Origin of the sequence: Algoriphagus sp. NBT04N3, assembly GCF_019443765.1 — a bacterium.
GTDB classification, from domain to species: Bacteria; Bacteroidota; Bacteroidia; order Cytophagales; family Cyclobacteriaceae; genus Algoriphagus; species Algoriphagus ornithinivorans.
The window spans coordinates 3,700,611-3,758,281 of sequence record NZ_CP048415.1 but is presented as its reverse complement, the minus strand read 5'-3'; the positions used below and the strand labels follow the sequence as shown (position 1 = coordinate 3,758,281).

The 57,671-nt window shown below is 44.1% G+C and carries 27 protein-coding genes (2 of these 27 cut by a window edge); 18 read left to right on the top strand and 9 right to left on the bottom strand.

From position 1 onward, the window contains the following. From GYM62_RS16295 to GYM62_RS16270, 6 genes are all read left to right on the top strand, one after another. A protein-coding gene (locus GYM62_RS16295; RefSeq protein WP_219957184.1) for an Ig-like domain-containing protein crosses the window boundary here: on the top strand, positions 1–5,774 show its 3' portion. It extends 1,141 nt beyond the left edge of the window; 5,774 of the gene's 6,915 nt are visible here — the last part of the coding sequence; its start codon lies off the left edge, out of view; its stop codon occupies positions 5,772–5,774. 43 nt (positions 5,775–5,817) lie between these two features. Then, the gene (locus GYM62_RS16290) at positions 5,818–9,792 is read left to right on the top strand and encodes an Ig-like domain-containing protein (RefSeq protein WP_370627636.1); all 3,975 of its coding nucleotides are present in this window, start codon (positions 5,818–5,820) and stop codon (positions 9,790–9,792) included. 65 nt (positions 9,793–9,857) lie between these two features. Continuing rightward, positions 9,858–13,115: a hypothetical protein gene (locus GYM62_RS16285; protein WP_219957182.1), complete on the top strand. Its 3,258-nt coding sequence runs from the start codon at positions 9,858–9,860 to the stop codon at positions 13,113–13,115. Next, positions 13,102–17,721: a gliding motility-associated C-terminal domain-containing protein gene (locus GYM62_RS16280; protein ID WP_219957181.1), complete on the top strand. Its 4,620-nt coding sequence runs from the start codon at positions 13,102–13,104 to the stop codon at positions 17,719–17,721. Before GYM62_RS16285 ends, GYM62_RS16280 begins: the two co-directional genes overlap by 14 nt. Before the next feature lie 62 nt (positions 17,722–17,783). Then, a complete protein-coding gene (locus GYM62_RS16275) occupies positions 17,784–18,758 on the top strand; it encodes a type IX secretion system membrane protein PorP/SprF (RefSeq protein WP_091655707.1) in 975 nt (324 codons plus the stop codon). Position 18,759: 1 nt separating this feature from the next. Further along, positions 18,760–21,174 (top strand): OmpA family protein, encoded by a 2,415-nt coding sequence (locus tag GYM62_RS16270; RefSeq protein ID WP_219957180.1) that lies wholly within the window; start codon positions 18,760–18,762, stop codon positions 21,172–21,174. 59 nt (positions 21,175–21,233) lie between these two features. On the opposite strand, the gene rluF is transcribed toward GYM62_RS16270, so the two are convergent. From rluF to GYM62_RS16255, 3 genes are all read right to left on the bottom strand, one after another. After that, positions 21,234–21,965 carry a 23S rRNA pseudouridine(2604) synthase RluF gene (gene rluF / locus GYM62_RS16265; RefSeq protein WP_219957179.1) on the bottom strand — a complete coding sequence of 244 codons (732 nt, stop codon included), beginning with the start codon at positions 21,963–21,965 and terminating at the stop codon, positions 21,234–21,236. Between the two features lie 95 nt (positions 21,966–22,060). Then, positions 22,061–25,312, bottom strand: coding sequence for a sialidase family protein (locus tag GYM62_RS16260; RefSeq protein WP_219957178.1), 3,252 nt, complete (start codon positions 25,310–25,312; stop codon positions 22,061–22,063). A gap of 101 nt (positions 25,313–25,413) precedes the next feature. Continuing rightward, positions 25,414–26,724: a peptidoglycan DD-metalloendopeptidase family protein gene (locus GYM62_RS16255; protein ID WP_219957177.1), complete on the bottom strand. Its 1,311-nt coding sequence runs from the start codon at positions 26,722–26,724 to the stop codon at positions 25,414–25,416. 363 nt (positions 26,725–27,087) lie between these two features. Between GYM62_RS16255 and aspS the strand changes: the two genes are divergently transcribed. After that, positions 27,088–28,842, top strand: a complete 1,755-nt coding sequence (gene aspS / locus GYM62_RS16250; RefSeq protein ID WP_219957176.1) for an aspartate--tRNA ligase — start codon at positions 27,088–27,090, stop codon at positions 28,840–28,842. Positions 28,843–28,866: 24 nt separating this feature from the next. On the opposite strand, the gene GYM62_RS16245 is transcribed toward aspS, so the two are convergent. Beyond that, a complete protein-coding gene (locus GYM62_RS16245) occupies positions 28,867–29,526 on the bottom strand; it encodes a lysoplasmalogenase (RefSeq protein ID WP_370627673.1) in 660 nt (219 codons plus the stop codon). A 377-nt stretch (positions 29,527–29,903) separates the two neighbouring features. Here GYM62_RS16245 and GYM62_RS16240 point away from each other — a divergent pair, with 377 nt between their 5' ends. The 6 genes from GYM62_RS16240 to GYM62_RS16215 all read left to right on the top strand — a co-directional run bounded on the left by GYM62_RS16240 (position 29,904) and on the right by GYM62_RS16215 (position 41,422). Next, entirely contained in the window at positions 29,904–33,173 is a 3,270-nt protein-coding gene (locus tag GYM62_RS16240) for a TonB-dependent receptor (RefSeq protein WP_219957174.1), read from the top strand. 222 nt (positions 33,174–33,395) lie between these two features. Further along, positions 33,396–34,178 carry an alpha/beta fold hydrolase gene (locus GYM62_RS16235; protein ID WP_144604085.1) on the top strand — a complete coding sequence of 261 codons (783 nt, stop codon included), beginning with the start codon at positions 33,396–33,398 and terminating at the stop codon, positions 34,176–34,178. A gap of 238 nt (positions 34,179–34,416) precedes the next feature. Further along, entirely contained in the window at positions 34,417–35,499 is a 1,083-nt protein-coding gene (locus GYM62_RS16230; RefSeq protein WP_219957173.1) for an efflux RND transporter periplasmic adaptor subunit, read from the top strand. A gap of 1 nt (position 35,500) precedes the next feature. Then, the gene (locus GYM62_RS16225) at positions 35,501–38,563 is read left to right on the top strand and encodes an efflux RND transporter permease subunit (RefSeq protein ID WP_091655677.1); all 3,063 of its coding nucleotides are present in this window, start codon (positions 35,501–35,503) and stop codon (positions 38,561–38,563) included. Then, on the top strand, positions 38,563–39,900 hold the full coding sequence (locus tag GYM62_RS16220) for a TolC family protein (protein ID WP_144604083.1): 1,338 nt from the start codon (positions 38,563–38,565) through the stop codon (positions 39,898–39,900). The genes GYM62_RS16225 and GYM62_RS16220 overlap by 1 nt, the downstream gene beginning before the upstream one ends. A gap of 127 nt (positions 39,901–40,027) precedes the next feature. Beyond that, on the top strand, positions 40,028–41,422 hold the full coding sequence (locus tag GYM62_RS16215) for a transporter substrate-binding domain-containing protein (RefSeq protein ID WP_144604082.1): 1,395 nt from the start codon (positions 40,028–40,030) through the stop codon (positions 41,420–41,422). On the opposite strand, the gene GYM62_RS16210 is transcribed toward GYM62_RS16215, so the two are convergent. From GYM62_RS16210 to GYM62_RS16200, 3 genes are all read right to left on the bottom strand, one after another. After that, positions 41,419–41,892: a RidA family protein gene (locus tag GYM62_RS16210; protein ID WP_144604081.1), complete on the bottom strand. Its 474-nt coding sequence runs from the start codon at positions 41,890–41,892 to the stop codon at positions 41,419–41,421. The two genes, GYM62_RS16215 and GYM62_RS16210, sit on opposite strands and share 4 nt — an antisense overlap. A 255-nt stretch (positions 41,893–42,147) precedes the next feature. After that, positions 42,148–43,461 (bottom strand): gluconate:H+ symporter, encoded by a 1,314-nt coding sequence (locus tag GYM62_RS16205; protein WP_144604080.1) that lies wholly within the window; start codon positions 43,459–43,461, stop codon positions 42,148–42,150. 72 nt (positions 43,462–43,533) lie between these two features. Continuing rightward, positions 43,534–45,825, bottom strand: a complete 2,292-nt coding sequence (locus tag GYM62_RS16200) for a T9SS type A sorting domain-containing protein (protein ID WP_219957172.1) — start codon at positions 45,823–45,825, stop codon at positions 43,534–43,536. Positions 45,826–45,916: 91 nt separating this feature from the next. On the opposite strand from GYM62_RS16200, the gene GYM62_RS16195 reads away from it, so the two are divergent. The 3 genes from GYM62_RS16195 (at position 45,917) to GYM62_RS16185 (ending at position 49,812) form a co-directional block, all read left to right on the top strand. Continuing rightward, complete coding sequence (locus tag GYM62_RS16195) at positions 45,917–47,062, top strand: DUF4105 domain-containing protein (RefSeq protein ID WP_255590407.1); 1,146 nt, start codon at positions 45,917–45,919, stop codon at positions 47,060–47,062. A 63-nt stretch (positions 47,063–47,125) separates the two neighbouring features. Continuing rightward, on the top strand, positions 47,126–49,171 hold the full coding sequence (gene uvrB, locus GYM62_RS16190) for an excinuclease ABC subunit UvrB (RefSeq protein WP_219957170.1): 2,046 nt from the start codon (positions 47,126–47,128) through the stop codon (positions 49,169–49,171). A 5-nt stretch (positions 49,172–49,176) separates the two neighbouring features. Next, complete coding sequence (locus tag GYM62_RS16185) at positions 49,177–49,812, top strand: helix-turn-helix domain-containing protein (RefSeq protein ID WP_219957169.1); 636 nt, start codon at positions 49,177–49,179, stop codon at positions 49,810–49,812. On the opposite strand, the gene GYM62_RS16180 is transcribed toward GYM62_RS16185, so the two are convergent. Further along, positions 49,796–50,719, bottom strand: a complete 924-nt coding sequence (locus tag GYM62_RS16180; protein ID WP_219957168.1) for a 1-aminocyclopropane-1-carboxylate deaminase/D-cysteine desulfhydrase — start codon at positions 50,717–50,719, stop codon at positions 49,796–49,798. The genes GYM62_RS16185 and GYM62_RS16180 overlap by 17 nt on opposite strands. A 54-nt stretch (positions 50,720–50,773) precedes the next feature. Between GYM62_RS16180 and GYM62_RS16175 the strand changes: the two genes are divergently transcribed. Then, positions 50,774–51,808, top strand: a complete 1,035-nt coding sequence (locus GYM62_RS16175) for an RluA family pseudouridine synthase (protein WP_219957167.1) — start codon at positions 50,774–50,776, stop codon at positions 51,806–51,808. A 1,045-nt stretch (positions 51,809–52,853) separates the two neighbouring features. Continuing rightward, the gene (locus GYM62_RS16170; protein WP_219957166.1) at positions 52,854–57,191 is read left to right on the top strand and encodes a hypothetical protein; all 4,338 of its coding nucleotides are present in this window, start codon (positions 52,854–52,856) and stop codon (positions 57,189–57,191) included. A 202-nt stretch (positions 57,192–57,393) separates the two neighbouring features. On the opposite strand, the gene GYM62_RS16165 is transcribed toward GYM62_RS16170, so the two are convergent. Then, positions 57,394–57,671, bottom strand: the 3' portion of a protein-coding gene (locus GYM62_RS16165; protein WP_219957165.1) for a glycine-rich domain-containing protein. It continues 4,894 nt past the right edge of the window; 278 of the gene's 5,172 nt are visible here — the last part of the coding sequence; its start codon lies off the right edge, out of view; it ends in the stop codon at positions 57,394–57,396.

The following is a 57,671-nucleotide window of genomic DNA, read 5'->3' as shown; positions in this document are numbered from 1 at the left end:
TATTAATAATTGATCAAAACACTGGAGAAATCAATCTAGCTACAAGTACTCCAGGCACATATACCGTTGAATACAAATTTGATTCGTTCCCTCCAGATTTCCAAGATCCTACAAATCCAAAAACCTGTGAAAAAACAGTAGAAACAACTGTTGTTATTAATCCAAGGCCGACCGTAACCACTCCCAATACTGCGACCGTATGTAGCGGTGCAAGTCCAAATATTTCATTGACGGCAAGTATTCCAAGTACTTTCACCTGGACCATTGGTAACATCGCTGGCGGAATAACCGGTGCGAGTGCGGGCTCAGGTGCTACGATTAATCAAACTTTGACTAACCCGAGCAATACAACTGCTGGGACTGTTCAATATATTGTAACTCCTACTTCTACCACGGGGTCATGCGCAGGAGCTCCATACACCATTACCGTTACAGTCAATCCAAGACCGACTATAACCACTCCCAATATAACAACTGTTTGTAGCGGTGCAAGTCCAAATATTTCATTGACAGCAAGTACCCCAAGTACTTTCACCTGGACCGTTGGTAACATCACCGGTGGAATAACAGGAGCAAGTGCGGGCTCAGGCGCTACGATCAATCAAATTTTGACTAACCCAAGCAATACAACTGCTGGGACTGTTCAATATATTGTAACTCCTACTTCTACCACGGGGTCATGCATAGGAGCTCAATACACCATTACCGTTACAGTCAATCCTAGTACTTCAATAACTAGCCAGCCGACGGGAGCTACATATTGCCAAAATTCAACAGCAACACCACTGACTGTTACCGGAACTGGGACTGGAACGATTACCTATGAATGGTGGCAGACGACTTCTGCGGAAAATACAGGCGGGACTCGAGTTGCCACAACCCAAAATTATACTCCTCCAACAAATACTGAGGGGACTTTCTATTACTACGCAAAAGTGATTAGCTCAAGCTGTAATACAGTTGCTTCTAATCCGGTGACAGTTCAGGTAAATTCGTTACCTGTGGCTCCAACTTCGGGAGGGAATATTACTCAATGTATTAATACACCTGCTCAAACTTTAACAGCTACTGCTTCAGTTCCTACAGGAATTGAAATTCGATGGTTTAGTGCACCTACTGGAGGTAATTTAGTTGCTAATCCTACCTTGAATACATTAGGAACTGTGACCTACTACGCTGAAGCAAGAAGTACGATTACAGGTTGTATTAGTCCTACAAGAACTCCTGTTATTTTAACCCTTTTAAATTGTACTCTTACAATTGATAAAGTTGGAACTTTTGTTGATCAAAATAACAATGGTCGAGCAGACGTAGGCGAGAAGATTAATTATACTTTTTTGGTAACTAATACAGGAAATTCTGCTTTGACGAATGTAACTGTAACTGATCCAAAAGTTACTGTAACTGGCGGTCCGATAAGCTTGGCAATTGGTGCTAATAGTGGGAATACATTTACAGGATCATACACTATCACCCAGAATGACATCAATGCAGGCAAGGTGGACAACACGGCGACTGCACGGGGTACCTTTGGCACGCAGAATATTACGGCGACGGATGATGAGACAACTACTCTTCCTCAGGTTCCTGCTTTGACGATTGTCAAGACGGGAACGTTCAACGATGCCAACAACAACAGCAGAGCGGATGTGGGTGAGACGATCAGCTACACCTTCCTGGTTACCAACACGGGCAACGTACCGTTGACGGGAGTAACGGTTAGCGATCCAAAAGTAACGGTAAGCGGCGGTCCGATCAGCTTGGCGGTAGGTGCGAACAGCAGCAATACCTTTACAGGTACTTACACGATTACCCAGAATGACATCAATGCAGGCAAGGTGGATAACACGGCGACTGCACGGGGTACTTTCGGTACTCAGAATATTACGGCGACGGATGAAGAGACAACTACTCTTCCTCAGGTTCCTGCTTTGACGATTGTCAAGACGGGTACGTTCAACGATGCCAACAACAACAGCAGAGCGGATGTGGGTGAGACGATCAGCTACACGTTCCTGGTGACCAACACGGGCAACGTACCGTTGACGGGAGTAACGGTTAGCGATCCAAAAGTTACGGTTAGCGGCGGTCCGATCAGCTTGGCGGTAGGTGCGAACAGCAGCAATACCTTTACAGGTACATACACGATTACCCAGAATGACATCAATGCAGGCAAGGTGGATAACACGGCGACTGCACGGGGTACTTTCGGTACTCAGAATATTACGGCGACGGATGAAGAGACGACAACTCTTCCTCAGGTTCCTGCTTTGACGATTGTCAAGACGGGTACGTTCAACGATGCCAACAACAACAGCAGAGCGGATGTGGGTGAGACGATCAGCTACACGTTCCTGGTGACCAACACGGGCAACGTACCGTTGACGGGAGTAACGGTTAGCGATCCAAAAGTTACGGTTAGCGGCGGTCCGATCAGCTTGGCGGTAGGTGCGAACAGCAGCAATACCTTTACAGGTACATACACGATTACCCAGAATGACATCAATGCAGGCAAGGTGGATAACACGGCGACTGCACGGGGAACTTTCGGTACTCAGAATATTACGGCGACGGATGAAGAGACAACTACTCTTCCTCAGCGTCCGGCGATAGCAATTGTTAAAACTGCTGCAATTGGCGGAACTGGAGATGGATTAATAGGTGAAGTTATCACCTATACATTTACTGTTACCAATACAGGAAATGTTACTTTAAGTAATGTCAAAGTGAATGATCCTTTGGTTGGTTTATCTAGCATTACTCCATCAAACATTAATTCGATGGATCCAGGGGATGTAGAGGAATTCACTGCTACATATATTATAAAGCAATCTGATTTAGATGCAGTAATAATTACGAATCAAGCAACTGCTACGGGTACTCCTCCAATAGGATCAGATGTATCTGATCTTTCAGGTACAACTATCGAAAATGATGTACCAACCACTGTTGATTTATCCAAACCACCGGTTGCCAATGATGACCAGAAGCTGTCTCAGCCGGCAGGCGCGGTGACGTTGAATGTAACCGACAACGATACGGATGCGAATAATGACCTGGATGTGAGCACGGTGGATCTGGATCCGTCAACGGCGGGTATCCAGACGAGCTACGTGGTAGCAGGACAAGGCGAGTGGACGGTTGATGCGTTGGGCAATGTGACCTTTACGCCGGAGTCTGGCTTCACGCTGGATCCGACCCCGATCAGCTATACAGTGAATGATGCGACGGGTCTGACCTCGAACGAGGCGACGATCACGATCGATTACGTACCGGTTGCGAGCAATGACAGCAGCACGGGCAATACGACAGGGGAAGCGGTAACGGTAGATGTGTTGGCCAATGATGTGACCGGAGATGCGGTAGATCCGACGACGGTACAGATTGTGGGCACGGCAAATGCCGGGGATCCGCTGGTAGTAGCGGGCGAAGGCGAGTGGACGATCAACCTGGTAACGGGAGCGATCACGTTCACCCCTGCGGAAGGCTTCACGGGCGATCCTACTCCGATCCAATACACGGTACAGGACGGGGAGGGCAACACCTCGAACGCGGCAACGGTAACGGTTGAATACGATCAGTTTGCACCGGTTGCCAATGATGACCAGAAGCTGTCTCAGCCGGCAGGCGCGGTGACGTTGAATGTAACCGACAACGATACGGATGCGAATAATGACCTGGATGTGAGCACGGTGGATCTGGATCCGTCAACGGCGGGTATCCAGACGAGCTACGTGGTAGCAGGACAAGGCGAGTGGACGGTTGATGCGTTGGGCAATGTGACCTTTACGCCGGAGTCTGGCTTCACGCTGGATCCGACCCCGATCAGCTATACAGTGAATGATGCGACGGGTCTGACCTCGAACGAGGCGACGATCACGATCGATTACGTACCGGTTGCGAGCAATGACAGCAGCACGGGCAATACGACAGGGGAAGCGGTAACGGTAGATGTGTTGGCCAATGATGTGACCGGAGATGCGGTAGATCCGACGACGGTACAGATTGTGGGCACGGCAAATGCCGGGGATCCGCTGGTAGTAGCGGGCGAAGGCGAGTGGACGATCAACCTGGTAACGGGAGCGATCACGTTCACCCCTGCGGAAGGCTTCACGGGCGATCCTACTCCGATCCAATACACGGTACAGGACGGGGAGGGCAACACCTCGAACGCGGCAACGGTAACGGTTGAATACGATCAGTTTGCACCGGTTGCCAATGATGACCAGAAGCTGTCTCAGCCGGCAGGCGCGGTGACGTTGAATGTAACCGACAACGATACGGATGCGAATAATGACCTGGATGTGAGCACGGTGGATCTGGATCCGTCAACGGCGGGTATCCAGACGAGCTACGTGGTAGCAGGACAAGGCGAGTGGACGGTTGATGCGTTGGGCAATGTGACCTTTACGCCGGAGTCTGGCTTCACGCTGGATCCGACCCCGATCAGCTATACAGTGAATGATGCGACGGGTCTGACCTCGAACGAGGCGACGATCACGATCGATTACGTACCGGTTGCGAGCAATGACAGCAGCACGGGCAATACGACAGGGGAAGCGGTAACGGTAGATGTGTTGGCCAATGATGTGACCGGAGATGCGGTAGATCCGACGACGGTACAGATTGTGGGCACGGCAAATGCCGGGGATCCGCTGGTAGTAGCGGGCGAAGGCGAGTGGACGATCAACCTGGTAACGGGAGCGATCACGTTCACCCCTGCGGAAGGCTTCACGGGCGATCCTACTCCGATCCAATACACGGTACAGGACGGGGAGGGCAACACCTCGAACGCGGCAACGGTAACGGTTGAATACGATCAGTTTGCACCGGTTGCCAATGATGACCAGAAGCTGTCTCAGCCGGCAGGCGCGGTGACGTTGAATGTAACCGACAACGATACGGATGCGAATAATGACCTGGATGTGAGCACGGTGGATCTGGATCCGTCAACGGCGGGTATCCAGACGAGCTACGTGGTAGCAGGACAAGGCGAGTGGACGGTTGATGCGTTGGGCAATGTGACCTTTACGCCGGAGTCTGGCTTCACGCTGGATCCGACCCCGATCAGCTATACAGTGAATGATGCGACGGGTCTGACCTCGAACGAGGCGACGATCACGATCGATTACGTACCGGTTGCGAGCAATGACAGCAGCACGGGCAATACGACAGGGGAAGCGGTAACGGTAGATGTGTTGGCCAATGATGTGACCGGAGATGCGGTAGATCCGACGACGGTACAGATTGTGGGCACGGCAAATGCCGGGGATCCGCTGGTAGTAGCGGGCGAAGGCGAGTGGACGATCAACCTGGTAACGGGAGCGATCACGTTCACCCCTGCGGAAGGCTTCACGGGCGATCCTACTCCGATCCAATACACGGTACAGGACGGGGAGGGCAACACCTCGAACGCGGCAACGGTAACGGTTGAATATGATCAGTTTGCACCGGTTGCCAATGATGACCAGAAGCTGTCTCAGCCGGCAGGCGCGGTGACGTTGAATGTAACCGACAACGATACGGATGCGAATAATGACCTGGATGTGAGCACGGTGGATCTGGATCCGTCAACGGCGGGTATCCAGACGAGCTACGTGGTAGCAGGACAAGGCGAGTGGACGGTTGATGCGTTGGGCAATGTGACCTTTACGCCGGAGTCTGGCTTCACGCTGGATCCGACCCCGATCAGCTATACAGTGAATGATGCGACGGGTCTGACCTCGAACGAGGCGACGAACACGATCTATTACGTACGCAGTTGCGAGCAATGACAGCAGCACGGGCAATACGACAGGGGAAGCGGTAACGGTAGATGTGTTGGCCAATGATGTGACCGGAGATGCGGTAGATCCGACGACGGTACAGATTGTGGGCACGGCAAATGCCGGGGATCCGCTGGTAGTAGCGGGCGAAGGCGAGTGGACGATCAACCTGGTAACGGGAGCGATCACGTTCACCCCTGCGGAAGGCTTCACGGGCGATCCTACTCCGATCCAATACACGGTACAGGACGGGGAGGGCAACACCTCGAACGCGGCAACGGTAACGGTTGAATATGATCAGTTTGCACCGGTTGCCAATGATGACCAGAAGCTGTCTCAGCCGGCAGGCGCGGTGACGTTGAATGTAACCGACAACGATACGGATGCGAATAATGACCTGGATGTGAGCACGGTGGATCTGGATCCGTCAACGGCGGGTATCCAGACGAGCTACGTGGTAGCAGGACAAGGCGAGTGGACGGTTGATGCGTTGGGCAATGTGACCTTTACGCCGGAGTCTGGCTTCACGCTGGATCCGACCCCGATCAGCTATACAGTGAATGATGCGACGGGTCTGACCTCGAACGAGGCGACGATCACGATCGATTACGTACCGGTTGCGAGCAATGACAGCAGCACGGGCAATACGACAGGGGAAGCGGTAACGGTAGATGTGTTGGCCAATGATGTGACCGGAGATGCGGTAGATCCGACGACGGTACAGATTGTGGGCACGGCAAATGCCGGGGATCCGCTGGTAGTAGCGGGCGAAGGCGAGTGGACGATCAACCTGGTAACGGGAGCGATCACGTTCACCCCTGCGGAAGGCTTCACGGGCGATCCTACTCCGATCCAATACACGGTACAGGACGGGGAGGGCAACACCTCGAACGCGGCAACGGTAACGGTTGAATACGATCAGTTTGCACCGGTTGCCAATGATGACCAGAAGCTGTCTCAGCCGGCAGGCGCGGTGACGTTGAATGTAACCGACAACGATACGGATGCGAATAATGACCTGGATGTGAGCACGGTGGATCTGGATCCGTCAACGGCGGGTATCCAGACGAGCTACGTGGTAGCAGGACAAGGCGAGTGGACGGTTGATGCGTTGGGCAATGTGACCTTTACGCCGGAGTCTGGCTTCACGCTGGATCCGACCCCGATCAGCTATACAGTGAATGATGCGACGGGTCTGACCTCGAACGAGGCGACGATCACGATCGATTACGTACCGGTTGCGAGCAATGACAGCAGCACGGGCAATACGACAGGGGAAGCGGTAACGGTAGATGTGTTGGCCAATGATGTGACCGGAGATGCGGTAGATCCGACGACGGTACAGATTGTGGGCACGGCAAATGCCGGGGATCCGCTGGTAGTAGCGGGCGAAGGCGAGTGGACGATCAACCTGGTAACGGGAGCGATCACGTTCACCCCTGCGGAAGGCTTCACGGGCGATCCTACTCCGATCCAATACACGGTACAGGACGGGGAGGGCAACACCTCGAACGCGGCAACGGTAACGGTTGAATACGATCAGTTTGCACCGGTTGCCAATGATGACCAGAAGCTGTCTCAGCCGGCAGGCGCGGTGACGTTGAATGTAACCGACAACGATACGGATGCGAATAATGACCTGGATGTGAGCACGGTGGATCTGGATCCGTCAACGGCGGGTATCCAGACGAGCTACGTGGTAGCAGGACAAGGCGAGTGGACGGTTGATGCGTTGGGCAATGTGACCTTTACGCCGGAGTCTGGCTTCACGCTGGATCCGACCCCGATCAGCTATACAGTGAATGATGCGACGGGTCTGACCTCGAACGAGGCGACGATCACGATCGATTACGTACCGGTTGCGAGCAATGACAGCAGCACGGGCAATTTGCCAGAAACATCTGTCATTCTAGATGTATTATCTAATGATAATCTTGGAGATAATGTTGATCCGACAACAGTTCAGATAGTGGGTACACTGAATCCTGGTGATGCACTGGTAGTTCCGGGTGAAGGTGAGTGGACGGTGAATCCAACGACGGGAGCGATTACGTTTACGCCAGAAATTGGATATTCATTTAATCCAACTCCTATTAGATACACAGTAAATGATGGACAGGGGAATGTTTCAAATGAGGCATTAGTTACAATCACTTATGATCAGAAAAATGAATTATTGATTTCTAAAGAAGCAGATGTTTCAACATATGATGCGGAAGGCCAAGAAATTAATTACAAGATTGTAGTTACTAATTCAGGAAATGTTACTCTGACAAATATCTCTGTGGTAGACCCATTGACTAATTTGGATATTGTCATAAATAGTTTAGCACCAAATTCTTCTGAGATTATAAATACAAACTATCTGGTAAAACAGTCTGATGTAGATTTCGGGAAAATTGATAACACAGCTATAGCATCATATGCTTATAATAATGAGGAATATTCTGTGTCGGATTCTGAAACTGTAAACGCATTACAGAGACCAAATATCTCAATTGAGAAAACTCTTCTATCCAATGATGATGCAGAAGGAGGTTTCCTTGACTATCAGATTAAAGTTGTCAATACAGGAAATGTAACTCTGTACGATATTTATGTCGAGGATTTGAAAGCTGGATTCAACGCAATAATCCCTGAACTAGCTCCTAATGGAGAAGAGGTGTTTGACGTTTCAGTAACGATTACTCAAGATATGATTGATGATAAGTGTTTCATCAATACAGCAACTGCTGAAGTAAGAGAATACAGTGGAAATGAAAATCCAGATCAAAATGGTTCTGGTGAATATGAAGTAATTCTTTCTGCCAACGACGAAATAGAGGCTTGTTTCACTCAAAGTCCATCGATGAGTCTGGAGAAAGACGGAGTGTTCGTGGATGAGAACGAAGACGGTCAGGCGCAGGTAGGCGAGACGATCAGCTACACGTTTAAGGTGACCAACACGGGCAATGTGACCTTGAGTAACATTGTACTGGAAGATGATAAAGTAACGGTAAGCGGCGGACCGATCACGAGTCTGGCTCCTGGAGCAAGCGACGCGACGACCTTCACGGCGAGCTATGTGCTGACCCAGGAGGACATTGATGCGGGCAAGGTGTTGAACTTGGCGGTAGCCAGAGGGGAAGCACCGGGCGGAGATCCAAATGATCCGTCCGACGATGTGACCGCAGAGTCTACCGATCCGACACCGGTGAGTGCGGATGAGCGTGACCCTGAGTGTCCAACCTGTACGGTGACGATCTTGCCAAGAGAGGCCTCGATGAGTCTGGAGAAAGACGGAGTGTTCGTGGATGAGAACGAAGACGGTCAGGCGCAGGTAGGCGAGACGATCAGCTACACGTTTAAGGTGACCAACACGGGCAATGTGACCTTGAGTAACATTGTACTGGAAGATGATAAAGTAACGGTAAGCGGCGGACCGATCACGAGTCTGGCTCCTGGAGCAAGCGACGCGACGACCTTCACGGCGAGCTATGTGCTGACCCAGGAGGACATTGATGCGGGCAAGGTGTTGAACTTGGCGGTAGCCAGAGGGGAAGCACCGGGCGGAGATCCAAATGATCCGTCCGACGATGTGACCGCAGAGTCTACCGATCCGACACCGGTGAGTGCGGATGAGCGTGACCCTGAGTGTCCAACCTGTACGGTGACGATCTTGCCAAGAGAGGCCTCGATGAGTCTGGAGAAAGACGGAGTGTTCGTGGATGAGAACGAAGACGGTCAGGCGCAGGTAGGCGAGACGATCAGCTACACGTTTAAGGTGACCAACACGGGCAATGTGACCTTGAGTAACATTGTACTGGAAGATGATAAAGTAACGGTAAGCGGCGGACCGATCACGAGTCTGGCTCCTGGAGCAAGCGACGCGACGACCTTCACGGCGAGCTATGTGCTGACCCAGGAGGACATTGATGCGGGCAAGGTGTTGAACTTGGCGGTAGCCAGAGGGGAAGCACCGGGCGGAGATCCAAATGATCCGTCCGACGATGTGACCGCAGAGTCTACCGATCCGACATTTAGGTGAGTGCGGATGAGCGTGACCCTGAGTGTCCAACCTGTACGGTGACGATCTTGCCAAGAGAGGCCTCGATGAGTCTGGAGAAAGACGGAGTGTTCGTGGATGAGAACGAAGACGGTCAGGCGCAGGTAGGCGAGACGATCAGCTACACGTTTAAGGTGACCAACACGGGCAATGTGACCTTGAGTAACATTGTACTGGAAGATGATAAAGTAACGGTAAGCGGCGGACCGATCACGAGTCTGGCTCCTGGAGCAAGCGACGCGACGACCTTCACGGCGAGCTATGTGCTGACCCAGGAGGACATTGATGCGGGCAAGGTGTTGAACTTGGCGGTAGCCAGAGGGGAAGCACCGGGCGGAGATCCAAATGATCCGTCCGACGATGTGACCGCAGAGTCTACCGATCCGACACCGGTGAGTGCGGATGAGCGTGACCCTGAGTGTCCAACCTGTACGGTGACGATCTTGCCAAGAGAGGCCTCGATGAGTCTGGAGAAAGACGGAGTGTTCGTGGATGAGAACGAAGACGGTCAGGCGCAGGTAGGCGAGACGATCAGCTACACGTTTAAGGTGACCAACACGGGCAATGTGACCTTGAGTAACATTGTACTGGAAGATGATAAAGTAACGGTAAGCGGCGGACCGATCACGAGTCTGGCTCCTGGAGCAAGCGACGCGACGACCTTCACGGCGAGCTATGTGCTGACCCAGGAGGACATTGATGCGGGCAAGGTGTTGAACTTGGCGGTAGCCAGAGGGGAAGCACCGGGCGGAGATCCAAATGATCCGTCCGACGATGTGACAGCGGAGTCTACCGATCCGACACCGGTGAGTGCGGATGAGCGTGACCCTGAGTGTCCAACCTGTACGGTGACGATCTTGCCAAGAGAGGCCTCGATGAGTCTGGAGAAAGACGGAGTGTTCGTGGATGAGAACGAAGACGGTCAGGCGCAGGTAGGCGAGACGATCAGCTACACGTTTAAGGTGACCAACACGGGCAATGTGACCTTGAGTAACATTGTACTGGAAGATGATAAAGTAACGGTAAGCGGCGGACCGATCACGAGTCTGGCTCCTGGAGCAAGCGACGCGACGACCTTCACGGCGAGCTATGTGCTGACCCAGGAGGACATTGATGCGGGCAAGGTGTTGAACTTGGCGGTAGCCAGAGGGGAAGCACCGGGCGGAGATCCAAATGATCCGTCCGACGATGTGACAGCGGAGTCTACCGATCCGACACCGGTGAGTGCGGATGAGCGTGACCCTGAGTGTCCAACCTGTACGGTGACGATCTTGCCAAGAGAGGCCTCGATGAGTCTGGAGAAAGACGGAGTGTTCGTGGATGAGAACGAAGACGGTCAGGCGCAGGTAGGCGAGACGATCAGCTACACGTTTAAGGTGACCAACACGGGCAATGTGACCTTGAGTAACATTGTACTGGAAGATGATAAAGTAACGGTAAGCGGCGGACCGATCACGAGTCTGGCTCCTGGAGCAAGCGACGCGACGACCTTCACGGCGAGCTATGTGCTGACCCAGGAGGACATTGATGCGGGCAAGGTGTTGAACTTGGCGGTAGCCAGAGGGGAAGCACCGGGCGGAGATCCAAATGATCCGTCCGACGATGTGACAGCGGAGTCTACCGATCCGACACCGGTGAGTGCGGATGAGCGTGACCCTGAGTGTCCAACCTGTACGGTGACGATCTTGCCAAGAGAGGCCTCGATGAGTCTGGAGAAAGACGGAGTGTTCGTGGATGAGAACGAAGACGGTCAGGCGCAGGTAGGCGAGACGATCAGCTACACGTTTAAGGTGACCAACACGGGCAATGTGACCTTGAGTAACATTGTACTGGAAGATGATAAAGTAACGGTAAGCGGCGGACCGATCACGAGTCTGGCTCCTGGAGCAAGCGACGCGACGACCTTCACGGCGAGCTATGTGCTGACCCAGGAGGACATTGATGCGGGCAAGGTGTTGAACTTGGCGGTAGCCAGAGGGGAAGCACCGGGCGGAGATCCAAATGATCCGTCGACGACGATGACAGCGGAGTCTACCGATCCGACGCCGGTGAGTGCGGATGAGCGTGACCCTGAGTGTCCAACCTGTACGGTGACGATCTTGCCAAGAGAGGCCTCGATGAGTCTGGAGAAAGACGGAGTGTTCGTGGATGAGAACGAAGACGGTCAGGCGCAGGTAGGCGAGACGATCAGCTACACGTTTAAGGTGACCAACACGGGCAATGTGACCTTGAGTAACATTGTACTGGAAGATGATAAAGTAACGGTAAGCGGCGGACCGATCACGAGTCTGGCTCCTGGAGCAAGCGACGCGACGACCTTCACGGCGAGCTATGTGCTGACCCAGGAGGACATTGATGCGGGCAAGGTGTTGAACTTGGCGGTAGCCAGAGGGGAAGCACCGGGCGGAGATCCAAATGATCCGTCCGACGATGTGACAGCGGAGTCTACCGATCCGACACCGGTGAGTGCGGATGAGCGTGACCCTGAGTGTCCAACCTGTACGGTGACGATCTTGCCAAGAGAGGCCTCGATGAGTCTGGAGAAAGACGGAGTGTTCGTGGATGAGAACGAAGACGGTCAGGCGCAGGTAGGCGAGACGATCAGCTACACGTTTAAGGTGACCAACACGGGCAATGTGACCTTGAGTAACATTGTACTGGAAGATGATAAAGTAACGGTAAGCGGCGGACCGATCACGAGTCTGGCTCCTGGAGCAAGCGACGCGACGACCTTCACGGCGAGCTATGTGCTGACCCAGGAGGACATTGATGCGGGCAAGGTGTTGAACTTGGCGGTAGCCAGAGGGGAAGCACCGGGCGGAGATCCAAATGATCCGTCCGACGATGTGACAGCGGAGTCTACCGATCCGACACCGGTGAGTGCGGATGAGCGTGACCCTGAGTGTCCAACCTGTACGGTGACGATCTTGCCAAGAGAGGCCTCGATGAGTCTGGAGAAAGACGGAGTGTTCGTGGATGAGAACGAAGACGGTCAGGCGCAGGTAGGCGAGACGATCAGCTACACGTTTAAGGTGACCAACACGGGCAATGTGACCTTGAGTAACATTGTACTGGAAGATGATAAAGTAACGGTAAGCGGCGGACCGATCACGAGTCTGGCTCCTGGAGCAAGCGACGCGACGACCTTCACGGCGAGCTATGTGCTGACCCAGGAGGACATTGATGCGGGCAAGGTGTTGAACTTGGCGGTAGCCAGAGGGGAAGCACCGGGCGGAGATCCAAATGATCCGTCCGACGATGTGACAGCGGAGTCTACCGATCCGACATTTGGTGAGTGCGGATGAGCGTGACCCTGAGTGTCCAACCTGTACGGTGACGATCTTGCCAAGAGAGGCCTCGATGAGTCTGGAGAAAGACGGAGTGTTCGTGGATGAGAACGAAGACGGTCAGGCGCAGGTAGGCGAGACGATCAGCTACACGTTTAAGGTGACCAACACGGGCAATGTGACCTTGAGTAACATTGTACTGGAAGATGATAAAGTAACGGTAAGCGGCGGACCGATCACGAGTCTGGCTCCTGGAGCAAGCGACGCGACGACCTTCACGGCGAGCTATGTGCTGACCCAGGAGGACATTGATGCGGGCAAGGTGTTGAACTTGGCGGTAGCCAGAGGGGAAGCACCGGGCGGAGATCCAAATGATCCGTCCGACGATGTGACAGCGGAGTCTACCGATCCGACACCGGTGAGTGCGGATGAGCGTGACCCTGAGTGTCCAACCTGTACGGTGACGATCTTGCCAAGAACAGCTAGTCTTTCAATGGACAAAGCAGCAGACAAGCAGTCGATCAGTGAGGTGGGTGAGGTGATTACTTATACCTTGACTGTGACCAATGACGGCAACGTGACGCTGACAGATATAGTGGTGAATGATCCGCTGACAGGATTCAGCGCGACGATCTCAAGTCTGGCACCGGGAGCATCTGAAGAGCTGGAGACCAGCTATACGGTGACTCAGGAAGATCTTGACAGAGGCTTTGTGAGAAACGTGGCGACAGCTACGACGACTTACGGAGAAAAGGAGATCAGTGCTGAAGATGAAGAAACAGTAGTGGTAGCGGATATGCCATCATTGATAATCGACAAAGTAGCTGACAAGCAGTCGATCAGTGAGGTGGGCGAGGTGATTACTTATACCTTGACTGTGACCAATGACGGCAACGTGACGCTGACAGATATAGTGGTGAACGATCCGCTGACCGGATTCAACACGACGATCCAAAGTCTGGCACCGGGAGCATCTGAAGAGCTGGAGACCAGCTATACGGTGACTCAGGAAGATTTGGACAGAGGCTTTGTGAGAAACGTGGCGACAGCTACGACGACTTACGGAGAAGAGGAGATCAGTGCTGAAGATGAAGAAACAGTAGTGGTAGCGGATATGCCATCATTGATAATCGACAAAGTAGCTGACAAGCAGTCGATCAGTGAGGTAGGTGAGGTGATTACTTATACCTTGACTGTGACCAATGACGGCAACGTGACGCTGACAGATATAGTGGTGAACGATCCGCTGACCGGATTCAACACGACGATCCCAAGTCTGGCACCGGGAGCATCTGAAGAGCTGGAGACCAGCTATACGGTGACTCAGGAAGATCTGGACAGAGGCTTTGTGAGAAACGTGGCGACAGCTACGACGACTTACGGAGAAGAGGAGATCAGTGCTGAAGATGAAGAAACAGTAGTGGTAGCGGATATGCCATCATTGATAATCGACAAAGTAGCTGACAAGCAGTCGATCAGTGAGGTAGGTGAGGTGATTACTTATACCTTGACTGTGACCAATGACGGTAACGTGACGCTGACAGATATAGTGGTGAACGATCCGCTGACCGGATTCAACACGACGATCTCAAGTCTGGCACCGGGAGCATCTGAAGAGCTGGAGACCAGCTATACGGTGACTCAGGAAGATCTGGACAGAGGCTTTGTAAGCAACGTGGCGACAGCTACGACCACCTACGGAGAAGAGGAGATCAGTGCTGAAGATGAAGAAACTGTAACAGTAAGTCAAAGCCCTTCGATCTCGATTGTCAAAACATCAGATGTGAGTTCGGTGAGCACAGTTGGCCAGGTGATTACATATACATTGACTGTAACCAATACAGGTAATGTGACCTTGACCAATATAGTGGTGAATGATCCGCTGACAGGCTTTACTGAGACCATTCCTTCTTTGAATGCAAATCAGTCTGTTACCTTCCAAACCAGCTACACGGTTACTGCAGCTGACTTGAATAATGGAAGTATTGTGAACGTTGCTACGGCATCATCAAACTTCAATGAACAGCCAGTTACGGCTGAGGATGATGCGACAGTGACAGTAGATCAAAACCCATCTATTTCGATTGTCAAGACATCAGATGTGAGTTCAGTGAGTACAGTAGGCCAGGTGATTACATATACATTGACTGTGACCAATACAGGTAATGTAACCTTGACCAATATTGTGGTAAATGATCCGCTGACAGGCTTTACTGAGACCATTCCTTCTTTGAATGCAAATCAGTCTGTGACCTTCCAAACTAGCTACACGGTTACTGCAGCTGACTTGAATAATGGAAGTATTGTGAACGTTGCTACGGCATCATCAAACTTCAATGAACAGCCAGTTACGGCTGAGGATGATGCGACAGTGACAGTAGATCAAAACCCATCTATTTCGATTGTCAAGACATCAGATGTGAGTTCAGTGAGTACAGTAGGCCAGGTGATTACATATACATTGACTGTGACCAATACCGGTAATGTAACTCTGACAAACATTGTGGTGAATGATCCACTAACAGGATTTACAGAGAATATTTCTTCTCTAGGCCAAGGACAATCAGTTGTATTCACCACAACTTATGTGGTAGAGCAAGGTGACTTGGATTCCGGAAGTATTGTCAACGTTGCGACAGCATCGACAAACTTCAACGAGCAACCAGTCAATGCTGAAGACGAAGCGATAGTTACTGTTGATGGTAATCCTTCGATATTAATAGTTAAATCCTCAGATGTTGAATCTGTGACTTTGGCTGACCAAGTAATTACCTATACTTTGACAGTAACAAACACTGGTAATATTACTTTGACCAATGTGCTAGTAAATGATCCATTGACTGGATTCGAAAATACGATTAGTACACTTGCACCTGGTCAAGTAGTAGAGTTTACCACTAGCTATACAGTTACTCAGGAAGACATAGATAGCGGTGAGGTTGAAAACATTGCCTCTGTCACTGGTAATGCAGGAGTGGAAGAAGTATCTGATACGGATACCTTGATTGTACCTGCGGTTCAGAATCCGGATATCCAGATTGAGATCACTGATAACGATGCAGTGATTACTGAAGCGGGTCAGGAGATTCCTTACACGATTACAGTGACCAACACCGGTAATGTGACCCTGACCAATGTGACGGTTGTGGATACCAAAACAGGTTTGGTGGTGAACATCGGAACTTTGAAGCCGGGAGAAAGCAAATCTGTGGAAACCACTTATCCTGTCACCCAGGAAGATGTAGATGCAGGCCAGGTTACCAATGATGCGAGTGTAACTGGTCAGAGCCCGAACCCTGGTGATGACGATCCTACAGACAGTGATTCGGTGACTACGCCAATTACTCCTGCACCAGGAATATCGATTGTGAAGAGCAGCGACAAGTCTGAGATCAGGGATCTGGGTGAAACGGTAACTTATACACTGGTTGTGACCAACACGGGTAATGTGACGCTGACCAACATTTTGGTAAGCGATCCACTGACCGGATTGAACGAAGTAATCGAAACGCTGGCTCCAGGAGAGAGCGTGACGATAGAGACAAGCTACGTGGTGACCCAGGAAGATCTGGACCGAGGCAGTCTGGTGAATGTGGCTAATGTAATCGGAGAGACTCCTGATGGTGAAGAGATCGGAGACGAGGATGAAGTGAGCATCGGAGTAGGCATCCGTGAGATCATAGCCAATGACGATGACTTCGGAACTTACTTTGTGAGCTACGGCGGCAGACTGGGCAACATTCTGGAGAACGATCTGTTGGACGGCCAGAGACCTGATCCTGCGGATGTGGACTTCGAATTCACGGAGCTGGACGGAGTGATCGGTTTGCTGATCGACGAGAACGGAGATCTGAGCCTGATACCGGGAGTGAACGAAGCCAGAGAATATACTTTACGCTATGTATTGCGAGAGGTGGCCAACCCGAACAACAGCGACGATGCCTTTGTGGTGTTCAGATTATTGAATGACAATGTGAACCTGGGCGTGAGCAAAGAGGCACTGAGTGACGAGGTGTTCGAGGGTGACGAGTTCGAGTATGAGATTGTGGTGGTGAACCAGGGAGGCACGGATGCCAGAAACGTGGTGATCACGGACAATCTACCGAACGGAGTGACGTATCTGAGCAACCGAGTGGAGAGCAACAGTGCGAACGTGGAAGTAAACGTGAACGTGTCTGGCTCTGCGATTACCTGGAGGATACCATTCTTCCCTGCCGATGCGAGGATTGTGTTCCGAGTTCGGGTGAAGGCGGGAGCTGCGGGTACGGTGACCAATACGGTGATCGTAGGCGCTGACGAGGATGACACGGATGAGTCGGATAATCAGGACAGTGATGTGACTGAAATCAGACCGTTCCACATTCCAAACGTGATCACGCCGAACAACGACGGACTGAACGACACCTTCGAGATTCAGGGACTGAATAAGTTTGTATCGAACCGAATAGTTATCTTCAACAGATATGGTGATCATGTTTTAGAAGCTGAGAACTACAAGAACGATTGGAACGCACCTGGTCAGGTTGCAGGCACTTACTTCTACGTCCTTGTGACCGTAGACAGTCAGGGAAGAGAACATGTGTTCAAAGGCTGGATTCAGGTTATCTGGCAAAAGGAACTATAATTCCAATAATCCCCAGATAGAAAACTTCTGTCTGGGGTTACTTTAAAAGAAAATAAAAAGTTATGAAAAAGACTTTTAAAATAGTTGGATTGACCTTGTTGATAGCTCTATGGGCTTTTACGGGGACTTTTGCCCAGCAGCTTCCACAGTTCAGTCAGTATATTTTCAACGGGCTGCATGTGAATCCGGGCTATGCGGGCTACAAGGGAGAGCCTTATATCCAGAGTACGTACCGGACGCAGTGGATCCGTTTCCCGGGCAGTCCGGAGACGTTCACGGTGACTGCGGACCTGAGTGCGAACGAGGGTACGATGGGCTTTGGGATTTCGATATTGAGTGACAACATCGGGCCTGCGCGTACGAACACGGGACTGTTGACTTATGCGTACCGTATCCAGACGGGAGCGAGGAGCTTTTTGGGACTGGGAGTGAGTGCGGGTTTGTCGGAGTATGCGATAGACGGGAGCATGCTGGACCCGAATGATTTTCCGGATCCGGACATTCCGGAGGGACGGATCAACATGTTTGTTCCGAACCTGAATACGGGATTGTTTTTCCACAGTGACCGTTTTTATGCGGGTTTCAGTGTGTACAACATGATCGGGAAGCGTGCCTTGGAGCGGGAGGATTTTGCTTTGGCCTACCATGATTTTCACTACTATCTGACGATGGGGGCGCTGTTTGATCTGGGCAGCACGGTGAAGTTCAAGCCGAGTTTCCTGATCAAGGAGGTGAAGGGTGCGCCGACGAATTACGACCTGAACGCGATGTTTCTGTTCGGGGAGCGGATCTGGGTGGGGGGTTCCTACCGTTCGAACATGAAGATCTGGAACGACAACTTACCGGAGAACCTGTCGAACAGGAATGCGTTTGCGACCATCATTGAGATTTTCGCGACAGACAGGATCCGTTTGGGCTATGCGTATGACCACAACCTGAACGTGTTGCAGGACTACAGGACGAACTCGCATGAGCTATCGGTAGGCTTTTATATGATTCCGAGAAAAGCAGTAATGAGAAACCAAAGATGGTTCTGATATGAAAAAGACACTGATGATATTGAGCCTTTCGACGGGCCTATTTTTAGGAGCGGTGACGGTATCTGAAGCCCAGAAGTCTCGGGTTCGCTATGCGGACCAGCAGATGGAGCTGATGAACTACCGCCATGCGATCGAAGAGTATAAGCTGGCCTATGCGAAGAAGCCGGGCTACGAGCTGGCGGTGAAGCTGGCCGAGGCCCACGAGACGGCCCGTGATTACGACGGGAGCTACGAATGGTGGAAGAACGTGGTGGGCTATGAGCAGGCGGATTCGGAGGATTATCTGAACTACCTGTCGGCGGCACAGCGTACGGGCCGGATGGATGCGGTGGAGAGCGATCTGGCAGGAAAGGAAGTGAACGTGGATTCGCTGAAGCAGAACCTGGAGCAGCTGATCAGCCCTTCGAGCAGGAAGAAGGTGAAGCTGGAGAACGTGCAGGAACTGAACTCGGAGGCCTCGGACTTTCTGGTGGCCAAGGACGGCTCGGACAACCTGTATTTTGTATCGGACCGCGGGGCGACGTTCAGCCGGAAGATGCCGGGTATCCGGATAGACGGACGGAACAAGATGTTCAGCGACCAGGGGAATGACTATACGGGCAGGAACTTTTTCGGACTGTACAGAAAAAGTGCAGACGGGGAACTGGAGGAGCTGGTGTCGAACATTCCGGGGACCTACAATTTTTCGGATCCGAGTTATGCAAAGCAGGCAGGCCTGCTGTTTTACTCGGTGACCAGAGACATCAAGAAAGTAAGAAAAGACAGAAACATCGCGGTACAGCCGGAGATCTACTACAGCAAGGTGACCCCCGAGGGGACGCTGGAAGGCTACATGGCCTTTCCCTACAACGACTCGCTGGCATACTCGGTGATGAACCCTTTCATAGACGAACAGTCGAAGCGGCTGTACTTTGCCTCCGACCGTCAGGATGGAGCGTGGGGGACGTCTTATGGGGGATATGACATTTATTATTCGTCCTACGATGAGAACATGGTGTTCTCCACTCCGGTGAATGCTGGAGCGTCTGTGAACACGAAGGGAGACGAGACCCATCCGTTCCGCAAAGGGGACAAGTTTTACTTTTCCTCTACGGGCCACCCGAGAGTGGGAGGCATGGATGTGTACATGGCCGACTTCAGCCCTTCAGGCATCAGCAATGTGCAGAACATGGGCATGCCGATCAACTCGCTGTCTGATGACTTCGGTTACCGGGAGCTGGAGAACGGAGATATTTACCTGGCCTCGAACCGCAAGGGAGGAATGGGTCTGGATGACCTGTACCTGATCGAGGAAGTGTACAAGCAGTTTCTGGCGCGGGTGATTGACTGCGACGGACTGGTGATGACAGACAGTTACATGGCCACGCTTCGGGACAATACCCAGAACGGGAACGTGCAGACACAGCGGAACGGAACGGGAGCACTGGCAGCAGAACTGGAGCCGGACAGTGACTTTTCACTGACGATCTCCAAGCCGGGCTACTTTACGGTGACAGACAACGCGATCACCACCAAAGGCTTTGCTGGAGACACGCTGAAGCGGGAATACACGCTGAAGCCGATCCCGTATCAGCTGCCGGTGTTTGTGGACATTGTGTACTACGACCTGGACAAGTACGTGATCAGAAAGGACGCGAAGCCGGCCCTGGACAAGATCGCCGAGATCATGCAGAAGTATCCGTTCCTGGATTTGCTGGTGGCCTCGCATACCGACTCCAGAGCCTCGGATGAATACAACATCAAGCTGTCAAACAACCGTGCGACGGCAGTGACCGAATACATGGCGCAGTACAACATCGCAGCCGAACGCATCCGTCTGGAATGGTTCGGGGAGCAGAAGCTGGTGAACGACTGCGGGAACGGGGTGCCGTGTTCGGAGGCGAACCATCAGCTGAACAGAAGATCGGAGCTGGTGCTGGAAGCCTTCCCGGATCCGACCAAGCAGTATGATATCCCGGAAGCGCTGAAAGATATGGACTTCTGTAACCCGGAAGACATCTTTGAGGTGCTGAACAAGGAGATCAGCGACATCCCGACGATCTATTTTGACTTTGACAAGGCGATGCTGCGTTCGGTGCACAAGCAGGAGCTGGAGCGCGTGGCGATCATGCTGGAGCGGATGCCGAACCTGATGCTGTACATCGAGGGCCATACCGACCAGCGGGGCAGTGACACGTATAATGAGAAGCTGTCCGAGCGCAGATCGAAAGCGGTGATGGACTACCTGATCAAGCGCGGGGTGACCGGAGACCGAATGGAACACCAGTGGTTTGGGGAGACGCGTCCGGTGCATGACTGCAACCAGGTGAGCTGTACTTCGGCGATGCACCAGCTGAACAGAAGGACAGAACTGAGAGTAGGCAAGTCGGCGTTTACCTACACGGGCAGACAGAAGAAAGTGAACACGATGTGATACAGGATAAGTTTATAGAGTATTAGTCAAAAAAAGAGGATCCAGTTTGGATCCTTTTTTTATTCTGCCGTTTTGCTGCTGTCTGCTATAAGCCGATTCAATTCTTTCATTTCTTTCTCGGTGAGATCTCTCCATTTTCCAGTTGGTAAATCCAAGTGAACATTCATAATTCTTACCCGAATCAACTGTTTGACTTGATAGCCCAGATATTCGCACATTCTCCTAATCTGCCTATTTAAGCCTTGGGTCAATACAATTCTGAATTTAAATCGGCTGATTTGCTCCACTTTACATTTCTTAGTGACAGTACCGAGAATTGGAATTCCATCAGACATTCGTTGGATAAAACGCTTATCGATCGGCTTGTCAACAGTTACTACATATTCTTTTTCATGATTATTACTCGCCCGGAGGATCTTGTTGACAATGTCTCCTTCACTGGTGAGAAAAATTAGCCCTTCACTATCTTTATCTAATCTGCCAACCGGAAAAATACGCACCGGATGACCTATATAATCTATGATATTGTTTTTTTCACCTTTAGTATCTGTAGTAGAAACTATGCCTATTGGCTTATTGAAAGCAATATATGTATGCTCTTGAATAGGCTTACCCACAGGCTTCCCATCTACAGCGACTGTATCGGAAGGCCCCACTTTGGTTCCCAATTCAGGTATTTTTCCATTGAGCGTGATTCTCCCTTGCTCCAATAGTTTATCAGCTTCTCTTCTGGAGCAAAATCCGACTTCGCTGAGGTATTTGTTAATCCGGATATATTGGTCTTTTTCCAAAATTTTCTGGTTGAAGCTGCAAGTTAAGTTTTCCTGAAAGATTGCTCAGCAAGTAGAAATGAAAAAGCTCCAGCTTTTAGACTGGAGCTTTAAAATTAATTATTCAAGCCTTTTATTGGAGGTGCTCCGTTTGCTTTTAATCGTTGCGCAAGTGAAGGGATAGTTTCATTGCTTATTTTATTTAATTCCTCTGCAATTGGTTGGTATTCCTTCTTGCCTGCCTCAAGAGAAGACTTTTGCATTCCTGTAGGACCATATGTTCCATAAGCCCCACCATATGCCGCAGAAATCCGATCTGAAATAGTATGTGGCATGGCATCGAAAATCTCTCTTTGTGCCAAATTACCATTGATTTTTGAATCAAGGCTCAACAAAGCCCTTTCAGCTTTATATAGCTCTTCCATCAATTGTGGATCTGACTTAGATGATCTTGATAGGGAAACCTGCATTGCTTTTACCAGATCTGTTGCTTCGTTTAATTGCAAATTGCCCGCAGTCACTTCATTGACGAAAGACTGAAGTTCGGATCTGAAAGATTTGATTTCTTCCAAGGACTTGCTTGGTAAGGCTCCTTTTCTTAGAGGCTTCACCTTAAAACTTACAGGTTCTCCCATTTGAGAAATTTGACCTTCTTTTTGCATTATCAAAACAGCCTTGTAGGTACCCGGCAATGCCATCATCCTTCCCCAACTTCTCTGGTTTATTGATTCAGGGTTGATCAGGTTCTGACTTGCCATGCTCAAATCCCATGCAGTTCTATGGAAACCTGCAGAAGTATTTGCATTTACACGCTGAACAATATTTCCTTCCTCATCTGATATAACAAGGTGGATTTCGGGACTTTTTTCTCTCATTTCTGCCTCCAGCGCCTCAAATCCCGGAAAAGGAATGGACTGATTTTTCATTTCAGCCTCTTTTTTCTGACGCTCAGCTTTGGCCGTTTTTACTCCTTCTTTGATAAAGTAGGTGAAAGTTACCCCAAATTCAGGGTTGGGAGCTGTCCAGTAATTATCACCCATGTATTCTTGAGTGTCTTTTGGCTCATACCAATAGCCGTCTCTTGGTTCAAAAAGCTTCGCAGTCTGATTTAATGTTGATTCTGTTATTTCTCTCAAAGGACTGATATCATCCAAGATGAAGAAACCTCTTCCGAAAGACGCTCCTACTAAATCATTTTCTCTTCTTTGGATAGTAATATCTCTAAATGAGATAGTTGGTACTCCTCCTTCCAATTCGATCCAGTTTTTACCTCCATCAGGAGTGAAATAGATTCCAAACTCAGTAGCTAAAAACAAAAGATCTTTTTTAACATGATCTTGAACAATTCTCCATGTCAATAAAGGAGTAGGGAGGTTTCCGTTGATCAATTTCCATGTTTTTCCTGCATCTGTACTTTTTGCTACATAAGGTTTAAAGTCTCCTTCCTTATGATTATCCAAGACCACATAGGCCGTATTCTCGTCAAATAGGTCCGCACGGATATCATTTACGAAGGCATTAGCAGGAACTCCAGGAATACTTCCAACCTCTACTGCAGTCCAGGTTTCACCACCATTTACTGTGGATTGGATCAACCCATCATCTGTTCCAGCATATAAGATATTTGCATTTATAGGAGATTCTCCCAAGGAAGTGATCGAACTGAAGTTAGACATGGCATAGACGTCCCAAGCATTATCCCAACTTTGGTTTTTACCCATGATAGGTTGTTCCAACCTTTCTTTTTTCTTGGTCAAATCACCTGAAATAGCAGTCCAGGAATCCCCACGATTAGTGGATTTCCAAACTCTATGGGAAGCAAAATATAAGGTACTTGGCACATGCTGGCTTGGAAGAATAGGAGAATCCCAATTGAATCTTTCCTCTCCTTCACCTGCTGCAGGTTGTGGTTGAATAAACACGGATTCTCCTGTTAATCTGTCCAATCTATTTAAATATCCCTGCTGAGACTCTGCATATCCTATTTCTGGATTTCCGGGTTCTACAGCAGATTGATGCCCATCACCTCCTAAAACTCTTGACCAATGTGCATTGGAGATTCCGTCTTCGTCATCAGTACGGGAAGGGCCTCCATGAGAGCCATTATCTTGAGTTCCTCCAAATACATTATAGAATGGTTCAGCGTCATCTACTGCCACTTTGTAATATTGAGTAATAGGAAGGTTGTCAAAATACCTCCAGGTTTTAGTTCCGTCTAAAGTTTGATAAATACCTCCATCAGTTCCCAATAGTAAAAAGTCCGGCTCTCCTTCAATAAAGTTTAATGAATGGCTATCGGAGTGAGTTGCTGATGTATTTAAAAGAGAAAATGTTTTTCCGTGGTCATATGAAACCTGCATTCTCACATCGATCAGATAAATTGTTCCAAAATCATGAGGAGATGCGTATAGCTCCTGATAATAGTGAGGTCCTGTAGCTCCTGATACTGCATCGGACATTTTTTCCCAAGAAGCGCCTTGATCTTTGGTCAAGTAAACTCCTCCAGATCTACGTATTTGTTCAATTGCAGCATACACATAATCTGGGTTTTGAGGACTGATGGCCAAACCAATCTTTCCAGTTACTCCACTCGGTAGTCCATTTTGTAATTCAGTCCAAGTTTTCCCCCCATCAGTGGATTTATGGATGCCTCCTTTTTCTCCACCGCCCATGTAAGCTGCAACGGTTCGGTGTCTTTGCCAAGTAGCGGCATAGATTACTTCTGGATTTCTTGGGTCAATTACGATATCTGCAACCCCTGTCCATTCATCATCACCCAAAGTTTTAGACCAGGTTTTGCCTCCATCCTCTGAGCGATAAAAGCCTCTTTCTCCACCTTTATTCCAAAGTGGGCCTTGAGAAGCCACATAGATTACATTTGAATTTGAAGGATGTACAATGATTTTACCAATATGCTGAGAATCTTTGAGACCCATGTTTTTCCAGGTCATACCTCCGTCTTCACTGAGATAGACTCCATCACCAAAGGAAATATGACGGCCTCCATTATTTTCACCGGTTCCAATCCAAATTCTATTGGGATTGTTGGGATCAATTGTCACACAACCAATTGCAAAAACTGGCTGCTCATCAAAAATTGGTGTCCAGGTAGTACCTGAATTGACAGTTTTCCATACTCCGCCCGAAGCCGTGGCAACGTACCAGATATTTCTGTTGGAAGGGTGGATTGCAATATCAGCAATTCTACCGGAGGTAAATGCCGGGCCGATATTCCTGAATTTGAAAGCTGAAAAATCCTGTTTTAGCAAAGGGGAGCTTTCAGTAGTAGTTGATCTTTTCTGGGCTTGGACTGAAAAACTTAATGTCAGTAAGATCATCCAAAAACCGATAACTTTTAGTCTCATCATAGATAGATTTGGTGGTTGAATAGGAAAGATAAAAAAAAGAAGCTGAAAGTCAGGAGGACTATCAGCTTCTTATGAATATTGGATATTTCTTCGATTAATTATTAATCACTTGAACCAACAGGGATCAAATCCTGTGTCTGGGCTACAAGTTTAGGATTTTCACCTGTCACAGGAATATTGGCGAGTAATATAAGGGCTTCAGATTTTTTGGTTTCAAAGGCTAGTTTATTTTGAGAAAGAATCGGCTCAGAAGGTGGGATCTTTTCTCTTAACCAGTCTTCTTGTTTTCCATTTTTCCAAAATCTAAAACACAAGTGTGGTCCGGTTGCAAGTCCGGTACTGCCTACATAACCGATTACCTGTCCTTGTTTGATTCTTGCGCCAGCACGAATACCTTTTCCAATTTTGGACATGTGTAAGTATTGAGTGGTGTAGGTACCATTATGTTTAATTTTCACATAATTGCCGTTCGCAGATGTGTAGCGAGCTTCTATGACTGTTCCATCGCCCACAGAGCGTATTTCTGTTCCAGTTGGCGCTGCATAGTCTGTTCCTAGGTGCGCTTTGTATCTTTTCTGAACTGGATGAAATCTTCTCAGATTATATCTTGAGCTAATGCGGGTATATTTAAGTGGGTCTCTAAGAAATGCTTTTTTCAAGCTATTTCCATCTTGATCAAAAAAGTTAACTTCCCCGTTTTGCTCGAAAGGGATCGCATGATAAGGTTCTCCTTTGTGTTCAAAATAAGCGAGTTTGATATCAGTAATTCCGACTACTTGCCCATCGATTAATTTCTCTTCGAATTGAACCTTGTATTTATCGCCTTTTTGTAAGCTTTGGAAATCAACAGACCAACCATACAAATCTGCAAACATATCAATCAAATCCGGCCCGATTCCCTGATTGGTCATGTCTACATAAAGGGAGGTATTAATCGTTCCTCCAGCTTCTCGGGTTCTATATTCTGCTGGCTTTTCTGCCTTGTAAATGTCAACGCTATCCAAGTCAAAAACTACATATTCGGAAGGACTTGGCTCATAAATAAAAAATCTTGCTTTGGAACTGTCTGTAGGGGTTAAAACAGTGAATTTTCGGTTGGTAGCTATTCCCCTTACATCAAATACCTCTTTAGACTTTTTGGCGATTTCGTCTATAATTTGATAGGGTACATTAAATGGGCTAAGAATGGTGGCTAAAGTTTGGTTTTTTGCGACTGTACCTTCTACGATATTCAGTCCCGTCACATTGATTCCATAGAGGTATTGCTCGTTTAGATTTTCAATCGCAGTACTGTCACTTAGATTTTGCTCTTCAGAACTGAAAGTATTCAATTTCATTTCTGAAAATTGGAACCAAGCCGCAACCCCAATCGAACTAATTAAGGCGGCTATACCAATCCATTTTTTATTCATAATAAACTCTTATGTTTTGAGGGTGAACCGAAACAATCCTCAAGCAAGCCAAAAAGTCCCTTTTTTGCAAGCTTTTGGTGATCAACGGAGGTCATTTAACAACAATTATTGTTCCTGAATCCTGCTGGAAATGTAATTAACTCAAAATTTCGTGATTTTTTCCATAATCTAACTAACTATCAAGCTGCTAATTTTTGAACCATAGGATTTAAAAAGTTTTCTAAACAAGAAAAGATGCCTTTGTATGGAGTAAACTTCTGCATCAACCTCTTCTCTTTTTTTATTTGCTACATTCCTTTTCAAGAATCATGGCTTACTCCTGTGCATTTATTTATCTTTGAGCCTTCAAAAAATAAAAACCTTATGCTTAGAACGCATTCTTGTGGTGAATTACGCCTTGAACACGTCCAAACGAAAGTCAAGTTAGCCGGCTGGGTACAGCGGGTAAGAAATAAAGGAGGCCTGATTTGGGTTGATTTGAGAGATCGCTATGGTGTGACTCAATTGATTTTCGAAGAAGGCTCCACAGATAAAGCCCTTTTGGAAAAAGCAGCCCAATTGGGAAGAGAGTTTGTCATTCAGGCTGAAGGTATAGTTATTGAAAGAACTTCCAAGAACGATAAAATACCAACCGGATCCATCGAAATTAAAGTTGATTCTCTCAACGTTCTCAACCCCGCCAAGGTACCTCCTTTTATAATAGAGGATGAAACCGATGGGGGAGATGATCTGAGAATGAAATATAGATACTTGGATTTGCGAAGGGGAGTAGTGAGAGAAAAGCTGCAATTGCGTCATCGTATGATGCAGGAAACCAGAAAGTACATGGATGCGGCCAACTTCATTGAAGTTGAAACTCCTGTTTTGATTAAGTCTACTCCTGAAGGGGCGAGGGATTTTGTGGTTCCGAGCAGAGTAAATCCAGGAGAATTCTATGCTTTACCCCAGTCTCCTCAGACTTTCAAGCAGCTTTTGATGGTTTCTGGCTTTGATAGATATTTTCAAATCGTAAAATGCTTTAGAGACGAAGATTTGAGAGCAGACAGACAACCTGAGTTTACTCAGATTGACTGCGAAATGTCATTTGTAGAGCAAGAGGATATTTTAAGCACTTTCGAAGGTCTTACCCGTCATTTGTTCAGAGAAGTAAAAGGAATAGAGCTGGAGGAAGTACAGAGAATGACTTTTGCTGAAGCAATGAAGTTTTACGGCAATGATAAGCCTGATTTGAGGTTTGATATGAAATTTGTCGAGCTCAATGAATTGACTCAAGGAAAAGGTTTTGGAATTTTTGATGCTGCAGAATTGGTAGTTGGAATTTGTGCCAAAGGTGCTGCGGAGTATACAAGGAAACAGTTGGATGCCTTGACTGATTGGGTGAAAAGACCTCAAATCGGAGCAAAAGGACTTGTTTATGTCAAATACAATGCGGACGGTTCTTTAAAATCCACAGTAGATAAATTCTATTCCTCTGAAGATTTACAATCTTGGGCTGATGCTTTTGGAGCAGAGCCTGGTGATTTGATGTTAGTATTGAGCGGAGATGCAAAAACTGTGAGAAAACAGCTCTCCGAGCTTCGCCTTAAAATGGGCGAAGAACTGGGCTTGAGAGATAGAACTGTATTCAAGCCACTATGGGTGGTAGATTTCCCACTATTTGAATGGGATGAAGAAACCCAGAGATATCATGCCATGCATCACCCTTTCACTTCACCGAAGAAAGAGGATATCGCACTTTTGGAAAGTGATCCGGGTGCGGTAAGAGCCAATGCTTATGATTTGGTAATCAATGGAGTTGAAATTGGCGGTGGATCAATCAGAATTCATGATAGACCTACACAACAATTGATGTTCAAGCATTTAGGGTTTTCAGAAGAAGAAGCTCAAAAGCAATTTGGGTTCCTAATGGAAGCCTTCGAATATGGGGCACCTCCTCACGGTGGAATTGCTTTTGGCTTTGACAGACTCTGCGCCATTTTTGGCGGATCTGACTCTATTCGGGATTACATCGCCTTTCCGAAAAACAATTCAGGCAGAGATGTGATGATAGATTCACCAAGCACCATCGCTCAGGATCAACTGGAGGAGCTTTCGATTCGAGTTCAACTCAAAAAATAAGAAAAGAGGCCTAGCGCCTCTTTTTTATTGGGGTTTGATCAAATGGGACCGTATTCCCATCACAATCAGAAGTTGAGCAGTAGCATAAGTTCCCATGATAATTATTCCGGCTTCTGGGAATTCCATGTAGAACATATCAATCGCCAAAACTCCATCTGAGATAAGGAATAAGCAGGCTCCTATAAATACCTGCCAAAAAGATTCTTTATTACATTTTCCATATCTATCCCTAGCTAAAGTGACCATGGAAACAATGGTAATAATGTAGGCTATAACCGGAATTTTAAGATTTCCCAGATTGGAATTGATCAAAAAATAGATCAGCGCCGCTACTATGTAAATCGGGAGATTGATGAGAAAGACTTTCACAAAATTCACTTTTCCAATTTTTCCCGGGTTCCTCTGGGCTATTTTAAATGCTATTATGTAGCAGATATGTGCCATCAAAAAGGCACCGAGCCCATAAATGAATAAATGAGGCCAAAGCAATAGGATATCGCCAATCAAAGAAAAGATCAATGCGGCCATAGTGGCTTTAGACAAAAGAGTCCAGGCTATTGGTTTTGATATTTGAAAAAAGTATCCGATCAAACTGATAAGGATCAGAGGTTTAGAGAAAAAAAGATAAGAGCTTAACCCTTCTAATAAAAACGACAGGTGTGCGATAGAAGCAAGTAAAAACAAATAAAGCCAAAGTATATTCTTGTTTTTCAAAGCGTAGATTATTTGGGTTTTGTACTGTAATATAAGTTGATTTTACATGAATGGCTCTTGCTGCCAAATCTGATTTTGAAATATTGAATTTTTCAAATTTTTAATCAAATATTCATATTAAGAATATTCATGATAAAACTGTTCAATTGGCAGAATAAATCTACTTGAAAAGAGATGATATTGATCAAAAAAGAAAATTAAATTAGGATTGAGTGTTAAGTTATTGTTAAAAATTGTGAAATTAGCGCCCGTAAATTTAACGTAGAGTACCCCAAAAACCTTTCGATGGAAATTACCTTTGCATCGGATTTTAATTCAAAACCAACTTTACAAACAAACAAAAAATTATGAGGCAAAATTTACTCAGAAACTTGTTGGCAATGTTCCTGGTTGTGCTGAGCACTAATTGGGCAATGTCGCAGGGTGTGACTACTGGTAACATTCAGGGTTTGGTGACCGACTCTTCTGGAGACGCCCTTCCTGGAGCAAACGTAGTAGCAACCCATGAGCCATCTGGAACCCGTTATGGGGCAGTGAGTAATTTAGAAGGTCGTTTTGTTCTTCCTAACATGCGTGTAGGTGGGCCTTACACTGTTAGAATTACTTTTGTAGGATTTGAAGAAAGAGCATTTGAAGGTATTGTTTTAGGTCTAGGTCAAACCTATACCCTAAATGCAGTTTTGTCAGATGGTCTTGAATTAGAAGCGATTGAAGTAATTGCAAGCAAAGACGCGATCATGAATGCAGACAAGACTGGTGCTGCATTAAACCTTACAAATGATCGTATCAATGCTTTACCAACTGTGAATCGTAACATCAACGATTTTACAAGATTGACTCCTCAATCTAATGGTACTTCATTTGCCGGTACTTCCAGCCGATTCAATAACTACACGGTTGATGGTAACATCTACAACAACAACTTCGGTCTAGGTTCAGGACAGTTTGCCGGATCTAACCCAATCTCTTTGGATGCGATCGAAGAAGTTCAGGTTAACTTGGCTCCTTACGATGTACGTTTGGCAGGTTTTACAGGTGCTTCTGTAAATGCTATCACTAAGTCAGGTACAAATGAATTCACTGGTTCTGCTTACTATTTCTTGAGAAATGACCAGATGATCGGTGATAAAGTAGGCGATACCAGACTTCCTATCGACGATTCCAAGAATGAAATTGTAGGTTTCCGTTTGGGTGGTCCAATCATTAAGAACAAATTGTTCTTTTTTGTTTCCTATGAAACTGAATCTGAGGCAGTACCTAGCTATACCAAGGTAGCTGCTAGACCAGGATTAGAGCCTGATGGTTTGACTGTTTCCAGAGTTCCAGCATCTGATCTTGACTTCATCAGTAACCAGTTGCGTACGCTTTATGGTTATGAAACTGGACCTTACGAAAACTATCCATTTGCTTCTGAGCAGGAGCGTTTTAATGCTAGACTGGATTTCAACATCAATGACAATCACAAATTGTCTGTGAGATATAACAATTACACCGCATTTACAGATGTGCGTACTAACGGAAACTCTATCCGATTCATTTCTACTCGATTCAGAAATACTTCTAGAACGGGTATCGAAGCGATGAACTTCCGTAACACTAACTATACCAATGACAGAAATGTACAATCTTGGGTAGCTGAATTGAACTCAAGAATTGGATCCAACATGTCAAACCAATTCAATATTGGCTTTACTTCTATTACGGATCCTAAGCGTGGTATTCCAGGTGGACAGGCTTTCCCTTTCATAGAGATTTTGGAGCCAGATGCTTCAGGTAACCTGCTTTATTACACTTCTGTAGGTAATGAATTGTTTACTGTTGGTAACCTGTTGGAAAACAATATCTTCAACGTTACTAACAACTTCTCTCTATACAAAGGAAAGCATACCTATACTTTCGGAGCTAACTTTGAGTATATGACGTTTGACAACGCATTTAACCCTGTATTCAACGGTTTCTACCGATTCAATAGCTACGATTCATTTGTTGAGACTGTAATCAACAGAACTCCAGGTACATATCCTGATGCTTTCGCAAAAAGCTTTGCCCTGGACGGATCTACAACTCCTCCTACCGATCAAACTCGATTTGGTCAGTTTGGTGTCTATGTACAGGACGAATATCAAGTTACTTCTAAATTGAAAGTGACCGGCGGTCTTCGAGTAGACTTCCCATTCTACCCAATCGATATTCCAAGAAACCAATTGTTGGATAATCTTAACAAGACTTTTGAAACTCCTGACGGAACAATCACTCCAGATGTAAGTACTTTCCCTAAAGTAAATCCATTGTGGTCTCCACGTGTAGGTTTCAACTGGGATGCTAAAGGTAACAGAACTACCCAAGTAAGAGGTGGAACAGGTATTTTCTCCGGTAGAATTCCATTCGTATGGTTGTCTAACCAAGTAAATGGTTCAGGTGTAGTAAGAGGTGGTCTTGGATATGAAGGAGATGATGTTGAGGATGCGTTTGGTCCTAACTACGTATTCAACCCAGACGTAACTTTTGGAAACCCTGAAAACCCAGGACAGTCTCTTTCTAACGAATTGAACTTGACTGATAGAGATTTCAAACTTCCACAAGTTTGGAGAACAAACCTTGCTGTTGACCAAGTGCTTCCATTTGGAATCATCGGAACAATGGAATTCATCTACTCTAGAGATGTATCCACACCAATCGCGTACAATCCTGTATTGAGAACTCCTGACGGTACTTTATCAGGACCTGACACAAGACCTTTCTGGAACGGAACCAACTATTCTAATGATCCTGATTTCAGAAACGTATTCTACTTGACTAACGCGAGAAGAAAGGCAGATTACTACTCTTTCACTGCGCAGTTGCAGAAGCAATTCGATAATGGTTTCAATACCATGATTGCATACACTAGATCAAGATCTAGAGATTTGGATGCTGCGGGTGGTTCTCAGGCTATTTCATTGTGGCCAGCTACTGTACAGGTTGACAGAAACAATCCTGATTTGAGTTTTGCTGAATTTGATATTCCTAATAGATTGATTGGATCTATTTCATACCAGACTGATAATACTACCATCTCCATCTTCTATGAAGGTGCTGATGCAGGTAGATTCTCTTATACTTACTCTGGTAATTTTGGGGATGCTTCAAACAGATTGATGTACATTCCAAACAACGCAAATGAATTAGTATTCCAGCAATTCACCTTGAATGGTAGAGTTGTTACACCAGCTGAGCAGGCTGCTCTTCTGGATGCCTACATCGATCAGGATGAATATCTAAGTGCTAACAGAGGTAAAATTGCTGAAAGAAATGGAGCATTGAGACCTTGGGTTAACAGATTTGATTTAAGAATTACTGAAGATTTGGTTCTTTCTAAAGACTCTAAAAACAAGCTTCAGCTTTCTATCGATATTTTGAACGTAGGTAACCTATTCAATTCTGAGTGGGGTATTCAGAGATTTGCTTTCCAGAACAACTTATTAAATTACCGAGGTGTGAACGCACAAGGTCAGCCTCAGTATAGATTGAATACAGTACCTGGTACTAGCGAATTCCCAACTGAAACCTTCAGAACTTCTACTTCACTAGGAGATACTTGGAGAATGCAGGTTGGTGTAAGATACATCTTCAACTAATCTAATTTAAACCATATTAAAAGCACCTCTGAAAAGGGGTGCTTTTTTTGTATAATCTCAAATAAAACTTCTTTTGGGATATGAATTTGACAAAATGTATCCCCTATTTTTTCCATTGATTGAAGGCATTTGCCTTCAGTGTTTTTTATAGTCAAATCCAAAAAAAGACTATGTAAGTTTACAAGTTCAGAACCAATACCCTGACCCTAGAGTTAAGCTAGCATGTTGTATTATAAAATGTTTCATCACGCTGCAAGTAAAGAGTGGGTGGTATTTATCCATGGAGCCGGAGGCTCTTCTGCGGTATGGTTTAAGCAGCTAAAAGACTTTCAAAAGCATTTTAATTTGCTTTTGATTGATTTGAGAGGTCATGGTAAATCGACGGATTTGCCGAAGGCGATTTATAATCAGGAATATACTTTCGAAGCGGTTACCAAAGATATCATAGAGGTGCTGGATCATGTCAAATTACCCCCAGCTCACTTTATGGGAGTTTCTCTGGGCACAATTCTGGCAAGACAACTTGCAGAGTTGGAGCCTGAAAGGGTAAAGTCTTTAGTCATGGCAGGTGCAGTCACCAGACTAAATGTCAAGTCAAGGCTTTTGGTGTTTTTGGGAAATACCTTCAAAAAAGTAATTCCTTACATGTGGCTATATCGTCTTTTCGCATATATCATACTCCCAAGGAAGCAGCATTCTGAATCTAGAAACCTCTTTATTCAGGAAGCTCAAAAGCTTTGTCAGAAGGAATTTATCAGGTGGTTTAAATTGACTAAAGATATCAACCCCCTGTTGAAATATTTCAAAGAAGTAGATCTGGGGATCCCAACTCTTTATGTGATGGGAGATCAAGATTTGATGTTCCTCGAACCAGTAAAAAAAATAGTCAGACAACATAAAAATTCAATTTTGGAAACTTTGAAAGAATGTGGACATGTGGTCAATGTAGAGCGTCCGGATGAATTTAACCGTCTTTCCTTAGAGTTTATCAAAAACAAATCCTAACCTATTCAGAATTAGAATTCATGAAATGCCCTTGAGGAAAAATCTCAAACAACTTGTCCCGATCTTGTTTCGGGAGGAGGATGATTATCCTGGGCATTCCTCCCGATAGTTATCGGGATGACCTCTAAAAAACAAATCATAAACAGATGAAATCGAGCATGAGCCAAAGCGATACACAAGGCGATGATTATAATTCATGCGAAGATTCCATGTGGCCTTAAAGAAAAATTATAAACACATGAAAAAGCAGACCAAGGTCATTCTTATTTTAGCCATCATAATACTGGTGGTTGTCGCTTTTCTATATCCAAGGTTGGACACTAGAAACACCAATGAGAATGCTGTGACTTCCACTGGTTCAGGACGAGGCCCTGCTCAGGAGCTTCCTGTCAATGTAGTCAAATTGAAGAAAGAAAGTCTCAGAAATCAATTGCAGGTCACTGGAACGATTTTGCCCAATGAAGCTGTAGATATTCGACCTGAAGTTTCCGGCCTAGTCAGTAAAATTTCATTCAAAGAAGGTCAATATGTGACCAAAGGAACCCCTTTGGTCTATCTGGATGATGATGAATTACAGGCACAATATCAAAGGTTACAGTATACTCAGAAGCTTTTTGAAACCCAAGAAAACAGGCAAAAACAATTATTGGCAAGAGAAGCAATCAGCCAGGAAGAATATGATATTGCACTTAATCAATACAATACCACGCTTTCTGATTTGAAATTGGTAGAAGCCCAACTGGCTAAACGAATTATTCGGGCTCCATTCAGCGGAAGAATAGGATTGAGAATGATTTCTGAAGGAAGTGTAATTAGCCCATCAGACATGATTGCGAGTATTGTGAATATTGACCCAATCAAAATTGAGTTCTCTATTCCTGAGAGATATTCCAACCAAGTGAAAATGGGAGCTCCAATTTATTTTTCCAATGAATCTTCTAAAGAAGAAGTGCAAGGAGAGGTTTATGCCTATGAACCACAAATCGATGCAGCTACCCGAACCCTGAAGTTAAGAGCATTGAGTTCTAATAAAGAAGGGAAGTTTCTTCCGGGGATGTATGTGAGAATTCGATTTGTTTTAGAAGTAACCGAAAATGCATTGATGGTACCGGCAGAATCTATTATTCCTGAATTGCAGGGATATAAAGTATATGTGGTAGGCCCTGATAATAAAGCTCAGGAGAAAGCAGTAGAAATTGGAACCAGAACAGAAACCCAGGTTCAGATCCTAAGCGGACTGGAAGAAGGGGACTTGGTTTTGGCCACAGGAGTCTTGCAAGCACGCCCCGGCATGCCTTTGAAATACACTCAAATCAATTAAGATGGCGAGTTTATCGAATTTAAGTATTAACAGGCCAGTTTTGGCCATCGTGATGTCCCTGATCATTTTATTGTTCGGGGCCATCGGGATATCTCTTTTGGGTATTCGAGAGTTCCCCAGCGTTGATCCTCCAATCATTAATGTCAGAACCAATTATGTTGGAGCAAATGCTGATGTAATCGAGGCTCAAATCACCGAGCCCTTGGAAGAAGCTATCAACGGGATTCAGGGGATTAAATCTCTGACCTCTACTTCCAATGACGGTGCCAGTAGTATTACCGTGGAATTTGACGTGGGAGCAGATTTGGAAGCGGCAGCAAATGACGTGAGAGATAAGGTTTCCGGAGCACAAAGAAACTTACCTCCTGATGCTGAACCACCAGTTGTATCCAAGGCGGATGCTGACTCTCAGCCCATCGTTTTCCTCAACGTAAAAAGTGATGAAAGAAGTCTTCTTGACCTTTCAGACATCGCTCAAAATATTTTCAAAGAAAGACTTCAAACCATCCCGGGAGTCAGTAGAGTACAGATTTGGGGAGAAAAAGAATATGCCATTCGACTAAGAATGGATCCATTGAAAATGGCTTCTTATGGAGTAACCCCTTTGGATGTTCTTTCAAAAGTTCAGTCCGAAAACGTAGAGCTGCCATCCGGAAGAATTGAAGGCGAGACTATTGAGCTTTCGGTAAGAACGAAGAGCCGTCTGTCTTCCCCGCAGGAATTTAACCAACTTATCATTAAGGAAAGCGAGAATAATATTGTTCGCTTTCAAGATGTGGGAAAAGCGGAATTAGCCGCTTTAAATGAAAGAACTGTCCTAAAAAGAGACGGTGTCCCAATGGTAGGGGTAGTTTTGGTTCCTCTACCAGGTTCAAACAATATTGAGATTGTTGATGAATTTTACAGACGTTTAGAGTTTATCAAAAAGGATTTACCGGCTGATGTAGGTTTGGAAATCGGATTTGACTCTACAACCTATATTAGAAACTCCATTGCGGAGGTTCAGGAAACAATTATTACAGCCTTTATTCTGGTTGTAGCTATTATTTTCCTCTTTTTGAGGGACTGGAGAACTACATTTATTCCTGTTTTAACCATACCGATTTCCCTGATAGGAGTATTTTTTGTCATGTACTTGATGGATTTTTCTATCAACGTATTGACACTATTAGGCATCGTTCTATCCATTGGATTGGTGGTCGATGACGCGATTGTTGTATTGGAGAATATCTATGCACGGATAGAAAAAGGGGAGAAACCACTGCAAGCCGCTCAAAAAGGTGCTGAGGAAATCTTTTTCGCAGTAATCGCAACCACAGTGGCATTGGCGGCAGTTTTCCTGCCAGTAATATTCCTGACAGGGACAACTGGCCGACTTTTCCGAGAATTTGGAATCGTTGTGGCAGGCTCTGTGATTATTTCCTCTTTTGTCGCATTGACCATGACGCCAATGCTCAGCTCTAAATTGTTGAAAAGAAGAGAGAAACATAATTGGTTTTATAATTTTACCGAGCCTGGATTTGTTTGGCTAAACAATCAATATGACCGAGCATTAAGCTGGTTTATGAACTTCAGATGGGTTGCTTTCCTGCTCATCATATTCATGGGTGGGGGGATCTATTGGTTATTCAATGAAATTCCTTCCGAATTGGCTCCTACCGAGGATAGAGGGGAGCTAAGAATCAACATGGCAGGTCCAGAGGGTGCTACCTTCGATTATATGGACCGTGTGATTGATCAAATGGTAGGAGATTTCTTGGAGTCTTTCCCTGAGGAAGAAGTATCTGGTTTGATTTCAGTTACATCCCCGGGTTTTGGTACAGCCAGTACTAACTCAGGATTCGTACGATTTATTTTAACTGACGCTGAGAATAGATCTCGAAGTCAGAACGATATTTTCAATGAGGTGAATGCAAAACTCAGAACCTATACATCTGTAAGAGCATTTGCCGCACAGCCCCAATCAATAGGTGATCGTCGTGGAGGCTTGCCAGTACAGTATGTGCTCCAGGCACCTACTTTGGAAAAGCTGAAAGAGAAGATTCCAACATTTATGGAGGAGGTGAATAAAAGTGATAAGTTCATTTTCGCAGATATCAACTTGAAATTCACAAAACCTGAGCTTGAAATAGAAATTGATCGGGAAAAGGCAAGAAATATCGGGGTGTCTGTACAGGAAATAGCACGAACCCTACAACTTTCCTATTCAGGTCAGCGATTTGCCTACTTCATCATGAATGGTAAACAGTATCAAGTGGTCGGAGAAATGCAAATTGAGGATAGGAATGAGCCAATTAATCTTAGGATGCTTTATGTAAGAGCAGAGAATGGTCAACTGGTGCAATTGGATAATCTGGTAACAGTTGTCGAAAAAAGTACTCCACCGCAACTATATAGATTCAATAGATTTGTTTCTGCAACAGTATCAGCTAACCTTGCCGAGGGTTTTACCATAGGTGATGGTCTAGATGAAATGGATAGAATCGCTGCTGAGGTATTGGATGACTCCTTTGCCACTGACGTATCAGGACCTTCCAAGGAGTTTAGAGAAAGCTCCAATAGCTTGATCTTTGCTTTTCTTTTTGCCTTGGTTTTGATCTATTTGGTCCTTTCAGCCCAATTTGAGAGCTTCTTAGATCCGCTGACTATCATGTTTACCGTGCCTTTGGCAATCTTTGGAGCATTACTTACCCTATGGGCTTTTGATTTTACACTCAACATTTTTAGTCAGATTGGGATCATCATGCTCATTGGCTTGGTTACCAAAAACGGAATTTTGATTGTAGAATTTGCCAATCAGCGAAAAGCTAGTGGGATGGATGTGAAGGAAGCAATTTATGGAGCAGCCGTGGCCCGATTTAGACCTATTTTGATGACTTCTCTTTCCACGATTTTGGGGATTCTTCCAATTGCACTGGCATTGGGAGCAGGTGCTGAAAGTAGAGTTCCTATGGGAGCTGCCGTTATTGGAGGGCTTGCTTTTGCAACCATACTTACCTTGTTCATTATCCCTGCGATTTATACATACTTGACTTCTAAAGAAGGAAGATTAGCCAGAATTTGATGAAGAAAATATACTTTTTGCTCCTCGTGAGCTTATTCGTAAAAAGTTCTTTTGCTCAAAACTCCGAGTCTTTGGATCTGGAAAAAGCTATTCAGCTTGGTTTGGAGAATAATTTGGATGTAAAGATAGCAGTTGAAAACATCAATCTCCGTCAGGGTGAAGAGCGGATTGGTTTGGGTTCCTTTCTTCCCATCGTGGACGCTATTTACACTAGAAACTATTCCACAGAAGATGTAACGCAAAAATTTGTCAATGACCCTGAACCTAGACAGATAGATGATGCCAAATCCAGATCTGAAAACTTCACCATGGCAGCAATTTATGGTTTTAGACCTGAAGCTTTTGTGGTTCTTAAAAGACTTGGGCTATTGACAGAAGTTTCTCAGCTTGAAGCAAAAATTGCTGTTGAAAATACAGTAGCAGGTATTTCCACCGCTTATTATCGACTGGTGTTAGAACTTCAGCGCTATGAAGTTTTAAAGAAAACTTTGGAACTCAGCCAAGCAAGATTGGACATTGCTCAGGCACAATATGAATTAGGGGGAGCAGGAAAAAGAGATTACTTGACAGCAGAAGTTGACTATAATTCTGATTTAAGCTTATTGAAAACTCAGGCTCAAATCATTCAGGCTGCAAGAATTAATTTGAATGAGCTGATGGCTTTGGATCCTTCCAGAGAATTTTCTGTGAGTGATACCATTAGGATTGGTGAAATGCTGAGAATTGGAGACTTGGAGGAAAGTGCCTTTATGGAAAACAAGCAATGGCTGGTTACTCAAAGGCAGGAAAACGTAGCTTTTTTGCAAATGAAAGAGCTTCAGGTTTCCAGGTTACCCGCCTTGAACCTAAATATGAATTATGTAAATAATACTTCTAATTCCGATGCAGGGTTTTTGATCCAAAATCAAAGAGAGGGGATTAATTACGGAGGAAACATTTCTTTCAATTTGTTTTCAGGTTTTACCCTGAATAGAAGAATCCAAAATGCTCGAGTCCAGCAAAAGATTCAAGGGTATGCGGTAGATCAGTTTGAGATTCAATTGAAATCAGATTTATATAGAGCCTACAACACGTATTTGAATAATCGGGAATTACTTGAAATTGAACAGCGAAATTATGCTGTCGCCAAAGAAAGTAGTGAGATTGCCTTGGAGCGATTTAGACTAGGGATCGCTTCTTATCTCGAATTTAGAGATGCGCAGGTAAATTTACTTACTGCAGAAACCCGATTGATCACTTCGATTTACAATATCAAGGAACAGGAGATTGAATTGATGCGCTTGTCGGGGAGAATATTTTTCGACAGTAGTTTCGAGGAATTGAGATTACCTCAATAGAATTGAATAGAGGGCCTTTTACAGAGGCCCTTTTCTTTTATGGATTTTTAATAGAAAGGGTTTGTTGTTTTGGCATACACTTTGACTATCAGTGCTTTCGAAACATCCAGGGAGTTTTTCCCAGTGTATGAAGAAAGGAATAATCATACTATTCGCAACTGTTGTTATTTTATTGTTTGGGGTACAGTGTACCTTTCTCGAGCAGCAGTTCAATAGGACATTCAAAAAAGAAACCTACATTTTAGACCTTGAAGGGATTAAAAATAGAGGTTTCATCCGGGCGGCGGTTGATAATAATTCGACAGGATATTATATCTACAGAGGGCGTAGAATGGGCTATGAGTACGAACTCTTAAGAGACTTGGCCAAAAGATTGGGCGTGCAGTTAAACTTGGTTTTGGTTTCTGATATCGATAAAGCCTTCGAATATCTCAATGATGGCCGGGTTGATTTGATTGCTATGAATCTGGAAAAAAGTCCAGTGAGGGAGGGGAAAGCTACTTTTACTCAGGCTCTTGGAAAAATAAGTACCGTTCTGGTCAGTTCCGAAACTACTCCTGCTACCAAATCCTGGCAGGACTTAGAGTCAGACACAATATTTGTGAGGCAGGGGGCAGTTTATAAATCCCAACTTTGTAAAATCAAGGATTCCTTACAAGTGAGTTTTACTGTGATAGAGTCACCTTTGCATGAAGAAACATTGATTGATCAAGTTGTCAAGGGGGAGATTCGATACACCATTGCAGATCAAAATATTGCTCAAGCAAATGCCACTTATTACGAAGGATTGAATATTTCGTGGAAGGTGACCGAATCCGAAGAAGTTTCTTGGGTAGTGAGAGATAATTCGCCCAAGTTACTGGGAGAAGTCAATACATGGCTAGAGGATAAACAGAAGAAGTTTATTCCTATGCTTTATGCTAAATATTTTCTGAACAGTAAAAACAGTTATTTCAGATCTACCAGTCCTTTCTCTTCCTTAGTAGGAAATAGAATTTCTGTTTATGATGATTTGATCCAAAAAGGAGCCGAAGAGTTAGGCTGGGATTGGCGATTATTAGCTTCCTTGGTTTACAAAGAATCCAGATTTGATACCTCAGCAACCTCCTATGCAGGTGCACAGGGGCTTTTGCAATTAATGCCGGTAACTCTGGAAAGATTTGGAGTGGAAAACCCTAATGATCCATTTCAGTCCTTGATGGGTGGAGTGAAATATCTTCGGTATTTGGATAAATTCTGGATGGAAAGAGTGCCCGAGACTAATGAACGAATCAAATTTATTTTAGCATCATACAACATTGGTCACGGTCACGTAGAAGATGCTTGGAGACTTACTTTGAAATATGGCGGAAATACCCAAAGCTGGAAAGAAGTTGCAGGTTTTCTCGAATTGAAAAGTGATCCGGAATACTATCGTGACCCTATAGTCAGAAGTGGATTCGCCAAAGGGCATTTAGCTGTCAACTACGTCAAAGACATTATGAATATCTTTGAATCCTACAAAGCCTTGGTTCAGCCTTAAGCGCCTTCATGCAGTTCAAATATTGCTTCAATTTCTACCGGGATATTATCCGGCAAGGTTCCCATCCCTACTGCTGACCTGACGCCTACCCCGTAATCGGTACCCCAAACATTTGCAAATAATTCGCTGCATCCGTTGATGATATAAGGGTGCTTTTCAAATGTGGAAACACAGTTCACCATTCCCAATACCTTAATCACTCTCTTGACTCTATTTAAAGAACCAAGATTTGCCTTGATGGTGGCAAGCATGGCAAGCCCTACTTGCTGAGCAGCTTTTTTCCCTGCTTCCATATCCAAGTCTTGACCTATTCTTCCGATTATCAGAGAACCATCGGCCTTTACCGTCCCATGTCCCGATAAATAGAGATGTTTCCCGTCAATCAGGCAAGGCTTGTATACCCCTAATGGCTTTGGGGCAGGAGGTAAGGTTAATCCTAGTTTTGCGAAATTACTTTCAGGAGTTTCCATGGCTTTTAATTTTAAATGATGATAGTCACTGAGTTTATTTTCTTTTTTAATCTACAACCAATTCACTTTTTGAATAATATGGGTATGCGCATTCTTACCAGTATTGACAAAAATACGGCTTATTGTCTGCTGAAAGGATCAGAATCCGGAAGCTTCGGTCTTCGGTCATCGGTCTTCCAACCTGTCAAGCAAGGAAAATAAGGCAACTGGCATGATTGCGGATAATCAGATTAAATAAAATACTTCCTTGTTTTTCTATATAAATATATCCAAAATAAGGACACCTATTAATCCTATGACAGCAACCAAGGTCTCCATTAAAGACCAAGTTCGTATGGTGTCTTTGATACTTACATTGAAAAACTCTTTATACATCCAGAATCCCGCATCATTGAAATGAGAAAACATCAAGCTTCCTGCTCCGATGGATAGCACCAGTAAATTGGGGTCCACGTTCATAGTTGTAACTAGAGGAGCTATGATGCCTGCTGTAGTTAGACCTGCCACAGTAGCCGATCCCACACAGACTCGAATAATAGCAGTAATAAGCCAAGCCAATATCAATGGGTGCATTTGCCAGGTTTTAAGACCATCTGCAATGACCTGACTCACCCCGGTATCTGTGAAAACCTGCTTCAAAGCTCCTGCTCCAGCGACAATCAAGAGTATCATTGCGATGTCTTTGGTAGCATCGGTATATAAGGACATCAGCTGCTTCATGGAAAATCTTCTTCTCAATCCTAAGGTATAGGTGCCAATCAACACGGAAATAATCATGACTATCCCAGGATTAGAAATAAAGCCGATCAGTTCATTTAGCTCACCTGAAGTCTCCCAGTTCAGGCTGATGGCTGTAGTTCCTACCAATAAAAAGACGGGCAATAAAGCTGTTATGAAACTATTGGCATTTCCAGGTAAATCTTTTTCCTCTTTGATTTCTGCCTGAAATGTCTTCAAGGGTTTAGCCTCAACCTTTTTGAGTTGCGTTGCGAAAATAGGCCCAGCAATAGCAACGGTAGGGATGGTGATTAAAAACCCATAGAATAAGGTTAGCCCCATATTGGCCTCAAACTGAGCAACCAATGCAGCGGGAGAGGGATGTGGAGGAAGAAATCCATGGGTGACCGATAGCGCAGCGAGTAAAGGAATCCCCACGTACACTGCTGAGATTTTGTATTGATAAGCGACGGTAAAAGCCAAAGGAACAAGGAGTACGAAACCCACATTGTAAAAGAGTGGAATCCCGACGATTAAACCTGTCAATGCCATGGCCCAGGTGATGTACTTTTCACCAAATATATTCATCAAGGTATTGGCAATTCTTTGAGCGGCACCGCTTTCAGCGACGAGTTTGCCAAGCATAGCTCCCATGACGATCACTATGACTAAATCTCCCAGAAGATTTCCCATGCCTTTCTGCACGGAACCGGCAATTTGATCTGCAGGAAGGCCTAAAAGAAAGCCGGCGGTGATGGAAGCTATCAAGAAAGCCAAAAAGGGATTTAATTTGGCCCAGACGATTAACAGTACCAAAATAGCGATACTGAGCAGCACAAGGAAAATGGTCATAGGTTAGGTTGGGTTGAGATTTCAAGATAAAAAAAATGTGCTATTCCGTTGTGCGTTTGATCAAACAGTATCTCATTTTCGAATCCAACGAATCACCCAAGAATTATTGTTTTGTGAAACTCTCAATATATAATTCCCTGGATTAACTTGGGTTAGTAGCTTTTCCAGATCTGTTAAGCCGATTCTTCCTTCATAAATTTTATCACCGGTAAATGTAAGTAACTCAACCTCAAGGGCAGTATTTCTTTCTTTTTCAGGAATTTCAATATGAATAGGACCCGAAAAATATGGGTTAGGATAAATTTTAACAGAAGAATGAGTCTTAGGTAGTGGAATGACTCTTACGGTATTGCTCCAGGATTCCTGCCCTTCCTGATTGGAAGATTTGATTCTATAGTAGGATTCGTGATTATAAAAATTGATGTCTGAAAATTGGAATAGGCTGGCTCCTGCCAGGCTTTTTGAAGCAGATCCAATTAATCTCCAATTTGAAATATTCCCATCTGATCTATAAATCTCAAATGTGTATTCCTGTTCACCCAAAACTTCCCAATTCAAGGAAACTTCCGACCCTCTTCTGATCGCTTCAAAATTGATCCATTCTACAGGTAGAATACTTAATGTTCGGAAACTGCCAACCGTATAATTGCCAATGGCTAAATCTTCCAACTGAATCAGTCTTCTAGCCCAGAGCAGACTAGGGTCTAAACCGTCCAGATGGCTTCCTTGGGCGGCATATCCAGTGCCTACTATTCTCAGGTCATCTACATCATCCACTATCAACTGATCTGCGGAAATTCTCAATTCCATTGGATTCGAACTTGGATTAAGGCCTGAAAACTGGAAGAAAGAAAATAGCCTGTAGAGAATTGGAGTTCCATCAGAGTCATCAAAATTGGAATTGTATTCAGCTCCTTTGTATTCTGTGAATCGAATCTCCAGATTTCCTCCTGCTGTATTTCCTAAGAGTTGGACTTTTCTAACTCCTCCATTTTTTGTGTCTTCAAAAGGGAATGTTCCATTGACCTCATTAAGGCTAGTTGGAATGTTGAGATATCTAAACAAGGCTGCATTTCTCCAGCTTCCTCCAGAATAATTTATCCCACCTTGAGAAGAACTGTTAATTGAAAGGATATTCCCACTTAAGTCCAATGATCCAGAGTTCATAAATAATGTCCTGGTAATTGTCAGATCATCACTTACTCGAATTCGTCCTCCTGTTTTTTGGATAGTTAGGCTAGAAACCGTTATGGGAAATGGACCAATATATTGCTCGCTAGGTCCTACGGCAAAAATGTGGGAATTATTAGATAAAAAATTTCCAGTCCCGGTTTTGACCATATTTCCAGAAATGAAGAGCTCAGTAGGCAAATTGAGATTATGAACTCCTTGCAGCTCCAAATCATGAATTCTGTTTGGTATTCCTGCGTCGGCAAAGCTTGAATTCAGAAAATTTTTAGGAGAATCTCCGCCCCGAAAAATGATTTTCCCATTCAGTTGAAAATTTGCAGCTTCAATTCTAGGGTTAGTTCCTTCCAAAACCATTATTCCATCATCTTGAAGATCAATAAGACCCGCGCTACTGGAGTTAGATCTGAAAATGATATTCGCATTGCAGTCAGTGATGAAAGTTGCCCCAGGCTCAATTGTAAAAACACCAAATGGCCCAGTTCCATACACAGTAGTTTCAGTATTAAATGAAAGAGTTGGACAAAAATTGGGAAAAACATTCCGATCCAACTTTTGCCGGAGAGTTCCAGATTTGACTGTAAAACTGAGGGCCTTGAATGGTTCCTCTATAATCAGTTCCACACCTGGACCGGGATCAAAAATTACAGAATACCTACTATTCGTACTGAATCCGCTCCATGCATTTAAGGGAATGATAATCCTTGACTCTCCCTTAAAGGTAATGGTGCTATTGAAAGAATTTCCAATCCAGTTTTGACTGTTCCAAGTCCCTGATGGAGTGCCTGGAGCAGCTCCACTAAATGCCTGTAAGCTTCCGTAAATATCCAGATTGAAGCTGTTGAGCCGTAGTTTTTGTCCTGCGCCGGTTTCAGAATTGATGAATACATTTTTTACAGCTGCATTAAGATTGAGCGTGAGTGTATGGTTTTGATCAATATAAATATCATTGGAGCTATCTGGGAGAGTGGTAGCAGGAATCCAAGTAGATCCGTCAAAGACATTCCAGATTAATATATTTGAAAAATTTCCGCTGGAAATGGTTTTGTATGCATTAATTTCCTGTGCGCTGGCAACTAATTGGAGCAGGCAAAGTCCTGCTATTGCCGACAATATCCTGTATATTCGACCGTTCAAAAACGCCAAAAGGGCCAACTTTTTGTCCCAGTTTCCCATAGCACAATTAAAAAGTATTTAAAAAGCCTTTTAAGTTAGTTAAATGATAGCTAAAAATAAAGTTCTAGGTCTAATTATTTTCCTGTTATTCATGAGCTTAGGAAGTGTTCAGGCTCAGTTATATAGGATTAGTCTTCTTACTTGCGATCCAGGAGATGAGTTATATATGGCTTATGGTCATAGCGCAATCCGAGTTTTTGATAATGTCAATGGGACGGATTATGTTTTCAATTACGGAACCTTCAATTTCAATACCCCAAATTTCTATGGAAAATTTGCGGGTGGGAAATTAGACTATATGTTAAGCGTCAGTACCTACGCTGATTTTATTACTACCTATGCGGGTGAAAAAAGAGCGATCCGTGAACAAGTATTAGATCTCAATTCGGAGCAGGAGCAATACATGGTAGAGTTTTTACAGGTCAATTACTTACCTGAAAGACGCTATTATAGATATGATTTCTTCTTTGATAATTGTGCTACAAGAATCCGTGATGCGATGGATTTGGTTTTGGGAGATCAATTGATCTGGAATGATGAGCAGGTACAAGAAAGAGAAAAAACTTTCAGGGACTTGATAGACGAGTACGTTTTGAGAATGCCTTGGGCTGATTTGGGAATTGATCTCGCTCTGGGAGCTGTGATAGATCGGGTTGCTTCTCCTCAGGAAGAGCAGTTTTTACCTGATTATATGGAAGAAGCATTTTCGAGAGCAGAGATTCAGGGAGATGGTCCGACCAGACCTTTAGTCAAAGAGACAAATGTTATTTTGGATTTTCCTAAACCCGAACAGGGAGTTATAGGAGCTTTCAATCCCTACTGGTTGTTTTGGTTGGTAGCCATTTTATTTTCAGCAATTACCTATATCGGTTTTAAAAGAAAAAAGCTATTTATCGGTTTTGATATAGCCCTATTTTCTATTCTAGGAATTCTAGGAATAGTTATTTTCTTACTCTGGTTTGCCACAGATCATTCGGCTACTAAGTGGAACTGGAATATACTTTGGGCTTTTCCGGGTCATTTGTTTCTGGCAATAGCGCTATTCTCCAAAAATTTGAAGCCCTGGGTCAGGAAATACCTTTTGGCAGCCTTGATTTTAGCAGATGCAGCAGTGGTTTTCTGGATTTTAGGTTGGCAATCTTTTCACCCTAGCCTAATCCCGATTTTATTGGTGATCATTCTCAGAACCAATTATCTGTATTATAATATTTCAAAATATAAACCTCTAAAAGCCTAGAATATTCAGAAGTAGAAAACTTTTGACTAGAGTTTGGGTGTTGGGTAAGTTCGACATAAGTATATGGAATTTAGACTTACTTCAGATTATCAGCCAACCGGAGATCAGCCACAGGCGATTGAGCAACTAGCCCGTGGAGTAAACGAAGGGGAAAAAGCTCAAGTGCTTTTGGGTGTAACCGGTTCAGGTAAAACTTTTACCGTTGCCAATTTAATCCAGCAGGTTCAAAAGCCTACCTTGGTGTTAAGTCACAACAAGACGCTAGCAGCTCAGCTTTATGGAGAGTTTAAGCAGTTTTTCCCTGAAAATGCGGTTGAATATTTCATCTCCTATTACGATTACTATCAGCCTGAGGCCTTTATTCCCAGCTCGGGAACTTATATAGAAAAGGATCTTTCTATTAATGAAGAGATCGAAAAATTGAGATTGAGCGCGACCTCTGCTTTGCTTACCGGAAGAAGAGATGTGATCGTGGTGGCTTCAGTATCCTGTATTTATGGTATTGGTAATCCTGAAGAATTCGCAAAGAATGTGATTCGAATTCAAGAGGGAGACAGAATTCCTAGGAATCAGTTGCTGTTTAAACTGGTCGATATATTATACTCCCGAACTCACCAGGATTTAACACACGGTACCTTCAGAGTAAAGGGAGATACAGTGGATATTTTTGTGGCTTATGCTGACTGGGGCTATAGAATTTTTTTCTGGGGTGATGAAATTGAAGCGATTCAAAGAATAGATCCCCAAAGTGGGAAGAAACTTAACGATGAAAAAATTATCTCCATTTTTCCTGCAAATCTTTTTGTAACTGGTAGAGACACCATACAAACAGCCATCAAAGAAATTCAGGATGATATGGTGGCCCAAGTAAATTTCTTCGAAAAGGAGGGGAAATTTATGGAAGCAAAAAGACTCCAGGAAAGAACTGAGTTTGATTTGGAGATGATTCGGGAGTTGGGTTATTGCTCTGGGGTTGAGAATTATTCCCGCTATTTCGACAGAAGAAGTCCAGGAATGAGACCATTCTGTCTTTTGGATTATTTTCCGGATGACTTTTTAATGATAATTGACGAGAGCCATGTCACGGTGCCTCAAGTGCGAGCTATGTGGGGTGGAGATAGGTCTAGAAAGGTCAATTTGGTGGATTTCGGATTTCGTCTTCCCTCAGCTTTGGATAATCGTCCTCTCAAATTTGATGAATTCGAAAATTTGACCAATCAAGTTGTCTATGTATCTGCTACTCCGGCGGATTATGAATTGGCCTTGACGGAAGGGGTGGTGGTAGAGCAGATTATTCGTCCGACAGGATTACTGGACCCTACCATTGAAGTGAGACCAAGTTTAAATCAGATCGATGATTTGTTGGAGGAAATTGATCAAACCATTAAGTCAGATGCCAGAGTTCTGGTTACAACTTTAACCAAGAGAATGGCTGAAGAGCTTCAAAAGTATTTGGAAAGGGCTGGAGTCAAGTCCAGATATATTCACTCGGAAGTGAAGACCTTGGATCGAGTCGAGATTCTCAGAGAGCTAAGACTCGGAGTTTTTGATGTTTTGGTTGGAGTCAACTTATTGAGAGAAGGGCTAGATCTTCCCGAAGTGTCGTTGGTCGCGATTTTGGATGCTGATAAAGAGGGCTTTTTGAGAAATGAGCGAAGCTTGGTTCAGACGATTGGAAGAGCAGCAAGAAACTCTGAAGGTAGAGTGATCATGTATGCGGATAAAATCACTGAATCCATGCAAATGGCTATTGATGAAACCAAAAGAAGAAGGGCGCTTCAGATTGCTTACAATGAGGAACACGGCATAACTCCTACCACTGTTATCAAGTCTCGAGATAAAATCATGGGACAAACCAAGGTGGCTGATTCCAAGAAGAATGCAAAAGTATACGCGGAGCCAATGCCTGGAGAAAGCCAGCTGGCCGCCGATCCTGTCGTACAGTATTTGAGTAAAGAGAAGTTGGAGAAATTGATCGCTCAAACTCAAAAACAGATGGAGAAAGCGGCGAAAGAGCTCAACTTTATGGAAGCTGCAAGGCTGAGAGACGAGTGGCAATCTCAAAAGAGCCGCTTGGAGGAATTGAACAGAGGCCCTGGGAAAAGCTGATAAGCATGACACTTCAAGAGGTAAAAATATTGGCTTCACAAGGGGAAGGGCTGACTCTTGAGTTCAAGAAAAAAGCTGCATTTCCTGATAAAATTGTGAGAGAACTGATTGCTTTGGCAAATACAGAAGGCGGGGTTTTACTGCTTGGAGTGGATGATGATGGGACGGTTAGTGGGCAGAGATATATAGAGGAAGAAGTCTTTGTGATGCAGAAGGCCATAAAAGAATTGATTTTTCCAGCCTTACCCTATGAACTGGAAACAGTCAAAATCAATGAGAAAAAAGGGGTTGCTCTTTTCAAGGTCTTTAAAAGCCAAGAAAGGCCACATTATATTTTAAGTCAAAATAGAAAAAGAGCATTTGTAAGGGTTGCAGACCGCACTGTTCAGGCTAGTAAGGAAGTTTGGGAGATTTTGAGGAAAGGTAGAAATCCCAGAGACATAGTTTTTACTTATGGTCAAAAAGAAGAAATCCTGATGAAGTTATTGGAGGAGTCTGAAAAAATTACCCTCCAAGACTTTATGAAAGCTGCTAAGTTGCCCAAGTTCTTAGCCAGCAAAACGCTTGTTCGGTTGGTCCTCGCCAATGTTTTGAAAGTTCATCCTCAGGAAAATGAGGACTTTTTTACTTTGAAGAATTAGGGAGTCTGATTCCAGTTCTTTCTGTAAAGCCTTCATTTCCCTGAAGCCCTCCGCTGTGTATCAGCAGAATTTTAGAGCCTTTTTCAAATTGATCTTTTGAGATTAAATCCCAAATAGCAAAAAATAATTTTCCGGTGTAAATAGGGTCTAAAACCACTCCAAAGTTTTCATAAAAGCTCCAAATGAAATCAATCAAATCTTGCCGGTAAGCTGCATATCCTCCAAAATGATACTTGGAGAAAATCTTCCAAGTACCTTCTGGCGAAATACTAAAGTTGCTAAGAAGATTCTTAATTTCCTTATGAATAAACTCACCTTTAAGGGAGGATATGCCCCATAACTGCTGATGCCCTAATAGGCTGTTTGCCAAACCGGCAAAGGTTCCTCCTGTTCCAATGGCGCAAACTATGTGGCTGAAGTAAGTGTCCTCCTTATCTAATATTTCGGAGGTTCCCTGAATAGCAGTTGCATTGGTGCCCCCTTCAGGGATCAGGTAAATGTCTCCAAATTGCTCTCTCAATCCTTCAACAAAGGAAGCCTGGTCTTTTTTTCTAAACTCTCCTCTACTGATAAATTCAAGCTGCATATGGTGATTTTCCGCAAAACTCAAGGTATGGTTTAAAGGCTCGATCCTTTCTCCCCGGATGATTCCGATAGATTCAAGGCCTTCATGAAATGCTGCCGCAGCAGTAGAATATATATGGTTTGAATAGGCTCCTCCGAAGGTGAGTATTTTTTTTGAACCAGATTTTTTTGCGGCTTCCAGATTGTATTTCAGCTTAAAAAATTTATTTCCAGAAACTGTCGGATGAATCAGATCAAGTCGTTTGATGGCCAGCTCCACTCCTTTTGACTCTAAGAGTGGATGATCCAACACTTGATTGACCACTGGATTTGCTAAAATCATGAGGGAATTTAAGGCTTTTGGTAAACTTAATTTTCATCCTTGTATTTTTGTTGCATGAATAAGCTACCCGAAGAGGAATTTGAAGACGAAGAAATCGAACTGTATGAGCATTATCGATTTAATGTTGACAAAGGACAAACGCTCACCAGAATAGATAAATTTTTAACCGAAAAGGTAGCAAATGCCACTAGAAACCGGGTACAACAAAACATTGAATCTGGTGGGGTTTTGGTCAATGGCAAGCCAACCAAACCTAATTACAAGATTAAACCAGGGGATGAAATCAAGGTAATGTTTGCAAAACCCCCTAGGGATAATGAGGTCATTCCAGAGCCTATTTCTCTTGATATTATCTATGAAGACAATGATTTGCTGGTAGTCAATAAGCCTGCAGGAATGGTGGTTCATCCTGCGCATGGAAATTGGTCAGGAACTCTAGTAAATGGGTTAGTATACTATTTTCAAAATTTGCCTGAAATGAAAGGCAATGAGGGAAGGCCTGGATTAGTTCACCGAATTGATAAGGATACTTCTGGTCTTTTGGTGATAGCCAAATCCGAGGAATCTATGACCTTTTTGGCTGCTCAATTTTTTCATCATACCATAGAAAGAACGTATATAGCCCTTGTTTGGGGAGAACCAGCTGAGGACTCAGGGACTATCACAGGCCATGTTGGAAGAAGTGCAAAAGACAGAAAGGTAATGGATGTCTTTCCGGATGGCTCACAGGGTAAGCATGCTGTTACTCACTGGAAAGTGATCAAGCGTCTACGATATGTGACATTAATTCAGTGCAGGTTGGAAACCGGAAGAACGCACCAGATTAGAGCGCACATGAAGTATTTGGGGCATCCGCTTTTTAATGACTCCATGTATGGTGGAGATAGGATTTTAAAAGGAACTCAATTTTCCAAGTATAAAAGTTTTGTTCAAAACTGCTTTGATATCATCCCACGCCAGGCTTTGCATGCAAAGTCTCTGGGTTTTATCCATCCTAAGACAGGGGAGAAGTTATTCTTTGAATCTGAACTGCCGGAGGATTTTTTGGCAGTTTTGGAAAAGTGGGAATCCTATGTGACTCACGAATAAGCAAAAAACCACAGTTAAGATTACATTCTTTTGATATAAATCAAAAATAAACCCCTGTTTAATGCAAATAATGTAAAAATCGAGATTCAGATTAAAAATATTGCAATAAGAGCGATGTATTCAAGGCTATATTTATATAATCATTAATTTTTAATCGATTTCATTAAATAATCTGTAAAAAAACAACAGAAACTTTAAATAATTTGCAAAAAACAATTTGATCGCCGTATATTTGAAACAGCAAACAAGCTAAAAGTTCACACACATACTGTAGGATGTTGAAATTGGCAGACAAGCCCTCCTGTCTCGAGGGTGGAGGCCGTGGGATAAAGCATTTTAGCGAGCTCGTAAATTTGCCTAACTACTCCGTGGAGGTTCGAATCCTTCTCCTACAGCAGGTTATTTTGGGTTTATTGTTAATTGACTAAAACCATGAGATTATGTTTCATGGTTTTTTTTATGCCCTTTTTTAAAAGAAACTCCCTTCATTCACGATTTTCAAAGTAGGAATTAACAAATCCATAATCATCAAGTGAAATTCTTAGGGTTAGTTATAAAAAGATGAACAAAAAATGTGTTTAAATAAAAATACTGTAAAAAATTGATTAATTTGTTATCAAAATTTTAATAAATAGGAGGTTTTTCTAATTTTGACGTATCGATTAATGAGTTTTGTTATTCATCTAATAAATATGAAGCTCTCAAACCATTTATCACTTCTCTGTAAAAGGCAGGGAAAAAGAAGCGAAGATTAAGCAGTGGAGACATTGATGAGCAATCAGACAATGTGAGTTAATCTTCGCCTTCATTTGATTTTAATCGCTGTGAAAAGCGAAACGATATAATGTAGGATGTTGAAATTGGCAGACAAGCCCTCCTGTCTCGGGGGTGGGGAAATCGGAATAAAGCATGGAACAAACCGGACTATTGCCTAACTACCCCGTGGAGGTTCGAATCCTTCTCCTACAGCTAAAAGCAGTCTGATGAGGGCTGCTTTTTTTATTTTTTGTTGGAGTATTTAGTTATTTTGGTCTAAAATCCTGCTATGATTAAGAGCTTCAAAGAAAAAATATCCAAGCATCCTCTTCGAAAGAAGGTATTGAGGGTGTTGATGATAGTTTTTCTGGCTTTAATTTTCCTGGAATTTTTAATCTATTTCGGTTCTAACCTCCTCTTAGTCAATTGGACTAGAACAAAATTGAATGAAGCAACTGGCGGAGTATATGAGGTTGATTTCAATCGGTTGAACTTTTCCCTACTTCGTAGAGGTGTTTTCCTGAATGGGATTATTATGAGGCCAGTGAGTCTTGAAAATGCCGGTGAAGACCAAGTGCTATTTGATTTTACTCTTGACGAATTAGCCCTTAAAAATATTTGGTACGATTGGTCTGAAAAGATTTTTATTATAGGTAATATAAAACTGGATAATCCAAACCTCAGCCTAGAGCTTTCAGAGTCCACCATTTCCAATGCAAAAGAGAAAGATAGTTTAAAAGTTTCCCAAGTAAAGAGACTTGAAAATGAAATCAAGAAAAGTATTCAAAGAATTCCTTTTGGAGGGATTTTTATCAATAGATTAGAAATAGATCATGCAGACTTATTCTTTTTAAACTTTTTGAGTCAAAAGTCTATCAATGCAAAAAATACTCGATTGATCATTGAGGATATTGATTGGACGAGTTCCGAAGAATGGAAGACTCCTTTCAATGCAAAGGGATTTGAATTTGATTTGGATCAGGTTGAGTTTCTTTTGCCTGATGGCATCCACACCATTTATGCCGATGAGGTCTTCGTGACTTCACTGGAGAATCAAATTCAGATTGAGAAATTCCAGCTTAGATCAGATAAGTCGATAGAGAGTTTTGCATATTATGATATGGACCTTGATCAACTTCGGGTAGGTAATGTAGAGTTGAATAAGGCCTTTATGGAATCGGACTTGGAAATCGATGAGATTATTTTGAACAGCCCGGATTTTAAGGTGATCCGATCTGATAATCCCAAAAAGAATCAAAATCAAAATGGTGACTTAAATGATCTGATTTCTGGCTTGTTAAAGTCGTTCTATGTGAAGGAATTATCCATTAATAAAGGAAAATTCTTGACCTATCACTTGGAGGATTCTCTGGAAAATAGAATTGAGGTTTCGGATCTGAATTTCAAAATGGTCAAGTTTTACTTGGGAGATGACCAGACCAGAAAGAAAAATCAGTTTTTCTATGGAGAAGATGCTTCTATGGAGTTGGGAGATTTGACCTTGTACTTGTCGGATCAGGTTCATTTGATCAAAGGAGAAAAAGTTATGGCCTCCTCTTTTTTAGATAGAATTCAAGTACAGGGATTTGAAATAAAACCGAGAGACAGTACTATTTTAACCAAAAGACCACATCAGTTAATTGATATCAGGCTGAATGAATTGCTTTTTTCTGAGGCAAATTTGAAAAAGCTTTATAATCAGGGTGTCTTGGATGTGGAGAAGTTGGAAATTATCTCCCCCAAAGTACAGGTAACTGATTTGGAAGCGGACTCAGGAATAGAGGAAAGAAAGGGGAGGGGGGCTTCTCTTTTAATGGGTTATTTGAATGAGTTGAATATTGGCGAGTTTGATTTGAGGCAAGGAGAGGTGCAGTTTCAAAATCAATCAGGTATCCGATCTGATGATATAGGTTTTGACCAATTCAGTTTGTTTTTGGAAAATGTCCGTTTTTCTCCTGACACTGCCATGCAACTTCGGGATATACTTTTGGCAGATGAAATGATTTTAAGTTTGGATAAATACCAACTCAAACTGAGAGATAACTTACACATTTTCAGTGCTGATAAAATCATTATTGACTCTAAAAAATCACTGATCGATGTTCAGAATTTTTCTCTGAAACCCGAATCTCGGACGAATATCCAATCTGTGCTGGACACCTATAAAAAAACTGTGGCAGTTGACTTGAAGGTGCCTTCATTTCGTGTAGAGGGAGTTGATATCAAAAAGGCTTTGCTTGATCAGGAATTATATATCAAGCAAATTTTGGTTCCTAGACCTGAACTTACCTACACCAAGTACAGAGATCGTTCTCAAAAAAGAGAGGCAAATCAGTTGGATTCTGCTGAAGGGATAAGAGAATTATTGGAGTCCTATTTTGCCAAAGTTTCCATAGATTCTGTCAGTTTCCAGGAAGGGAAATTCAACTTTTCAGATCTTTCGGGAAGAAGGGAGATTAGTTTCGTGGAAGAAGATTTATCCCTTACACTGAAGGGTTTTTATATGGATAATCTTGGTAATTATGATGAATCCAAGACCTTCTTTTCGGACGAGATCGTTTTGAATTTGGCTGATTATTCCTTTTCTCTAGCGAGAGGGGATTATGATGTTACGACCAGTAATTTGGTTTTTAATACAAAAAACCGAACGCTGGTTATTGATACTTTGCGCTTGATGCCGGGTGATAATCTGAGGAGTAAGCTGTCTTTATCACTGATTTTACCGAAGGTGAGCTTTGAAGGAATTGATTTAGAGGACTTTTTATTCGATAACCGATTGGATTTGGACAAACTTAATGTAGTCGGCAGTACAATCAGTTTGGAAATCAATCCGGCTATAGAGTCAAAAAACAGTCCGATAAATCCGCGGGTTAGAAGGAGTTTAGATTTTATCAAGGTTGGAGAGATTAGTGCATTGAATTCCGATTTCAGGTTGAATTACATACAAGGCCAAACCGATCTCCAGTCTATACAAACCTCCTTTGATATTACAGTTGCAGACTTCTTTTTGGATGAGCAAGCCAATCGAGAGATGGATTTATCCGGCCTTTTTAAGCAAATCTCAATAGGGATCAATGACTTTTCTTTTGCCCTGCCGGATAGTGTGCACTCTGTAAGATTATCCAATTTGACATTTGATACAGAGCAAGACGAGACCATTCTTTCCGGGATAGAAATCCTACCTCTGAAGCCTTTGAATCTGACTAATGGTCCGGTTTTTCAGGGAAAAATTCAGGAGATTGGCTTAAGAAATAATGAATTAGAGCAAATTCAGGAGTCAGGAATTTTTGATTTAACTCAATTGAGGATTTTGAAACCTGATTTTAAAATCTTTTTGGACAGTATATCTACCCAAATAAAAAATGAAAACTTGAAAGAGTTTAAGGTCAAAGATGGCTTGGTTAATTCAATAATGCTGCAAAACATCAACTTGAATCAGGGCAATTTTGAGTTTTTTTCAAAATCAAAAAATCCATTAAATGGACTGGCTTTCAAGGATGTTGATTTTTCATTAAAGAAGCTAAATCTTGATTTATTGAATTTGGAAGAAAACATCAGTCCGGAAGTCCTTTTCAAGAAGCAGTTGGAGTTTAGTCTCAAAGATTACAATTATTATTTGCCGGATAGTATGGAGCTGTTTTCCATTGGGAGTTTTTCCTACTCTGATGAGAATTTAGTTTTTGAAAAAGTGAGGTTTAGACCAGCGATGGGCAGGTATAATTACTTGAGGAAAAAGGGCTTTCAGACAGATGCAATTGATCTCTATTTGGATAGAATAGAAGTTGAGGGCTTAAATTTTGAACGCATTTTTACCAACCAGGGCTATCAAGCAAAAAAGCTTAATTTGGATGGGATGCGCTTGGATGTATTCAGGGACAAACGATTGCCTGCGCGACCCAATGCCTACAAACCTATGCCTCAGGATTTATTAAGAAATGCTTCCATCCGGGCTTTGGTAGACTCTATTCATTTAAGAAACGGTTTAATACGATACCAGGAGTTTACTCCTGGAGCTCAGTTACCTGGACAAGTGAGTTTTCATAATATGAATGCTTCAATTGTTCCATTTGCAATGAGTTTGGAAGGTGAGAGGCATCCAATTGATTCATTCAAAGTAATTGCTACGACCGACTTGATGGGAGAAGGGAAAGTTGAAATGAACTCTACCTATTACTTTTCAGCTGGATCTCCTATTAATTTATCTTTCAAAATGGGAGAAATGCCCCTAGAATATGTCAATGATATTTTAAGTAAAGGAGCGTTTGTTAAAGCCCGATCTGGAAAAGTGAATTCGGCTGATTGGTACTTCAGATTGACAGATGAAGAGGCAATTGGAAAAATGACCTTTTTATATGAAGGATTGAAGGTGGATTTATTGGATTCCCTGACTTTGGAAAAAGGGACTGGAAAAGTGGCATTTGAATCATTTTTAGCCAATACATTGATTAAAAATAACAACCCAAGAAGGCTTTTGGGAAATATTGTTTCCTCTGATATTTACTTTAAAAGAGATAAATCCAAGTTTATTTTCAACACTTGGTGGAAAGCAACCCTTACAGGATTGAAAGGAAGTATGGGATTAGGGCAACCACAGATGCCAGTGAGGCGAAAAGAAGAGGAGGAATAAGATCCTCCTCTTTTAATTTTTTAATATGCTTACCTGCTTTTTCAATAAGTAAAAAAGTAAAAGGGAGTATCAGTTGAAAGAATTAGAATCCGGAAGCTTCTGACTTCGGTCGCCTATGTTGAGGGAAGTAGAAGTATCTAGCTTATTCAAGCAAATAAAAAATGATTAGAGGCAAGATTGCGGATAATCAGATTTTTTAAACCTATTTCCTAATCAGTCTGATTTGTTGCTGATGATTTCCCCAGATCAATTGAATGATAAATAAGCCATGATCAATATCTCGGAGATGGTAATTGACTTTTTCAGAAACCTCCTCAGTTGATCTAACAGTATATGTTTCGGTCACACCTTTAGCATCAGATATTCTTATAACAATTGGTTCATCATTATAAACAGATGTATTTAGAAGTGATAGACTAACCGGCTCATTTCTGTTGCTTGGATTAGGGTAAGCAATCCAGTATGAATTTCCTGAGATAG

What these genes read in the sequence shown, in the direction of transcription:
- GYM62_RS16195 (WP_255590407.1), top strand. Translation starts at nt 45,917, where the DNA reads ATGAGCTTAGGAAGTGTTCAGGCTCAGTTATATAGGATTAGTCTTCTT.
- GYM62_RS16210 (WP_144604081.1), bottom strand. Translation starts at nt 41,892, where the DNA reads ATGGAAACTCCTGAAAGTAATTTCGCAAAACTAGGATTAACCTTACCT.
- GYM62_RS16270 (WP_219957180.1), top strand. Translation starts at nt 18,760, where the DNA reads ATGAAAAAGACACTGATGATATTGAGCCTTTCGACGGGCCTATTTTTA.
- GYM62_RS16255 (WP_219957177.1), bottom strand. Translation starts at nt 26,724, where the DNA reads ATGAATAAAAAATGGATTGGTATAGCCGCCTTAATTAGTTCGATTGGG.
- aspS (WP_219957176.1), top strand. Translation starts at nt 27,088, where the DNA reads ATGCTTAGAACGCATTCTTGTGGTGAATTACGCCTTGAACACGTCCAA.
- GYM62_RS16220 (WP_144604083.1), top strand. Translation starts at nt 38,563, where the DNA reads ATGAAGAAAATATACTTTTTGCTCCTCGTGAGCTTATTCGTAAAAAGT.
- GYM62_RS16185 (WP_219957169.1), top strand. Translation starts at nt 49,177, where the DNA reads ATGACACTTCAAGAGGTAAAAATATTGGCTTCACAAGGGGAAGGGCTG.
- GYM62_RS16175 (WP_219957167.1), top strand. Translation starts at nt 50,774, where the DNA reads ATGAATAAGCTACCCGAAGAGGAATTTGAAGACGAAGAAATCGAACTG.
- uvrB (WP_219957170.1), top strand. Translation starts at nt 47,126, where the DNA reads ATGGAATTTAGACTTACTTCAGATTATCAGCCAACCGGAGATCAGCCA.
- GYM62_RS16170 (WP_219957166.1), top strand. Translation starts at nt 52,854, where the DNA reads ATGATTAAGAGCTTCAAAGAAAAAATATCCAAGCATCCTCTTCGAAAG.
- GYM62_RS16275 (WP_091655707.1), top strand. Translation starts at nt 17,784, where the DNA reads ATGAAAAAGACTTTTAAAATAGTTGGATTGACCTTGTTGATAGCTCTA.
- GYM62_RS16235 (WP_144604085.1), top strand. Translation starts at nt 33,396, where the DNA reads ATGTTGTATTATAAAATGTTTCATCACGCTGCAAGTAAAGAGTGGGTG.
- GYM62_RS16200 (WP_219957172.1), bottom strand. Translation starts at nt 45,825, where the DNA reads ATGGGAAACTGGGACAAAAAGTTGGCCCTTTTGGCGTTTTTGAACGGT.
- GYM62_RS16180 (WP_219957168.1), bottom strand. Translation starts at nt 50,719, where the DNA reads ATGATTTTAGCAAATCCAGTGGTCAATCAAGTGTTGGATCATCCACTC.
- GYM62_RS16240 (WP_219957174.1), top strand. Translation starts at nt 29,904, where the DNA reads ATGAGGCAAAATTTACTCAGAAACTTGTTGGCAATGTTCCTGGTTGTG.
- GYM62_RS16225 (WP_091655677.1), top strand. Translation starts at nt 35,501, where the DNA reads ATGGCGAGTTTATCGAATTTAAGTATTAACAGGCCAGTTTTGGCCATC.
- GYM62_RS16230 (WP_219957173.1), top strand. Translation starts at nt 34,417, where the DNA reads ATGAAAAAGCAGACCAAGGTCATTCTTATTTTAGCCATCATAATACTG.
- GYM62_RS16285 (WP_219957182.1), top strand. Translation starts at nt 9,858, where the DNA reads ATGAGTCTGGAGAAAGACGGAGTGTTCGTGGATGAGAACGAAGACGGT.
- GYM62_RS16205 (WP_144604080.1), bottom strand. Translation starts at nt 43,461, where the DNA reads ATGACCATTTTCCTTGTGCTGCTCAGTATCGCTATTTTGGTACTGTTA.
- GYM62_RS16260 (WP_219957178.1), bottom strand. Translation starts at nt 25,312, where the DNA reads ATGATGAGACTAAAAGTTATCGGTTTTTGGATGATCTTACTGACATTA.
- GYM62_RS16215 (WP_144604082.1), top strand. Translation starts at nt 40,028, where the DNA reads ATGAAGAAAGGAATAATCATACTATTCGCAACTGTTGTTATTTTATTG.